The sequence below is a fragment of the Candidatus Thiodiazotropha sp. AKIB8 genome (genome assembly GCF_058244675.1).
On sequence record NZ_JBSYOO010000015.1, the window covers coordinates 57672 to 115342 of the forward strand.

48 protein-coding genes (2 of these 48 cut by a window edge) are annotated in these 57671 nt (G+C 49.1%); 24 read left to right on the forward strand and 24 right to left on the reverse strand.

Features of this window, described 5'->3' with window-relative positions:
* Window positions 1-832, forward strand: partial view of an EAL domain-containing protein gene (locus AC4IFB_RS02650; protein ID WP_490779316.1) — the final stretch only. The gene continues 1292 nt to the left of window position 1, outside the view; 832 of the gene's 2124 nt are visible here — the last part of the coding sequence; its start codon lies beyond the left edge, outside the window; the stop codon is at window positions 830-832.
* Between the two features lie 401 nt (window positions 833-1233).
* On the opposite strand, the gene AC4IFB_RS02655 is transcribed toward AC4IFB_RS02650, so the two are convergent.
* The 7 genes from AC4IFB_RS02655 to hslV all read right to left on the reverse strand — a co-directional run bounded on the left by AC4IFB_RS02655 (window position 1234) and on the right by hslV (window position 7620).
* Window positions 1234-1752, reverse strand: a complete 519-nt coding sequence (locus tag AC4IFB_RS02655) for a zinc ribbon-containing protein (protein WP_490779317.1) — start codon at window positions 1750-1752, stop codon at window positions 1234-1236.
* 107 nt (window positions 1753-1859) lie between these two features.
* Window positions 1860-3518 (reverse strand): ubiquinone biosynthesis regulatory protein kinase UbiB, encoded by a 1659-nt coding sequence (ubiB, locus tag AC4IFB_RS02660; protein ID WP_490779318.1) that lies wholly within the window; start codon window positions 3516-3518, stop codon window positions 1860-1862.
* Window positions 3515-4144, reverse strand: a complete 630-nt coding sequence (locus tag AC4IFB_RS02665; protein WP_490778614.1) for a ubiquinone biosynthesis accessory factor UbiJ — start codon at window positions 4142-4144, stop codon at window positions 3515-3517. The genes ubiB and AC4IFB_RS02665 overlap by 4 nt, the downstream gene beginning before the upstream one ends.
* 40 nt (window positions 4145-4184) lie before the next feature.
* A complete protein-coding gene (gene ubiE, locus AC4IFB_RS02670; RefSeq protein ID WP_490778615.1) occupies window positions 4185-4934 on the reverse strand; it encodes a bifunctional demethylmenaquinone methyltransferase/2-methoxy-6-polyprenyl-1,4-benzoquinol methylase UbiE in 750 nt (249 codons plus the stop codon).
* A gap of 119 nt (window positions 4935-5053) precedes the next feature.
* A complete protein-coding gene (locus AC4IFB_RS02675) occupies window positions 5054-5422 on the reverse strand; it encodes a gamma-butyrobetaine hydroxylase family protein (RefSeq protein WP_490778616.1) in 369 nt (122 codons plus the stop codon).
* A 107-nt stretch (window positions 5423-5529) separates the two neighbouring features.
* Entirely contained in the window at window positions 5530-6867 is a 1338-nt protein-coding gene (gene hslU, locus AC4IFB_RS02680) for an ATP-dependent protease ATPase subunit HslU (RefSeq protein WP_490779319.1), read from the reverse strand.
* A gap of 207 nt (window positions 6868-7074) precedes the next feature.
* Window positions 7075-7620, reverse strand: a complete 546-nt coding sequence (gene hslV / locus AC4IFB_RS02685; RefSeq protein WP_490778618.1) for an ATP-dependent protease subunit HslV — start codon at window positions 7618-7620, stop codon at window positions 7075-7077.
* 241 nt (window positions 7621-7861) lie between these two features.
* Between hslV and AC4IFB_RS02690 the strand changes: the two genes are divergently transcribed.
* The 5 genes from AC4IFB_RS02690 to AC4IFB_RS02710 all read left to right on the forward strand — a co-directional run bounded on the left by AC4IFB_RS02690 (window position 7862) and on the right by AC4IFB_RS02710 (window position 15082).
* Window positions 7862-8881 carry an outer membrane lipoprotein-sorting protein gene (locus tag AC4IFB_RS02690; RefSeq protein ID WP_490778619.1) on the forward strand — a complete coding sequence of 340 codons (1020 nt, stop codon included), beginning with the start codon at window positions 7862-7864 and terminating at the stop codon, window positions 8879-8881.
* A 69-nt stretch (window positions 8882-8950) separates the two neighbouring features.
* Entirely contained in the window at window positions 8951-11848 is a 2898-nt protein-coding gene (locus AC4IFB_RS02695) for an efflux RND transporter permease subunit (protein ID WP_490779320.1), read from the forward strand.
* A gap of 634 nt (window positions 11849-12482) precedes the next feature.
* A complete protein-coding gene (locus AC4IFB_RS02700) occupies window positions 12483-12797 on the forward strand; it encodes a hypothetical protein (protein WP_490778621.1) in 315 nt (104 codons plus the stop codon).
* A 2-nt stretch (window positions 12798-12799) separates the two neighbouring features.
* On the forward strand, window positions 12800-13600 hold the full coding sequence (locus AC4IFB_RS02705) for a hypothetical protein (RefSeq protein WP_490778622.1): 801 nt from the start codon (window positions 12800-12802) through the stop codon (window positions 13598-13600).
* Window positions 13601-13927: 327 nt separating this feature from the next.
* On the forward strand, window positions 13928-15082 hold the full coding sequence (locus AC4IFB_RS02710) for a Fic family protein (protein WP_490778623.1): 1155 nt from the start codon (window positions 13928-13930) through the stop codon (window positions 15080-15082).
* Between the two features lie 77 nt (window positions 15083-15159).
* On the opposite strand, the gene xerC is transcribed toward AC4IFB_RS02710, so the two are convergent.
* The 8 genes from xerC to AC4IFB_RS02750 form a co-directional block, all read right to left on the reverse strand.
* Window positions 15160-16077 (reverse strand): tyrosine recombinase XerC, encoded by a 918-nt coding sequence (xerC, locus tag AC4IFB_RS02715; protein ID WP_490778624.1) that lies wholly within the window; start codon window positions 16075-16077, stop codon window positions 15160-15162.
* Between the two features lie 6 nt (window positions 16078-16083).
* A complete protein-coding gene (locus AC4IFB_RS02720; RefSeq protein WP_490779321.1) occupies window positions 16084-16779 on the reverse strand; it encodes a DUF484 family protein in 696 nt (231 codons plus the stop codon).
* Window positions 16776-17606, reverse strand: a complete 831-nt coding sequence (dapF, locus tag AC4IFB_RS02725; RefSeq protein WP_490779322.1) for a diaminopimelate epimerase — start codon at window positions 17604-17606, stop codon at window positions 16776-16778. The genes AC4IFB_RS02720 and dapF overlap by 4 nt, the downstream gene beginning before the upstream one ends.
* Window positions 17603-17737, reverse strand: coding sequence for an LPS translocon maturation chaperone LptM (gene lptM / locus AC4IFB_RS02730; protein WP_490778627.1), 135 nt, complete (start codon window positions 17735-17737; stop codon window positions 17603-17605). The genes dapF and lptM overlap by 4 nt, the downstream gene beginning before the upstream one ends.
* A 192-nt stretch (window positions 17738-17929) precedes the next feature.
* Complete coding sequence (locus tag AC4IFB_RS02735) at window positions 17930-20383, reverse strand: hypothetical protein (RefSeq protein ID WP_490779323.1); 2454 nt, start codon at window positions 20381-20383, stop codon at window positions 17930-17932.
* Window positions 20380-21291 carry a lysylphosphatidylglycerol synthase domain-containing protein gene (locus tag AC4IFB_RS02740; RefSeq protein ID WP_490779324.1) on the reverse strand — a complete coding sequence of 304 codons (912 nt, stop codon included), beginning with the start codon at window positions 21289-21291 and terminating at the stop codon, window positions 20380-20382. Before AC4IFB_RS02740 ends, AC4IFB_RS02735 begins: the two co-directional genes overlap by 4 nt.
* 7 nt (window positions 21292-21298) lie before the next feature.
* Complete coding sequence (locus AC4IFB_RS02745) at window positions 21299-22555, reverse strand: polysaccharide pyruvyl transferase family protein (protein WP_490779325.1); 1257 nt, start codon at window positions 22553-22555, stop codon at window positions 21299-21301.
* Window positions 22552-23637 carry a Coenzyme F420 hydrogenase/dehydrogenase, beta subunit C-terminal domain gene (locus tag AC4IFB_RS02750; RefSeq protein ID WP_490778631.1) on the reverse strand — a complete coding sequence of 362 codons (1086 nt, stop codon included), beginning with the start codon at window positions 23635-23637 and terminating at the stop codon, window positions 22552-22554. The genes AC4IFB_RS02745 and AC4IFB_RS02750 overlap by 4 nt, the downstream gene beginning before the upstream one ends.
* Before the next feature lie 374 nt (window positions 23638-24011).
* Here AC4IFB_RS02750 and AC4IFB_RS02755 point away from each other — a divergent pair, with 374 nt between their 5' ends.
* Window positions 24012-24734, forward strand: coding sequence for an SPOR domain-containing protein (locus AC4IFB_RS02755; RefSeq protein ID WP_490778632.1), 723 nt, complete (start codon window positions 24012-24014; stop codon window positions 24732-24734).
* Window positions 24735-24879: 145 nt separating this feature from the next.
* Here AC4IFB_RS02755 and AC4IFB_RS02760 read toward each other — a convergent pair whose 3' ends face one another.
* Window positions 24880-30801, reverse strand: a complete 5922-nt coding sequence (locus AC4IFB_RS02760; protein WP_490779326.1) for a beta strand repeat-containing protein — start codon at window positions 30799-30801, stop codon at window positions 24880-24882.
* 479 nt (window positions 30802-31280) lie between these two features.
* Between AC4IFB_RS02760 and xrtH the strand changes: the two genes are divergently transcribed.
* Together xrtH and AC4IFB_RS02770 are read left to right on the forward strand one after the other, a co-directional pair.
* Complete coding sequence (gene xrtH, locus AC4IFB_RS02765; RefSeq protein WP_490778634.1) at window positions 31281-31781, forward strand: exosortase H; 501 nt, start codon at window positions 31281-31283, stop codon at window positions 31779-31781.
* Complete coding sequence (locus AC4IFB_RS02770) at window positions 31768-32424, forward strand: exosortase H-associated membrane protein (RefSeq protein WP_490778635.1); 657 nt, start codon at window positions 31768-31770, stop codon at window positions 32422-32424. The genes xrtH and AC4IFB_RS02770 overlap by 14 nt, the downstream gene beginning before the upstream one ends.
* Before the next feature lie 33 nt (window positions 32425-32457).
* On the opposite strand, the gene AC4IFB_RS02775 is transcribed toward AC4IFB_RS02770, so the two are convergent.
* From AC4IFB_RS02775 to AC4IFB_RS02790, 4 genes are all read right to left on the reverse strand, one after another.
* Complete coding sequence (locus AC4IFB_RS02775) at window positions 32458-32982, reverse strand: PAS domain-containing protein (protein ID WP_490778636.1); 525 nt, start codon at window positions 32980-32982, stop codon at window positions 32458-32460.
* 24 nt (window positions 32983-33006) lie between these two features.
* Entirely contained in the window at window positions 33007-34458 is a 1452-nt protein-coding gene (locus tag AC4IFB_RS02780) for a methyl-accepting chemotaxis protein (protein WP_490779327.1), read from the reverse strand.
* On the reverse strand, window positions 34427-34954 hold the full coding sequence (locus tag AC4IFB_RS02785) for a PAS domain-containing protein (RefSeq protein ID WP_490779328.1): 528 nt from the start codon (window positions 34952-34954) through the stop codon (window positions 34427-34429). Before AC4IFB_RS02785 ends, AC4IFB_RS02780 begins: the two co-directional genes overlap by 32 nt.
* Before the next feature lie 636 nt (window positions 34955-35590).
* Window positions 35591-37462, reverse strand: a complete 1872-nt coding sequence (locus tag AC4IFB_RS02790; protein WP_490779329.1) for a polysaccharide biosynthesis protein — start codon at window positions 37460-37462, stop codon at window positions 35591-35593.
* 915 nt (window positions 37463-38377) lie between these two features.
* Here AC4IFB_RS02790 and gspE point away from each other — a divergent pair.
* From gspE to AC4IFB_RS02865, 15 genes are all read left to right on the forward strand, one after another.
* Complete coding sequence (gspE, locus tag AC4IFB_RS02795) at window positions 38378-40102, forward strand: type II secretion system ATPase GspE (RefSeq protein ID WP_490779330.1); 1725 nt, start codon at window positions 38378-38380, stop codon at window positions 40100-40102.
* A gap of 61 nt (window positions 40103-40163) precedes the next feature.
* Window positions 40164-41378 (forward strand): type II secretion system F family protein, encoded by a 1215-nt coding sequence (locus AC4IFB_RS02800; RefSeq protein ID WP_490779331.1) that lies wholly within the window; start codon window positions 40164-40166, stop codon window positions 41376-41378.
* Window positions 41379-41544: 166 nt separating this feature from the next.
* Window positions 41545-41979, forward strand: a complete 435-nt coding sequence (gspG, locus tag AC4IFB_RS02805; protein WP_490775785.1) for a type II secretion system major pseudopilin GspG — start codon at window positions 41545-41547, stop codon at window positions 41977-41979.
* A 3-nt stretch (window positions 41980-41982) separates the two neighbouring features.
* Window positions 41983-42432, forward strand: a complete 450-nt coding sequence (locus AC4IFB_RS02810; protein ID WP_490779332.1) for a GspH/FimT family pseudopilin — start codon at window positions 41983-41985, stop codon at window positions 42430-42432.
* Window positions 42422-42799 carry a type IV pilus modification PilV family protein gene (locus tag AC4IFB_RS02815; protein WP_490779333.1) on the forward strand — a complete coding sequence of 126 codons (378 nt, stop codon included), beginning with the start codon at window positions 42422-42424 and terminating at the stop codon, window positions 42797-42799. The genes AC4IFB_RS02810 and AC4IFB_RS02815 overlap by 11 nt, the downstream gene beginning before the upstream one ends.
* Entirely contained in the window at window positions 42774-43487 is a 714-nt protein-coding gene (locus tag AC4IFB_RS02820) for a prepilin-type N-terminal cleavage/methylation domain-containing protein (RefSeq protein WP_490779334.1), read from the forward strand. Before AC4IFB_RS02815 ends, AC4IFB_RS02820 begins: the two co-directional genes overlap by 26 nt.
* On the forward strand, window positions 43484-44272 hold the full coding sequence (locus AC4IFB_RS02825) for a type II secretion system minor pseudopilin (protein WP_490779335.1): 789 nt from the start codon (window positions 43484-43486) through the stop codon (window positions 44270-44272). The genes AC4IFB_RS02820 and AC4IFB_RS02825 overlap by 4 nt, the downstream gene beginning before the upstream one ends.
* An 18-nt stretch (window positions 44273-44290) precedes the next feature.
* Window positions 44291-45331, forward strand: a complete 1041-nt coding sequence (locus tag AC4IFB_RS02830; RefSeq protein ID WP_490779345.1) for a PilN domain-containing protein — start codon at window positions 44291-44293, stop codon at window positions 45329-45331.
* Window positions 45328-45903, forward strand: a complete 576-nt coding sequence (gspM, locus tag AC4IFB_RS02835; RefSeq protein WP_490779336.1) for a type II secretion system protein GspM — start codon at window positions 45328-45330, stop codon at window positions 45901-45903. The genes AC4IFB_RS02830 and gspM overlap by 4 nt, the downstream gene beginning before the upstream one ends.
* Entirely contained in the window at window positions 45900-46376 is a 477-nt protein-coding gene (locus tag AC4IFB_RS02840) for a type II secretion system protein N (protein WP_490779337.1), read from the forward strand. Before gspM ends, AC4IFB_RS02840 begins: the two co-directional genes overlap by 4 nt.
* 3 nt (window positions 46377-46379) lie before the next feature.
* Window positions 46380-48290, forward strand: a complete 1911-nt coding sequence (locus AC4IFB_RS02845) for an ATP-binding cassette domain-containing protein (protein WP_490779338.1) — start codon at window positions 46380-46382, stop codon at window positions 48288-48290.
* 193 nt (window positions 48291-48483) lie between these two features.
* Complete coding sequence (rbp, locus tag AC4IFB_RS02850; RefSeq protein WP_490775777.1) at window positions 48484-48759, forward strand: RNA-binding regulator; 276 nt, start codon at window positions 48484-48486, stop codon at window positions 48757-48759.
* A gap of 599 nt (window positions 48760-49358) precedes the next feature.
* Complete coding sequence (locus AC4IFB_RS02855) at window positions 49359-49829, forward strand: DUF2939 domain-containing protein (protein ID WP_490779339.1); 471 nt, start codon at window positions 49359-49361, stop codon at window positions 49827-49829.
* 441 nt (window positions 49830-50270) lie between these two features.
* Window positions 50271-51068 carry a GGDEF domain-containing protein gene (locus AC4IFB_RS02860; RefSeq protein ID WP_490775775.1) on the forward strand — a complete coding sequence of 266 codons (798 nt, stop codon included), beginning with the start codon at window positions 50271-50273 and terminating at the stop codon, window positions 51066-51068.
* 256 nt (window positions 51069-51324) lie between these two features.
* Window positions 51325-54141 carry a class I adenylate cyclase domain-containing protein gene (locus AC4IFB_RS02865; protein WP_490775774.1) on the forward strand — a complete coding sequence of 939 codons (2817 nt, stop codon included), beginning with the start codon at window positions 51325-51327 and terminating at the stop codon, window positions 54139-54141.
* 558 nt (window positions 54142-54699) lie between these two features.
* Here AC4IFB_RS02865 and AC4IFB_RS02870 read toward each other — a convergent pair.
* From AC4IFB_RS02870 to AC4IFB_RS02885, 4 genes are all read right to left on the reverse strand, one after another.
* Window positions 54700-55209, reverse strand: a complete 510-nt coding sequence (locus AC4IFB_RS02870) for a DVUA0089 family protein (RefSeq protein WP_490779340.1) — start codon at window positions 55207-55209, stop codon at window positions 54700-54702.
* Between the two features lie 242 nt (window positions 55210-55451).
* A complete protein-coding gene (locus AC4IFB_RS02875) occupies window positions 55452-56429 on the reverse strand; it encodes an outer membrane lipoprotein-sorting protein (RefSeq protein WP_490775773.1) in 978 nt (325 codons plus the stop codon).
* A gap of 21 nt (window positions 56430-56450) precedes the next feature.
* A complete protein-coding gene (locus tag AC4IFB_RS02880) occupies window positions 56451-56858 on the reverse strand; it encodes a hypothetical protein (RefSeq protein ID WP_490775772.1) in 408 nt (135 codons plus the stop codon).
* 262 nt (window positions 56859-57120) lie between these two features.
* Window positions 57121-57671: the 3' portion of a sulfotransferase gene (locus AC4IFB_RS02885; protein ID WP_490779341.1), read on the reverse strand. Its footprint extends 736 nt past the window's final position; only the last 551 of its 1287 coding nucleotides appear in the window; its start codon lies beyond the right edge, outside the window; it ends in the stop codon at window positions 57121-57123.

Sequence of the window (57671 nt, forward strand, 5' to 3'; positions counted from 1 at the left end):
AGAGGAGGGGCGTAACAAAATCCATATCTATGATTCGGTGGACAGCCCTGCTGCCAAACGCCATGGCGAGGCGCAGTGGGTAACCCGCATCAGAACTGCCTTGGAGGATGACCACTTCACCCTCTATGTTCAGCCGATTTCTTCGGTTACCTCAGGCGATGAGAAACGGGAGCATGTGGAGGTACTGATCCGACTGCTGGATGAAGAGTCGGGAATAGTCCCACCTGGCGCCTTTATACCCGCTGCTGAGCGCTTTGGTTTGATGCCTGCAATAGATCGCTGGGTAATCGATCAGGTCACCCGCTTTATCATTTGCAATCGTGCAGTTTGTCTGGCATCAGGGCGACGTTTCTTCGTTAATCTCTCGGGCCTCTCTGTGTGTGATGATGAGTTTTTAAAGTGGATACTAGAGACAATACAAGAGCACGATATCCCGGCAGGCATGCTCTGCTTTGAGGTTACTGAAACTGCAGCTATCTCCAATTTGACCTCTGCCGAACATTTTATGCGGACCCTGCAGCGCTATGGTTGCGAATTTGCTCTGGATGACTTTGGCAGTGGCCTCTCATCTTTTGGTTATCTGAAACATCTGCCGGTGGAGTATCTGAAGATAGATGGCGCCTTTGTCAAAGAGATGCTCGACAATCAGATAGACGACTCCATGGTGGATGCTATTAATCGAATTGGTCATATCATGGGGCTGGAGACCATCGCAGAGTTTGTCGAGAACGCTGAAATTCATGAACGCCTCAGAGAGATTGGCGTGGATTTTGTTCAGGGTTACGGCATCTGCAGGCCCTTTCCAATAGATCAACTGCTGAGTAGCCGTTAGTTTTTTTATCGAAGAAGTTATGATGAATCGTAGGGTGCGGCCCTGCCGCACCATGTACAGCTGAAACCAAACCACCTAACGAGTCGGTGTAGCAATCCGGGAAGATTGGTGCAGTGTTCTCCCGGATTCCGTTGCACTTCATCCAGGCTACGGGCTGCTGTATTCAACGAGGAGAGTGACTCGCCGGGGGGGGCAAAACTGAATCGTGATGACTCCCGAAATAAATTCACCTGTAGGGTGCGGCCCTGCCGCACCATGTCCAACTAAAACCAAAACCACCTAAAAAGTCGGTGTAGAGACGCTGCTGGTAATGAACAAACTATCCGGGATTTTTAGTGAATTCTCACCCTGATGGTGCGGCAGGGCCGCACCCTACAACCAGTCTGCTTGACCAATCCTCGCTAGCTGGAAGAGCGTTGAAAATTAGTGCCTTTGCATCCTGAGCAGGGCGGGATGTGTCCTGTCTTCTTGAAATGCATCTCTTTACCGCATTGGCTGCAGACCAGTGTGCCAGGGCCTGTCACTTCGCCGGTATGGTAGAGGGATGCGTTGTTGGCCCGCTGTGCCAGTTTTGCCAGCTCTAACTTGGTCTGGTCGGCTACGCTGGTGAACATCTCCAGCATGCGCTCTTCCACTAGCTGGACGTCAAATCGCCACCAGGCAGAAAGTTGCTCGCCAGTTTCGAGTAGATAACTGGCAGCGTCTTTCATATCCCGCTCAACATAGGTGGAGACCTTGTCTGCCTCTTCTCTGCTCAATTCACCTAGTTCGATAAGCTTTTCCCGGGCATCCTCCAGATAGTCTTTTAAGCCGGGGAGGGCGTTTTCCCGGGCCGACTCAACTGCTTCATGAACCTCTTGCAACATCTTGTCATAGGCTTTTGCCATCCTTTTCAGAGTATCTTGGGGGGTCTCATTCATATTCGTCTCCCGTACTTCTTGGCTATATCTCTAATCATGGATCAATTTTCTTACCACGCCAAGGGAAGCAGATAACCTGATACAGGCATCATGCTACAAAATAGAGCCTATCCTGAGGCGCTGAACCAGCTTTTCAAGAGCAGTAAGCCTCCACCGGTTCCCAGTCCAATACCGAGCGCTGTGGCTACAGTGACTGGAATCAGGCCCCCACTACCGAACACCAGTAGTAGTGAGCCGCTGAGCAACATGGTGCTGCCGGATATGGTGGTGACTGTATTCAGATGGTTGCGCTGCATCTGCTTTTGCAGCTTTTTCAGATCGTCCGATTGCCACTGTAGTGTCAGTTGGCCCGCTGCAGCATCATCGATGATCTTATTAATTTTATTCGGCAGGTCTGGGAGATTCTCAGCGAATAGCGGCAGGTTCTTTTTGAGCTTGCTGACGAAGGCCCGGCGGCCTATCTGTTCGCTCATCCAGCGCTCAAGGAAGGGCTTGGCAGTGGTCCATAGATCGAGTTCCGGGTAGAGCTGTCTGCCCAGACCTTCGATATTCAACAAGGTTTTCTGCAACAGCACCAGCTGGGGCTGGACCTCCATATCGAATCTTCGCGCTGTCTGAAACAGGCGTAGCAGGAAATGGCCGAAGGAGATCTCACTCAAGGGCTTTTCAAAGATCGGTTCACTGACTGTTCGGATGGCAGACTCGAACTCTTCCACACGCGTATCTTTAGGTACCCAGCCGGAGGCTACATGAAGCTGGGCGACCCGCTTGTAGTCACGGTTGAAAAAGGCGAGCAGATTCTCTGCCAGGTAGCGTTTGTCCTCTTCTGTGAGGGTGCCCATGATGCCGAAATCAACGGCAACGTAGCGTCCATCGGGCTCTACAAAAATATTGCCGGGGTGCATATCGGCATGGAAGAAGTTGTATTCGAAAACCTGCGTGAAGAATATCTCCACGCCTCGCTCCCCAAGCAGTTTCATGCTGATACCCTGGGACTTCAGCGCCTTGATATCTCCCACGGGTGTGCCACTGATACGCTCCATGACGAAGACGTTTTTCCGGGTCAGATCCCAGTAGACTTCCGGCACGTAGAGGGCATAGCTATCAAGAAAGTTACGTCGTAGCTGGGAGGCATTTGCCGCTTCACGCATCAGATCCAATTCATCGAAAATAGTCTTCTCATACTCCTGAACGACCTCAACAGGCCTCAGTCGGCGACCCTCTTTCCAATATTTCTCAGCGAGATGGGCAATTGTAAATAGCAGATCTACATCACGGCGTATGGTCTTTTCGATATTTGGGCGAAGTACCTTGACTACGACTTTGCGCCCATCCTTGAGTTGTGCAGTATGTACCTGGGCAATGGATGCTGAAGCGAGGGGTGACTCGTCAAAGGCTTCAAGCAGTTCATCGATGGATTGTCCGAACGCCTTATCAATTATTTTTCTGGCCTGGGAGCCGGGGAAGGGGGGTACCCGATCCTGCAGTTTTGTGAGTTCATTCGCCAGGTCATCAGGAAGCAGGTCGCGCCGGGTGGAGAGGATCTGTCCAAATTTTACAAAGATGGGGCCAAGATCTTCTAGCGCGCGACGAATTCGAACAGGGTAACTTCCCCTGTCTTTACGAAACCAATACCAGGGGGAGAGGTAGATCAGAAAACGAATCGGCCGGAAAAGATGGGTGGCGAGAATTACCTCATCCAGACCATGTCTCAGTAGTACTAGATTAATGTGTATCAGCCGAATGGCTTGAGAAGGGCGAATCACGAACGCTTATCCTCGTTGTCATCAGATTGGCGCAGCCTTTTAATTCGAGCTTCAAGCCGTTCCACATCATCCCGCAGCCGATCCACTTCATTGAGAAAGGGTTCGATCTCATATTGCCCAGGTAACAGTCGCAGCTCCTCTTCCAGATACTCTTTAAGATTGAGTGAGGCTGTCTGCTTGACCTGTTTTCCCCAGTCTACCGCGCCACGCACCATATTGCCGATCTCATGAGCGGCTATATCACCGGTGAGACGAGAGAGTTGCTCCTCCCAGTCGATATCGAGCGCACTGAAGAATTCACCGAAACGCTGTGCCAGGGCGGTATCACCTTCAATGGTGACTGATCCGTTAAACAGCTGCTCTGTACTGCTACGATCATGGCGCATGGAGGCAAGATCCAGCAGCGTGCCTCGCAGCAGGCAATCGGGTTCACCTTCGTAGTAACTCAAGAGCTGAAAACCCTGTGGCTCAGGTATCAGGTAGATTGATATACCCAGTCCGACAATATCCAGCTGTATGACGCTACCCTGGATTGGCGCCAGTCGGGTTGGGCTCTCAGGATCAAGCTTAATGGCCTGGTTGAGTAGTTGCTCCAGGCTGGTGATGATGGCAGCACTGATGGTCATGGCGATTCTTCCGTAAATAGAAGGCGTATGCTCAACTCTGTCAAATTTTGTATCCACGATGTATGGCAACTACGCCACCAGTCAGATTGAAGTAGTCGCAGCGATCAAAACCGGCGTGTTCCAGCATCCCTTTGAGGGTCTCCTGGTCGGGGTGCATACGAATAGATTCCGCCAGGTAGCGGTAGCTCTCTTCATCCTGAGTGACCAGTTTTCCGATTTTCGGTAGTAGGCTGAATGAGTATAGATCGTAGATTTTCTGCAGTGGCTTATGCACCGGTTTGGAGAATTCCAACACCAGCAGACGCCCGCCAGGCTTTAGTACTCTGAAGATATCGTTTAGGGCCAACTGCTTGTCGGTGACATTGCGTAGTCCAAAGCCGATGGTGACACAATCAAAATGGTCGTCTGGAAAGGGCAGATGTTGGGCATCCGCCTGAACATAGCGGACATTGGCAACCCGTCCTTCATCGATCATTCGATCTCTGCCCTGGCCCAACATGGCGGCATTGATATCTGAGAAGACTACCTCCCCATCACTCCCTACCAGGCCACTGAAGCGGGCAGAGAGGTCTCCAGTACCTGCAGCCAGATCGAGAACCCGCTGACCTTTGCGTACTCCGGAGAGTTCGATAGTGTGGCGCTTCCAGATTCGGTGTACACCGAACGACATCAAGTCGTTCATCAAATCATACTTGTTGGCAACCGAATCAAAGACCTCACGAACCCGGCCGGCCTTTTCGCCGACAGGGACATCCTGATATCCGAAATGTGTTGTCTTTTCATCCTTCATGGCATCACCTGTTGTTTCGATCCAAGGGCGCTGCAACTTGCCCCTAATTCACGGTATTTACCATGAATGGCTTAACCCAGTCTGACTCTGAGTGTTAGCGAAATTTACCACCTGGCCCGCTAGGCCGATGGTTCCTTTCTCTCATAACCTGCGCTACTCAGACGCTGCAGGTACTCCTGCCAATTCTGCTCAAAATGAGCGCCCAGCTGATACAAGGTATCCCAGGAGTAGATGCCGGTATTATGCTCATCATCAAAGTGCAGGCAGATGGCGTAATTTCCCACAGGTTCAATATGGGCAATATTCACCTCTTCCTTGCCAACCTGCAACACTTCTTGACCTGGACCATGGCCCTGAACCTCTGCGGAGGGCGAGAATACGCGCAGATACTCAGCGGGATAGCTGTATTTACTCCCGTCATCGAAGCTGATTTCCAGTACACGGGACTGCTTATGCAGGTGGATCTCTGTCGGATTGGGGTGTGACATGATTTTCTCTCGTTAGTCGATGGTTGATACTTGGGTAAAACCCACGGCAGCAACTTTATATCGGTTATCACAAACCATTTGCAGGCTGTTAACAGGGTTTGTTGTAGTTAGAGAATATATTGACTCAGGTCTTCGTCTGCTGCCAGTTGAGATAACTGGCTGTCGACATAGGCTGCGTCGATGGAGATGGCAGTGCCACTCTGTTCAGAGGCCTCAAAAGAGATGCTCTCCAGTAGCCGTTCCATCACCGTATGCAGGCGGCGTGCACCAATATTCTCTGTTCTCTCATTTACCATCCAGGCCGTTTCAGCTATACGCTTGATACCATCATCGGTAAACGCCAGGTCTACATTTTCTGTGCCCAGCAGGGCCTGGTACTGCTCGGTCAATGAGGCGTCGGGTTCGGTCAGGATGCGGGTGAAGTCCTCAGTACTCAATGCAGAGAGTTCTACCCGGATCGGCAAGCGCCCCTGCAGTTCTGGTATCAGGTCAGAAGGCTTGGTGAGATGAAAAGCCCCGGAAGCGATAAAGAGGATATGGTCGGTTTTAACCATGCCGTGTTTGGTGGAGACGGTACACCCCTCAACAAGGGGCAGCAGATCACGTTGAACCCCTTCCCGGGATACGTCTGCTCCGCTGGTCTCGGCGCGGCTGGTAACTTTGTCCAGTTCATCGATAAAGACGATGCCATGCTGCTCCACGGTTTCCAGGGCGCGCAGCTTGAGATCCTCTTCGTTGATGCGCTTCGATGCCTCTTCGTCATTGAGCACCTTATAGGCATCTTTGATACGCAGTTTACGACGCCTGGTGCGTCCTGTGCCGAGGTTCTGAAACATCCCCTGCAACTGACTGGTCATCTCTTCCATGCCGGGAGGCGCCATGATTTCAACACCTACAGGTGTGGTATTGACCTCGATTTCGATCTCTTTGTCGTCCATTAAGCCGGCACGCAGCTTCTCTCTGAACTTCTCCCGGGTGGAGCTGGAGACCGTGCTGCTGGTTTCAGTCTCATCCCATCCGCTCGCTTTTGGGGCCGGCAGAAGCGCATCGAGAATTCGCTCCTCTGTTGCCAGGCTCGCCTCTTCTGAGACTTTGGCCATCTCACCTTCGCGAACCATTTTGACTGCAGAATCAGCAAGATCCCGGATGATCGAATCCACTTCCCGGCCTACATAGCCCACTTCGGTGAACTTAGTCGCTTCAACCTTTATGAATGGAGCGTTCGCCAGTTTTGCCAGACGACGGGCAATTTCGGTCTTACCGACACCGGTCGGTCCAATCATCAGAATATTTTTTGGTGTTATCTCATTGCGTAGAGATTCATCGACCTGTGCCCGACGCCAGCGATTGCGTAATGCAATGGCGACAGCTCTTTTGGCATCTTTCTGACCGATGATATGTTTGTTCAGCTCGGCAACAATCTGTTGGGGTGTGATTTGCGACATGAATTATGGCCTGTTTACTCTATGTCTGGCTCGCGTCTGATGTTTTTAAACATCTTCGACCCAGCCATTACACGTTGGAATCTAAAACTGTCTGGTGCAGCTTCAACTCACTATCCCTGACGCGCTTTCTCTGCTTACTGAGAGGGCGATTTCAGGGCATGGTGCTGTTCTGCACAGCAGACTGTTCTTTGCATAGGGTTAATTGGTTCAGGTTTCGCTGTCCAGCTCTTCCAGTACCCGGTTGTGATTGGTATAGATGCAGATGTCGGCAGCGATACCAAGCCCCTTTTCGACGATTTCGCGGGCGCTGAGTTCCGTATTATCCAGTAACGCACGGGCTGCTGCCTGGGCAAAACTGCCACCAGAGCCAATCGCCATCAGATTATGCTCAGGCTCTATCACATCTCCGGTACCGGAGATGATCAAAGAGGCTTTGGCATCTGCTACACAAAGCAGTGCTTCCAGCCGGCGCAGCGCCCGATCGGTTCTCCAGTCTTTGGCCATCTCAACAGCGGCTCGGGTCAGGTGTCCCTGATGCTTTTCAAGTTTACCTTCAAAGCGCTCAAACAGCGTAAAGGCGTCTGCTGTGGCTCCGGCGAAACCGGCGATCACATTGCCTTTGTGCAGCTGGCGTACTTTTCGGGCATTACCCTTCATCACGGTATTGCCCAGGGAGACCTGGCCATCGCCGCCAATGACGACTTTGCCGTTGCGCCGCACAGAAAGAATTGTTGTGCCTCTAAAATTTTCCACTTCAATCCTGAAAGATTCAATAATAAGGCGGCGATTGTACCTGAGGGCGGGGCTGGTGAAAAATCGGCTGTGTTAAAAACTTGATGTGGATTGTCATTGCTCATTGTGTCACCTGCTGCAATTGATGATATTTGCCCCTGTCAGTGAAGAGGAAGGATTACAGGGAAGAGTGTTGGAGCTGATGGTCCAGTAATTCTCAATAGCGGATGCGTATAGGATTGTGTTGGTTGGAGAACAGGGAATGTTTATTAGGGATATCACTCGCTTGTGTGCCTCTGTCATCCGTGGCAGAGTCATTGGTATGTTTCGAAAGCCCCCATATTTCTTACTGACAGGCCTGCTCTGGCTGATCTCTTATGGTTTGATGGCCGCGGCTATGCCCGGTGATCCCCAGAATCTGCCTGATGCCTATGAAATCGCACAACAGGTCTATACATCGGCACATGGCGGTTTGCTGGACAATGCCATCAGTCGTCGCAAGGGGCGTGATGTGGCCGTAGTGGTCAACAGGGCGCCCCTGGAGATGCGCACCCAAGGTCGAAAACCTGGGGTTCAGACCTTTGAAACCTATCTCAACAACAGCCCCGATGATGCTGCGATAAAATCTCAACAGATGGCAATTCTGACTTCAGGTAAAACCAAGGGTACCGGGGTGTTGTTAACCCGTTACTCCGACCCTGAACGGGGTTCGACCATTTCTATGTGGCTTCCTGCATTGAGAAAAATCAGGCGCATCAATGAGCCATCACATGAAGATGTCTGGTTCGGAACCAATCTCACCTATGGCGAACTGGTGCTGCGCACCCCTGATGATGAAGTGCATGAGCTGCTTGGTGTGGGCAAGATCGAGGCGTGCCTTGAAGCGATGAGGCTGGAAAGGTCGGAGAAGAGCCGCCATACACTCACTCTACCAGGGCCCCAGTGTGCCCATATCGGTAAAGCGGTCTATCTGCTGAAGAGTACCACCAAGTTTAAAAACTGGTGGTACGACTACCATCTCACTGAGATCGACCAGCGCACTTACGCCCCCTATCGTACGGTCTATTATAAGGATGGTGAGAAGATCAAAACGGTTTCAGTCGACTGGCAATCCCTTGATCAATCAGATCCACGCATCACCTATCCCCGTTACATCTATGCCATCAGTCATGGAGATGGTAAAGACAGCATGGTCTTTGTACCTCGCAGTACCATATCCCTGAATGTTGAACTTGACGACAGTTATTGGTCGGAAGAGACGCTAAGAAATTATGGCAAGTAAAAGGCGACTCATCGCTAAAGGGTTGCTCTCTGACTCATGGTCCGATGGCAGTATCAGGAAAGATACTCAATGAAGGGTGAGAAGCGGGATTACGCTGCGGACTACGCGAGATTCGTACTCAGACATCGCCGTTTGACGATTCTGCTACTGTTTGCAGCCACGCTGGTTGCGCTGTTCTATGTCAATCAGGTCAATCTGCGCAATGATCCTGACTCTCTGTTACCACTCAGTAACCGCTATATCGCCACCAATCTCTACAGTGATCACGCCTACGGCATGGGTAACCTGATGGTCTGGGGCTTGAAATTGAAGCAGGGGGATATCTATCAGCCCTGGTTTATCCGTATGGTTGAGGCGTTCTATCGTGATGTCAGCGCCTTGCCCTACGCAAATGTGGCCAATTTTGTCGGTCTGCCATCACCCAAGCTGCGCAACCTGGGCATCACAGAAAATGGCAGTCTCGATTTTAGCCGCCTGCTACCCGCCAATGGTATTTCAGATGATCCGCTGCAACAGCATTTACAGCTTCAGTATCTCCGTATCGGCCTGGAGAAACATATCGTCCTGGAGCCACTGCTGGTCTATTACCAGGACAGTGCTGGAGAAAAGTGTGAGATTACCGGTTCCGATGGATTGATCACCAATGCCTCTATCCACAAGGTACACCGACGATGTATTGCCACAGGCACTTTTATCATCGGTGATTTCAGTAATCAGCTGAAAGATCACCATCTGCAGTGGATTGGGCAAGTCAGGGAGTTGATGGCGGATTATCGGGCCAGGTATGGGGATAGGGTCGAGTTTTTTATCTCAGGAGAGCCCTATTTTCTCGCATCGATGGTGGAGGAGTTGTGGGACAAAGCCTGGCTTTTCGGCATCTCGATTCTGATCATACTGCTGGTGCTCTGGTATGAGTTTCGTCATTGGAGCTGTGCTCTCCTGCCGCTGATTGGGGTCGGCATGACCATTATTCTGACTCTGGGTCTGATGGGATTTACCCAGTTCAAGCTGACTACAATGATGGCGTTGACGCCGATGTTATTGCTGGCGATCGGTATCGGTCATTCGATACAGATTACCCGTCGTTTCATGCAGGAGCTTCAGGTCACCCAGGATCCGGAGCAGGCGGCGTTTACAGCAATCAGGCATACCGTGGTGCCTGCTGCACTCTCGATTGGAACGGATCTTCACGGTTTTTTTGCTATCTCATTTATCGATATCTCATTCTATAAGGCATACGCCTATTTCGGTATTTTCGGCATGTCCACGCTGATTTTGACCACCACCACTTTAATCCCGTTGTTGATGGTCAGTTTTCCGCCAAAACTGCATGACCGCAAGCACGAAAGAGGATGGGAGCGTCGATTGGCACGTGGACTGAGTGGCATCCTCACAGGCCCATCAAAGTGGATTCCCGTTGCTGCAGTTATCGTCATTTGGCTGGGTTCAGCTTGGATGACTGGATTGGCTGAGGGTTTCAGTGCCTTAATGGCGGGCGAGGCGGGACGGGATGATCCTGAAGTAGCCCGTATTCAGGATGAGTTTGACATCATGCCCGGTGTTGAAAAAGGGATTCACTATCCCAGAGCCGCCTACAAAGATTACTATCTGCTGGGCGAGCTGCTGGGTGAGGGTGGCGAAGTCGAGGCGATCTCCGATCTGCAAGCCCTATCGAAGATGATGCCTGGGGTGATCACCGCCAATATGGTGATCCGTTCCAAGGCCGGCGCCCTGCCACCTTGCGGTCTGGAAGCCTGGAATGAATTCGGTGTGCGGGTGATCGGGCCTGAGCAGTGCTACGATGAGATGCTCGACCCACCCCAGGGCATATTCAACAATGTTGAGGTCGTGCAGGCCCTCTCAGCATTTGAAGATTGGTTACGTGCCCATCCCCACATCGGCTATACCACCTCCTATGTGCAGTTTGTGAAAACCCTGAACATGATGCTGAATGCCCCTGTAGGGACTCTGCCTATGGCACATATGAATCTCTATGCCATACCCGGATTGGCCCATATGCAGCAAAACCGCTATGCCTATAGTCTTGGCCCGGATGGGAGTCTGCCAGACCCAAAAGCGATCCTGCCGCTCTACAATGGCATGCTTCAGGTTAGTGCCGCCGCAGGAGAACTCGACTCTTTCGTGAATACCCGCAACTGGGATGAGGGGATCATTGTTGGCTTTGTAAACACTATGGATCCAAAGCTGACTCACAAGACCATTCGCGACATCCAGAACTACCTGCATGAACACAAGGATGATCCGGGCATGGCACTGTTGACTGTGGGTATAGGCCCGGCAGAGCGGGTGACGATTCCGGCAAATGGAGAGCAGCCTGAACAGCTGGTGACCACCGAGGATTCGATGCCTGATAAAGCCGCTATCGGTGGCTTTTTAGGGGTTACCGAAGCGACCCGTGATGTGGCTTTCAAGGAGTGGCTGAATGCACCGGTCGCCACCTCCCTGACGGTATTCATCATGACCCTGATAATGTTCCGCTCCTGGATCATAGCCTCTCTGCTGATCAGTCTCTGTTTTATTACCCTGATGACCCAATATGGACTTGGTGCCTATATGACCTCGATCAGTGAGTGGTCGGCCAACCTGGCCTTCCACGTACAGGTCGCCCTGAGTATCGCGATGGGTTTGGGGGTGGATTATGGGGTCTATATGGTATCCCGACTGCGCGAGGAGATGCTCGCCTCGGGCAAAGATTGGAAACAGGCACTGGAGACGACCCTGGAGACGACCGGGTCAGCGATCATCATCTCCATGGTGGTACTGCTGGGCAGTTTCATTCCGCTGATGAATACCGAGCTTGCCAATCTATGGTCGGTCAGTCTCTACATCTCCGAGGCGCTGATTATGGATGTGATCATTGCTTTGACTGTGTTGCCGCTGGTGGTCTATTGGCTAAGGCCTAATTTTGTATTTGGGACGGAGGTGAAAAGTGGGGAGGGGGAATGACTATATCATTACACAGAGTTCAGGCATCCATTCAAATCATGAAATATTGCTTTAAAGGGTAGCTTTTGAAGCTGTTAGAGTTACCTCAATCATCGTATATCGCTTCTGCATGGCTTGATCTCAAATCGCCCCTCTCATTGGTTAGTCTCAATTGAGACAGCAACGATCCTGGCATATATGGGAATTGTGTTATGTGCCAGATCATTCCTGGTTATAAAAAAACATAAATACCCTAAAGCTATTATTAATTGTGACGATACAACTTGGTGACTATGTCTAGGCGATAGCCACGAATTGTGTAGTCGATCCATCAGGAGGTAGAAACTACATAGAGCAGTTCGCTGTTTCCTGGTATGGAAAAAATATGGAGTTGAAACAGGATTCAGGCTAAGGGATTGTTAAATTTTACATGTTGTTTTCTATGGCAGTAAAAACTCAATGTTCTGCTTAGGCCATATAATCCGTGAACATCCAATGTGGGTGCTTATTTAAGGAATTAGTTCTTAGTATCTGATCAGATATTCGATTGCGTTAATTTTTTGTTAAAATTGGAGTTTTACTAGTGAAGGCAGGAATTATATTAATACTAATTTTTATGCTATCAGCATGTTCGTCGATTCAAAGATCCTCGCAGTTGGAAGATGCAAATCTGGCGATTGGTATAGATAGTAAGAGCAGTGTCGTAGAAAAAATAGGACTTCCGAATAAAATTAAGAAATCCGGTGCTAAAGAGTACTGGTTGTACTCCGGGAATGGGACTAATCATAGTGTAGTCATAGTCACTCCTCTTGGAGCAAGTATGGTTGCAAACGGCCAGGCGAATGCTTCTGATGTGGCTCAAGAGATAACATCAAGTCATGACATTGATAGTCATATTGACTTAGTTTGTGTGTTTAATCAAAAGAAGCTGCTGGTGCATGCTTACAAACCAGGTAATAAAAGGAATTAAAGATGAAAATAAAAATAATTGCATTTTCAATTCTTCTTATAACCCTGATGTCGGGATGTGTAACAAATGAAATAAAAATGGAAGAGTCAGAATTGTCTGACTTTAAGTCATCAAAGGTAGCAACCAGTTTTTTTATGGTTAATAAGAAGGTTAACTATTTTGAGCTGCTATATAGAGTGTTATGGGTTGAAACCAATTCTACAACGCTAGATATAAGTGGGTTATGGAACCCAGATAAAGAACTAACTGTTACCGTAAATGATGTTTTACTAAATACAGGGCTTGATGCTTATGAGTTATTCAGCATAGTCAAAGACAATAGAATACTGGATGCCTACATGGATGGTTTAGTAGAGGATTATACGCAGCACTACTCAGGTAACCATAAAAATATGCCGGCGGTTAAACTGCCTCCAAATGCTGAATATCTATCAAAATATCCAGATTATGAGGGATTCGAAGGGTTAAGAGATGAACTTGTTGATAAAGGTTATAATTATCTTTTCGAATATCTTTCTCCTGATATTTATGGCTCGTCTGGCGCTTTAGGATTGGTTGTGGTGAAAATGCCATCACAGTTAAGGGTGGTTGACCTGATCAATAAAAAGGTTATTTGGCTTGTTCCTGATAAATATGCTGTTGATGGCCGTCAATTGGGAGGAGATTTGCATGGCCTTGAAAAAGATAATTTATCTTTACTGAAAGAAAGTGTAAAAAACGGAATGTTGAAGTTGATTACTCCACAATACTTGGCTGATGAGTTTGAAATGGAAATCAGTAATCTAGCTACTGCAGCACAATAGAGTATTAAGGGCACCTCTACGAACTGCTTATACCCTCTGCGTGAGCCGAATTAGAATGGTTGTTCTATTCTCAAGGATCACAACGCAGCAACTCGTAACGTGCGAAAAAGCATATTACGTAGATGTGGTGAGGTACGAACCGCATCATTGATGTACGTGAACCATCCATTCGTTATTGATGCGGTTCGCACTCAGTAGATGTGCTGTCCACTCAGTATGCTGACTGGACATAAAATGCGACACTATCTTGTGCTATAATTCTGTAACTATCAGATATTTAGAGTAAATATCATTTATTTGTAACGGACATTTTTTGGGACTTTATTCGTGACAGAGGGCAACGATCCCCACGTCAGGGTGGAAACCGACCGTTTCGGCCCATTTACATTCCAGCTTGGTGTCGATATGGCTGCTCTGGAAAGTCTACTGCTGCGCGTGGATGATGCCCACAAGCGTTTCAAAAGTTCACCCTTGTCCCAGGTTGCGAGCAGGTTGGATAGGGAGGTTGTTGTAAGCAGTATCTTCGGCACCAACTCTATTGAGGGTGGCACTCTCACTGTCGAGGAGACCGATGAGGCGCTGGATCTCACGCCTGCCCAGGTACAGGACATCGAGCAGCGCCGAGCTGTCAATCTCAAAAATGCCTATGGCTTGGCTCTGCAGGTCGCCGTGAAGCCTGGTTGGAAGCTGAACGTGGAATTTATCAGACAGATCCACTCAGCTGTTACCGACCAGCTTCCACACGAATACAACCGGCCGGGGTTGCTTAGAGATAATCCCAAGGGTGTGGTGACCCGGGTAGGGAATCAGGAGCATGGAGGCATTTACAAGCCTCCGCAGTACGGAAAAGATGTAGAGCGGTTGCTTGCGGCCCTTATTCAATGGCACCAACAACTGGTAGAGCGAAAGGTGCCGGTATTGATTCGTGCTCCGCTGGTACATCTCTATTATGAACTGATCCACCCCTTCTGGGATGGCAATGGCCGCGTAGGTCGAGTATTAGAGGCAGTTCTTCTTCATGCCGAGGACTATAAATACGCGCCCTTTGCCCTGGCTCGTTACTACCTGGAGCATATCCACACCTACTTTTCTTTGTTCAATACCACCCGAAAGGAGGTAGAGAAAAAGGCGGAGGCCCCTAACACAGACTTTGTTGCCTTTTTCATGCAGGGCATGCTGGCAAGCATCAATGACCTGCATGACCGTGTAAATGAGTTGATTGCTCAAATTCTGTTTGAGAGTGAAGCTAAACGCCTTCATGATGAGAAAGCGATCAATGCTAGACAGTATGCTATCGTCAGTCAGATCATGTCAGCTGGTAAGCCCGTATTGCTTACCGATCTAAGAAAGGCACCCTGGTACCAGGCACTTTATGTGAAGCTAACAGATAAAACCAAGCAACGTGATTTAAAAGGATTGAGTAAGTTAGGTATTGTGATACAGGACGGTAAAATCAGTTATGGCCAGGTTGTGCCGAAGTAGATAATTTAACCAGAAATGGTTCAAACTATCTCAAAAGGGATAGGCTCTCTAAATTTAATATATTGCTGCCTTATAGATCACTCAGGCTTTTTTTTCGCTCTGGGATGAGCCTTGTCATAGACCTCAGCAAGGTGTTGAAAGTCGAGATGGGTGTAGATCTGGGTGGTGCTGATATTGGCGTGACCCAGGAGCTCCTGAACGGCTCGCAGATCTCCTGAGGATTCCAGCAGGTGGCTGGCGAATGAGTGACGCAGCAGATGGGGATGGACATTGCGGGGTGCGCCCTGGTCTATCGACCACTGATGCAGCTGCTTCTGGATGGTGCTGCGACTGATACGCTTCCCCCGTACACCGACAAACAGTGCGGTTTCATCCTGCTCCGCCAATTGTCCACGTACCTTGAGCCAGGCGGTGATCGCTTGTTTGGCCTGCTTGCCCACTGGAAGCAGACGGGTTTTATTCCCTTTGCCGGTGACCTCCACGATCTGTTCAGACAGATCGATATGGGCAATATCCAGAGCAATCAATTCGGCAAGGCGCAATCCGGATGAGTAGAATAGCTCCATGATTGCTCGATCTCTCAGTCCTGTGGGGGAATCGTCGTCGATGTCGAGTAGCTGGTTGAGCTGATCCACATCCATGGTTACCGGTAGTTTCCGGCGTACCTTTGGCGCCCGGACGCCAAGCGCCGGATTGGACTGAGCAAGATTTTCACGGATCAGATAGTTAAAAAGTGAGCGGAGAGTGGAGAGCTCCCGATGCAGACTCTTCGGCGAAAAACCCTGGCGATGTCGGCCGGCTATATAGTGTCTTAGCTGCTGCTGGCTGAGTTTGTTCCAGCCAGGGATCTGCTGCTGCTCCAGCCAAGCTGTCGCTGCTTTCAGATCACGGGCATAACTTTCATGGGTCCGGGGTGAGAGGCGGCGTTCGTGGACTAGATAGTCGAGGAACCGGTCAACCCAGAGCTGAATAGGGTGGGCTGCCGATTTTGACATGACGACCTATATTCCGGGGAGAGAGACGGCCTGCAGCGTTCTGCTGATGATCTCACCAAGCCGGGTAAGGAACTCTGTGCCATGGTCGGGAGCGAAACGATTCGGGTCACAGCTGCCTATGGCCAGGAGCCCGAGTACACCGTCACTTTTTAAGGGTATCAGGGCGGTTGACGCAATACGATCACCCTCTGTGCCAAAGATATAGTCCAGCTGTTGCTGATCCATCTTCCCGCAAATAGGTTGGTTCTGAGTGAAAAACTGTTCAAATGTGGCGATCTGAGTTTCAAGTGAATCTTCAAGGTGATCATCGATATGGCTTGAAGAGAAGAGTCGTAGCTCTACGGCATCAGCCTTGAAGTCGTCATGCAGTTCATCCTCCAGCGCATTCAAAACTTCATCAAATGTTGCAGCATCGATCAGCTCCAGTGTCAGGCGGTGCATACGCGCCTGCAGCTGATCATTGGATCTTGCAACTTCGACAAGCTCAGATAACTGTTGTTGGGTCTCCTTTAACTGTTTTCTGAGGGCATCAACCTGACGCTCAATCAGGGAGACAGCTGCACCGCTCTCATGGGGTATAACCATTTGTCCGAGAATTTCGGGATAACGCGAAAAAAAACCAGGGTTTTCGCCTAAATAGTCTGCGATTTGCTGATCAGTGCCATCATCCTTGATGTTGTCGTTTGGGGCTTTATGGTTCATAGCTCAATGGCTCCTTCATACACAGTCTCTGCGGGACCTCTCATGAGTACGGTTTGGCCTTCCGCAGCCCACTCTATCACAAGATCGCCACCAGGTAGGTGTACAACGACCTGTTCTTCAAGTAGTCCAAGTTGACGTCCCACTGCGACAGCTGCACAGGCACCGCTACCACAGGCCAGTGTTTCACCGGCACCACGCTCGAAAACCCGTAGTCTGACCTCTCCTGGGTTGACTACCTGAAGAAAGCCGACATTTGTGCGCTCGGGAAAGCGCTCATGCCGTTCAATCAATGGGCCAAGTGATTCAACAGGGGCAAAATCACAATCAGCGACAAGTAACACAGCATGGGGGTTGCCCATGGAAACAGCGCTGATTGTATGCTCTTCACCAGCAACATCCAGACTGTATTGATCAGTTCGTTTATCAGATATGAAAGGTATTGCTTGCGGCTCGAATTGGGGTTCTCCCATATCGACCTCAACCATACCGTTATCCAGATGATGTAATACGATTATTCCACTGGAAGTGCTAACCCTTAAGGTCTGTTGGTCACTCAACTTGTGTCTTCTTACAAATTTAGCAAAACAGCGAGCGCCATTTCCACAGGCACCGGCTTCGCTGCCATCTGCATTGAAGATTCGGTAGTGAAAGTCGGTGTTGGGTAGTTTAGCCGGCTCTACCAATAAAATCTGGTCACAGCCAATACCAAAGCGTCTGTCGGCGATGAGACGACAAGAGGATTCAGAGAGGGATGCCTGTTGGTTGACTGCATCGATTATGACGAAGTCATTTCCCAATCCATGCATTTTAGTAAATTGGAGAATCATGAATCTTCCTGTTGTGATTGATCCATGGAATTTTCAGGTGGATGTTGTAGAGGGCCTTTTTGTCCACAGCTGGCAAGCGCAATCATCATTATAATAACGGTGGTGATCAACAATTGGTGGTTAGATATCATATTCTTGAGTTGTAATTTGATCGTTATTAAAAATTATAAATCTAAGGCATGACTCAGTTGTATGGTGAGCGTGAAATTAAGCTGGTCTGCCCTGTGCTTGTGGAAGTTACTCCGAACTATAGCAAAATCACCCTTTGAGTTTATATCAATTAGTTTTTTGTGCTGTTACTACCCCTGTGTGACCATTCCAGACTATTTTGCGCGAAACCGGTAAGCCAGGAAAAGCGTAAACATCAGTGCTGACATACTGAGCAGAGAGAGCAGATAGAGTGTTTTTGGTTCATAACGATAGATGACTCTATCGCCTGGGCTTACTTGTATGGCAGGTAGTATATCCAAAAAAGGAGTAACAGTGGCCGGTTTGTTATTTACATAGGTATTCCAGCCGGGGTAGTGCCGGATAGGCAGAATCATCCATGTTGCTCGATCACCTGTGTATTCTAACTCATGCAGAGTAGCGTTGCTTTTAAGAAGTTGTAGGTTTGAGAAATCTGGTATTAAGTTTTCATCCAGCTCATCAAGTGTATAACCGCTACCTTTAATGTTGGTGTTTTCCAGTAGTACCATATTATTCTCTATTCGGTGATAGATAATAGAATCGGGTAGCTTAATATTCAGATAGAATTTTACAGCGACAACTGAACTACGAGTATCGCTACCCCGCTTGATATAAACATCATCGTTTTGCATAGGGTAGAGCCATGCACTCAGTTTACCTTTTTGATCAGAAGGTAATGTGTGGATTTCAAGTCGATTATTATGGGTGTTCAAATGGATCCTTTTAGAGAATGTGAAATCAACCCAGCGGTTGTCACGAACTTGCGATGCTTTTACAAATGATTCAGCAATTAAAATGTTGTCGTGATAGAGGCGTAGAGCTATATCAGCATGGGCCTGCTCCATGCCATGGGTGGCAAGCTTTAAGGAGATTGCATCAATTTCCAGTGGATTAGGTAAAGCAAAATATTGTACTAGTGGGCGTTCTGGAGTGATTAGTCCTGAAGCCTTAGGAGGCGATCCAGATGTAGAGAGTACGGTACGCTGTATATTTCCCTTGGAAATAGGTTTGTTACAAGCCAGGTATTTGATAGCAAGTAGGTTGAGCATATTGGAGTCGGATTTAACGCCTTCACAATAGACTGCGGCAGCAGTACGACTACGATGAGCATTTGGAGCAAGTTTGCTTTCCATTAAATCGCGTTCAGATCGTGTTTTGAACCCATGAGCGAACCATTCTGGTATTCCATAATTACTGAATATCCCGGAGACCATATAGGAGCGGTCTGCAATCGTACTTTGCATGGGTTTCAAGTGAATTTGCAGGTAGTCGATTGTAGGGGTCTTGGCAAAAAATGTTGATGCTGGTACAGGGCCGTTAAAATTACGGAATAAGGCGCGCATATCTAAAAATTGCACGGTAAGTAAGAGTATGATTATGCCCGTTATTAACCGGGGATTTCGTTTGCTGATTTTTGAAACAGATATCAGGTAGATAAGTTCAGCAGAAATGATTGCGAATGCCAGGGCAGATAAAATGGTCATTCTACCCCAGTTATTACTGTTGAATGTGGGAATGGCAGTGATTATCTCTTTGGGAAGTATTCCGAACGCAATCAATACTGAAATAGAGAGTAAAAGAAGAGCGAAGACGAGATTTTTTGTCAATCTTTTAAATATCAGTAACGGAACCAGAGTCGCAAGAAATATCAAAGGAATGATACCGATGTAAACGGTTCTCTCGACATTGGCATATTTGGTGAATAGTGGTTTTACATAATTGATTAAGTGATGTGCTTTGAGGGGGGTTCCACCATGTCGAGACTCCACTGCTTGAGTGAATTGCAACATTTCATATAGTGAATAAATTGAGAATGAAGTAATTAAAAAAGCCACGATGATGGCTGTGCCCAAGTATAATGCATTGAGACTGACGTTCTTAAGGCCATCTTTCCAGGGCGCAAAAATGGGGAAGAGAATTGCCAGAGCGAAAAAGCCATAGACGGCTACACTGGGAAAACCACCAAATATCATCAGTGCAGAGACAATGGCGAGCCAGGGTAGATAGATAAGCCTTTGTGAGATGAGGTATTGATAACTTAGCCACATCAACCAGGGAATCCAAATGCTGGTTGATACATGTGCCCAATAGAACCAAGCGGCATGAAAACCGGAATAAGCAAAAACCATTGCACCAAAAGTGGCGGCCAGTCGGCTTTTGGTCATGGAAAAGAGTAACAGATAAGCGCCAGTTGCGGCGATTAACAGATTAGTCAGAAGAGCAAAATAGTAGCCAGTTGCATTGTCACTGATGCTTGCGAATAGAGCGAAGGCTGGGGTAAATACAGCAGCAGGCAACCACTGCATGCCTGGTATGCCATTGATCGGATTTGGGTTCCAAATCGGTAGTTCGCCATTTCTAAGTGCGGTTTTTGCATGGATCCAACGGGGCATTCTGGCATCAAGGATGTCAGTGCGTGCCGGGTGTCTTGTTTTGATGTCTATACCAAGGTTTTGCCAGCCCGGTTGATTTGCCAATATATCGGTAGGTGCAACGGTTTCACCTGCGAAGGGATTTGCACCAAGTATCACTATTGAACTAATAACTATGAAGATGTACGGAAGAAGTCTATGGATGAGGGGTGTCATGTGGTTTTACTTTCCTTAGTATACCGAACGGATAGGTAGCTGGAGATTAGTACCAAAAATATCTCCGAAACAATATAAAAGAGTCTGTTTATAGTTGCCAGAATAATTGATGTGTTGGCATCGAGGTATGGCAGCAGTCCCATTACCAGAACCGCCTCTCGAATACCTATGCCAGCTGGAGCAAAAGGCACAGCAAACCCCAACGCATAACTCAGTGCATAGAGCCCTATGATATAGACAAATGAGAGTTCATTGGAAGTGAAGGGTAAAAGTGTAATCCAGAACGAAAAGCCAAGGCAGATCCAAATTATCGAAACCACCAGTGTAATGCCCGGGCTGAACATAAAGCGCTTTGCATATTTGATCAGGGTTTTTTTGAACAACAGTGTTATTAACACAATCAGGCCTGCAAGTGTTAACAATGTATAGGGGTGGGTTAGAGGTCCTGGCAGATCGGAAAGTAGTTGAATCAAAAGCTGATGCTGTACAAGCAGTATCAAGCATAGGCCAATAGCCAACGCACTGAAAACTACCCAGAAGGTCTCCAGTAACAGGGTATCCCTGATTTTGTCATTGCTGATATTCTCTTCCCGATAAAAGCTTATCCGGCCTACAAATTGCCAGATAGAGCCGGGTATATATTTACCAAGCTGGGTGACATTGTAGATAATAAAACATCGAAAGTAAGTGAGATTGACCTGGTATCGTTGCAAAGCCAGATACATCGCCTGGACAAGAAAAAACTTCGCAACAACAATTGATGAGAAGGCGATAAAAAGCGTAGTCACAGGTAGCTTTTGAATTACTGAAGCAGCAGTCTGCAGGTTCTTATAGAGAAAGAGAGTAATGAAAGTAATTACCATCAGCCACCATATAGACTTCAATACGGTTTTGAGTTTCTGTTTCACAGGGGTATCAGTCCAGGTTGTTAAACAGATACTCAAACTGTCTAAAAGATGAGTCTAAATTGGGTTGTAGATGCTGTTCCAGCTTGTGAGTGATAGTGCTGTCATCTTTGATGATTGATTCGATGGCGTTTAAAATGGCAGACATGTCAACTTGCTTGAAATCATAAACCAGCTCCCCCAGCTCAAAAGAGTCCATGACCTCTCTGTATTTGTGACTCCAACCCAGTACTATGACGGGCTGTTTTGCAGAGAGTGCTGCGATCATGGCATGAAATCTTGAAACCATCAGGGCTTTGCAAAATGGCATTAATTGCTTGATGCCGTTTGTGTTGATATCGAAATCCACAACATGTATTTGCTCAGCCGGGGCACCTGCGGAAATGAGCCGTTCAGCAATAATTTTTATAACCGGAAGGTCATTGTTTCGAAGTTTGCTTCCCTGATTATTGCGGGTTGCATTTGGAAACAGCAGGATCGCATTGCCTTGTTGGATGAGTTTCTGGCAGAGGGAAGTCAAACTTTCGTTGTAGCCATCTCCATCATTAAGGCTCTTGGCGGCAAGCACGCTACTTGGGCAGACCCCGATTAAAGGCTGTTGCTCATCTTTCAGCGCGACTATCAGTTGATCGACCTGCTTCTGGTTTTCAGTGGAGAGGCTATATTCCTGTCGATGCCTGAAGGCAACATCTGCAATCGGTGTGGGATAGAGACTATCGAGTTTAAGGCTCTGCAGATGCTGATGCGTACCTTCGCCTCTTGCAAATACCTGTTTGCAAAGCCTTAAGGTGGGCTTGGCGAGAAGACGATTGAGAGGATTATTAAAAGGGCCCAGTGCCTGTGAAAATTTCACTACTGGGGTATTGAGAATGAATGCAGGTGCAAGGGTTAATACGTTATAGGGCAGAAATTTTTCTCTGCCATCGATAAATGCGACGCCGGCAAGATCAATCAGTACATCAGACTGATTTAAAGCCTGTAAAGCACCGGGAAAAAACCTCAGCAGTTTATTCAGGAGAGGTAGTTTAAAAAATGCAAAGATTATCGAAAAGGGAAAAAGCAGTGTCACAATTGAAAGCGGGGTAGCACTGTAGATATGCACCCTGGCATCCCCATTAAGCTCACGATCTTGTTCTGGATAGTAGGAGAAGACATTGAAAAGACAATCTGGATATCGGTTACGTATTTCACCAATTGTGGTTGTCAGCATGGCTTCTGCGCCACGGTTTCCGCTGATCGTGGCGGCAATGATTGAAACAGACTTCATGGCAGGGATTCGAGTCCTTTGCGAAAATAGAGCAGGATCTTGAGTATCGGCCTGGGTAGTTTGAAAATCAGGGCTTTCCAGCGTTTGTTCTCACTCCAGCGCATATTGAACAGTGACATTAAGGCCGTGATCCACTCATGCCAGGATACCTTGGTTTTTGTCTTGTCGGGGATCTTATATCCCATTAGACCAGCCACCCGACTTCGGGCGCTCACATTGTAGTGATAGGGTGCTGACCTGGCCTGGCCATCAAGAATATCTGTTATGTCGAGGTCAGTGCTGACAATGCGATTACTTTCTAGCGCAATCGACCAGGCACGCTCTCCAGCATCGGTGCGAACGATGAGTCCGGTCTTTTTGATGGGATCGTCCTTGAAGCGATAGGCCCAGACATCGCCCAAAGAAATATCTGCGTGATAGCCAAAGTGGTCATGGCAAACCAAACACTTTTTCTCTGAGTAAAAAAACAGATTCTGATAGAGGCTGAAGTAGGAAAAGGGCTTCTTGATTGTTGTTTTGTTGTCGAAAATCGCTTCCAACTGCCCACGCCAGTGGCCTCGCCGAAAACGGTAGCTCTGCAAAGTTCCGCCAGCCTGATTTTCGAGTTTTCTGGTAATGCCATCGATCAGCTCTGTGCGGGAATTGTGACCGCAAACCAAAGCGATTTTGAGGCGTACCTTGCTCGCCAGCTGTGGATCTTTATCGATCCAGCGGGACAAGTTGGTGATGTCGCAGGGCAATCCAACTACTGCGACAGTGCCATCGAAACCCCTGATCAGAGGCAGCGCCTCTTTCATGAAGGCGGTCTCAACATACTTGCTGCCCTGAGCGTCAAGGATCTCCTGTTCAGAGCAGGCAATGGAGAAGTGAGCTCTGACTTTGCCAGCCTCTATACTGGTATTACAGACCAGTGCCCCGGTGATCTCCCCAGCCTTGAGTAACTCGATCAACAGGGCTGAACCGACACCGCCCGAGGCGGCATTGGTGCGCACCGCTGGATCTTCAGCATAGGCGTGGTAGAGCTTTTGATACCCGCCAACAAGCTGATTGATCTTCTCTTCAGACCATTCTTTTTTCAGCAATCTGTCAGTCAGTTTATTAAGCATGTCAGGGGGGTTAGGCTTTTCAGGATGGTTGGCTGAATTTTGAAGCTCGCCATCTTAGCATACAAAATCCAGAGCACCGATAGACAGATCCAGGAGGGCGGAGATGATCAAGTCGTGTGAAACACGCAACCAATAGGGCGACGGTAGGATAACTATCAGGTTCTACGTGGCCTGTCGATGTGAATATTTCGCTAGCATGAAGTTAAATCCTACTCTAAGAATTATAGTATCGGAGGATATATTAGAAAGTAACTGTTGAGCGGGATGTTACTGTTTTAAAGTAAGCTCAACCAATAATGCAGTTAGAAAAGGGATAAAGTTCACTAACTTGGCAATTGTGGAGAACTGAAATGACCAGGGAAATAAAGATTGGCTGCAGTATCGGAGCAATGGCTGGAATCACACCACTACTGGTTAGTTTAATCAGTGTCGATGTAGGCTTGATCGTTGAGGCGTTTGTGCCGGCGATTGTCATCGGCTACCTGTTGAAAGCCTTTGGGCTGATGGTATTGGGTGCTTTTGTGGTTTTTGTTAATTCTGAAAGTGATTACAAAAAAGCTTTTCAACTTGGACTGATGGCGCCGGCTTTGGTGGTTGGAACCATTAATGCGAATAATTTCAGGGATGCAAAGCAGGAGATGATCGAGTTGGAAGCTGAGTTTGGAACTCATACGCCAATTAGCATTTCGCCTGAGCATGGCGCTGCAGAAATTATTGGTGATATTTTGTCATCCCTTATCGGAAATGCATATGCCGACAATGAAAACATGTTGATCGGAAAACATGAGAACCCATCGACGAGTAAACTGATCTGGTATGGCATTTCAGGAAAGGTCTCTGATGGATGGTTTGTGATTGTAGGGAAACATGAAAATAAGAGCGATGCCTACACACAGGTTATGCAATTGAAGGATAGCGGGTATAGCGCACGGGTTGTTCAGGACAAGAAGCATGAAGAGGGTTATGTCGTCGCGATAGGTTCATATCTAAACCTGAAAGATGCCAAGGTATTGCATAAAAAGGCGATACGGGATGGACTCTCCAGGCATCCATATTTGTGGAAATGGAAGTGATTATCTGATTCCACGGTCGATATCACGCTTGTCAGTCCTTAATGGTGCGGCAGGGCCGCACCCTACGATTTTTTCCAGTTAGCGTAGGGTGGGGCCATGCCCCACCAAGAAGCCTATGCGATACCCCGACAGGGATTAAATAACACTAACCCTGCTGCGGTTTACGGATCTGATAAGTAGCAATAAAGCCCAATAACATAACCATCAGCAGCAGCCCCCAGAAACCGGTAACAGGAATACTCACCGGCTCATAGGTCACATTCAATACAGCACTGCCAGGATTGGGATTGTCCCCAAGATCGGTGGTCAATCCACCGGCTGGAATTGTGTTGGTGTAGGCACTGACAACACTCGATGTAATATCGACAGAGATGGTGCAACCACCGGGCTGTATGCTCGCGCCATTCTGATAGACCAGCGTGTTCCCCCCTGCTACAGCAACCACATTGGCCAGTGTACATCCTGGGCTGACCTGAATGTTCGGGTCATCAGCAACCACCAAATCTGCTGGAAAGCTATCCGTCAGATCTGCCGCCAGTATCGCAGCGACTGCATTCAGATTGGTCAGGCTGATGGTGAGTGTTGCAATACCGTTGGGGCGTATGCTGCTGGGTGAGATGCTTTTGCTCAAGCCGGGCAGAATAGGGGTAACGGTGAGATTGCTCGATGTGGCGACAATGTTGTTACCGATATCAGTCTGCAGGCCATTGATGGCAATCGTATTGGTATGGGTTGCCAGGGCGACAGAGGTGACGTCGACGCTGATTGAGCACCCCCCATTGGCTGGAATCACCGCACCAGTGAGATAGGTAATTGTATTACCCCCTGGCGCGGCCACTACGCTGGCAATATCGCAACCTGCTGAAGCCTGGATATTGGGTGTTGCGGCGATCTCTACCCCGGCTGGCAGGCTATCAACCAAATCAGCTGTAAGGGTGGCGGCGGTAGCGTTACCGTTACCAAAGGCGATGGAGAGTGTTGCCAGGCCACCAGAGGAGATGGTGGTTGGTGCGAACTGCTTGCTGACACTAGGGGGTTGCGGCGGATTGACAAACAGGTCGGCACTGGTTGGTGCGCCATTGTTTCCAAGGTCGGTCTGCAGGGCACCTGCAGCAATCGTATTGGTCCATGGCCCCCCTGAAATGGCGGAGGTCACATCAATGGCGATAGAGCAGCCGCCGGAAGGAATAGTCGAGCCATTGGTATAAGTGATGGTGTTGAGGGTGGTCTGCACTGTACCTGGGCAACTCGTTACCAGGTTAACTGGTGTTGCGACTTCGATATTTGCAGGCAGGTTATCCACCAGGTCTGCGCCAAGGGTGGCAACCTGTGCATTGTCGTTACCCAGGTTCAGGGTCAATCTGGAGGTTTCTCCTGGATTGATGGTGATCGGAGTAATGGATTTACCCAGGGTTGGAGCAAGAGGTGCGGTGACAATCAGGCTCGCAGTCGCTGGCTGGGGGTTGCTGCCACCACTGGCGGTGGATAGATCACCGATGGCAATGGTGTTGTTATAGCTGCCTGCACTGGCTGAGGTGACATCGAGGATGATGGTGCAATTACCTGCAGGTATGCTGGCCCCGTTGGCATAAACGACTGAATTGGTTCCAGCTGTTGCGGTGACACTGCCCAGAGTACAGCTGCCGGCAAGGTTGACTGGATTGGCGATTAGCAGACCTGCAGGAAAGGTGTCGGTGAAATCGGCATCCAGGGTCAAGGGTCCTGGGTTCGGGTTTTCCAGTGTCAGGGTGAGCGTGGAAGTGCCGTTGATGTCGATGGTTGTGGGGGCAAAGGCTTTGCTGATACCGGGAGCAGCATCAATCAGTGCCCCGACACCCAGTGTCGCGACGGCGGGTTGTGGGTTATCACCAGAGGAGGTTGTGAGTTGTCCTGCAGCAATGGTGTTGACATAGGAGCCATCCACCGCAGAGGTGACATCAACGGAAATGGTACAACCACCAGCGGGGATGCTTGCGCCATTGGCATAGCTGATCTGGATGTCACCTGGAGTGGCGGTAACCACTCCTGGACAGGTGGTGATCAGGCCATTTGGCGTTTCAACCAAAACGTTACCTGGCAGAGCATCGACCAGTTGGCTGGTAAGGGTAATCGCATTGGTGTTGCTGTTACCCAATGAGATGGTCAGGGTAGAGGTTTCATTGGTATTGATTGATGCTGAATTGAAGGCCTTGCTTATGGTTGGCGGTGCCAGCACTTCAAGGTCAGCATTGGCGGGTGCGGGGTTGCTTACCCCCTGATCCGTGGTAATGGCATTGGCGCCAATGGTATTGGTCAGCGTGCCGGTGATTGATGCGGTGACATCGGCACTGAAAGTACAGCTGCCACTGGCCGGGATGGTTGCGCCGCTGAGGGTGATTTCATTATCCCCGGCAGTGGCAGCTACCGCACCATCTGCGCAGGTTGTGGCTGTGGTTGGTGCGGAGTAGACAGCCACCCCGACAGGCAGCGTATCGGTCAGTGATGTTCCTGTTAGCGCAACAGCGGAATTGTTGGTGACCGTAACAGTTAGGGTTGTGCGTTCTCCAGTGCTGACGGTAGCCGGGGCAAAGGATTTAGCGATTGTCGGCTCAAGGATGACATTCAGTTCAGCGGAAACGTCGTTTTCATTGGTCGCACCCTGGTCAGTGGTAATCGCCTCTTGCAGTATGAGATTGTCATAGACACCCACTAAAGCAGCTGTGACATCCACCTCGATTATACAGGAGGTGCCTGGGAGCATTGTGCCGCCAGAAATGGTGATCGCCTGGGTAGTTGTATTGACGTTCAATGTTGCGTCGGCGCAGGTGGTGGCAGCGTTTGGTACAGGTGCGAATACCAGGCCGGCAGGCAGTGGGTCGGTAAAACTGACACTGGTCAGGGTTACCGGTGAGACGGCATTGGCGTCAAAGGTGCTTATCAATTCAAGGCGTAACCTGGAGACAGCACCGGCTGGGATATAGGCAGGTGAGAAGCCTTTGGTCAATCCAAGACCCTGCAGGGTGGAGAGGGAGGCCTGGGTACCCAGGGCATTGGTATACCCCTCCTCACTGGTAATCACGCCCGCAGGAATAAAGTTGGTGAGATTGAGGAAGCGCATCGAGGTTGTTGTGACAAAGACCTGGCAGATATCGTTGGGTAGTAATGTTGCACCCACAAGACCAACACTATCGCCGCCTGCTACTGCGGTCACTGTGCCGCCCAGACAGTTAGTGTTGGCGTCTGGCACAGGATAGACCACGATCCCATCCGGAAAAATATCGGTAAACGCCACATCATGTATGGTGGCGCCTGAGCTGTTGATGACATCAATGGTCAGCAGTGAAGGCGTACCACCGGTAACGATGATCGGATTAAATGCTTTATTGATGCCGACATCAGCACTGGCCGAGGTCAATGTTGCAGATACAGGGGTGCTGTTGGATGAACCTTCAGCACTGCTGATATTGCCAGCCGGGATGGTATTGCTCCAAGGGCCTGCTGCAGATGTGGTGACATCGAAGGCGAAATCGCAGTTGGCTCCTGCAGGGAGATTTGCACCCTGAAGTTGAGCGCGGGTTGCACCCGGGTTGACCACCAGTGTTGTTGTTCCACCACAGGATGTGCTGGCATTGGCTGGGTTTGCAATGGTCAGGCCGGCAGAGAAGGTGTCATCATCGATGGTTACATTGGTCAATGCTCCGGAGGAGTTGTTCATCACATTGATGGTGACTCGGGAGCTACCGCCTGAAGCTGTGCTTGTTGGCTGGAATGACTTGCTTGCAGAGATCCCGGCATTGATGTTCAAGGTGTCTGACACCGCTGAGGGAATGGTGCCTGCACTGGAGCTGAAATCGGCAGGATTAATGGTATTCAGATAGCTGCCAGGGGTGGTGCCGGTGACTTGCACCGTAATCTCGCATTGGGTCTGAACAGAACCGTTGGGGCGCGGGTTGACGGTGCCACCAGAGAGGATCACCTGGTCATCGCCAGGGAACGCCTGCAGGGTTCCGCCGCAGGAATTGGTGGCTGCGGGGTTGGCGGCCAGGGCGATGCCGACTGGGAGATTGTCGGTAAGATTGACGGCGGTCAGCTGGTTCAGAGTGCGGTTGCGAACCCTAAGTCTCAGGGTCGAAGTCTGTCCTTCAGCGATCGGATCGGGGGAGAAGGACTTGGTAACAGAAACAACATCAACGGTAGTGACATTGACTGCAGGACTGGGTGAGGGGTTGACGACACTGCCACCAGGACCGTTGCCGGTGCCGCCAACGCCGTTGACACCATCCCAGGTGGGGATCTGATTGCTGAAGACGAGACCGGTTGTCGCTGTAAGAGGCAGGCGGGCTCGAAATACCAGAGTACATGTCCCAGGTGAGGCTCCTACGCCTGCGGGTGCGGTACCACCAGTCCATAATAGTTCGGCATCGCCATCTGCGCCGGTGTAGACCCCGCCGGCACAGCTGTTGGAAACCGGAATCCCAGCAGAATCATCCAACACCATCTGGTTACCACCGCTATTGGGTAGGGTGTCCCTGAAACTGAGGTTGGTGACATCTGCTCCAGACCAGTTGTTGATGGTGACGCTGAATTGAGTCCACTGTCCGGGGGCAACCTGGTTTACAGAGACTGTTTTATCAATGGTCAACTGTGCATTGACATCGATCACATCGCTCGCTGTGGGGCTGGAATGACCAACAGGGTTCACTACCGCATCGGCAGGGATAGTGTTGGTGTGAGCGCCGTCTGTTGTTGAGGTGACATAGGCAGTGATGGTGCACTTGCCATTGGCGCCGGAGCGTTGTCCGGCGACTGCGGTACTGAGGAGGATACCGGTATCACCCTGGTCCAGCGGGTTAGTTGCGGCATCGGTCAAGTTGCCGTTTGCCGAACCCGCGCCATCGCAGACTACACTCGGATCTGCCGGTGCCACTGTAGAGGTATCTACGATGGATAGGGTTGTGCCGGTCAAGTCGTCGAGGAAGCTGGTTATCGGCAGGGTGTTATCGGTGCTGTTGTTATTGATGACGATGGTCAGCAATGAAGGCTGGCCAGCGGGTATGGTATCCGGAGTGAATGTTTTTGAGACTGAGATTGGTGTATTAACAGTGACATTGCGGCTGAAAACAGGGCTGGTTAGTCCTCGTGTATTCCCTATCGCCCCCAACGGCAGGCTGTTGTTAAACAGTTGACTTGTACCAACGATTGTCGGAACAGTCACATCGACACCAATGGTGCAATTTCCAGACTCACCGATGATGCCTCCGGTGAGTGTAATGGTATCTGTACCCGGTGTAGCGGTAATCGTGCCATTGGAGGCACCGGCGCCACTACAGGCAATGCTGCTGTTTGCTGGGTTGGCTACCACCATTCCGGCAGGCAGGGTGTCGGTAAAAGTGGTGAGTGGCAGGGTAGCGCCAGCGTTCGGATTGCTCAAAACAATGCTCAGGTTCGTCGCATCTCCGGCAATTGCCGGAGAGGGATTGAAGGTTTTGTTACCGGTTGGGTTGAGCAGGGTGCTGACCACCAAAGTCGCATTGGCTGGCGTGGCATTGGAGACCGGGACGCCGTTCTCCAGTGCCGAATAACCCGCAGTGACTGCATCAGGTCTGGCGGGAGGAACCAGTGCAGGAATGTTGTTGATGTAGGTGCCAGGGGTGGTAGAGGTGACAGAGAGCTCAAAAAAGCACTGTCCATCGGTCAATCCTACCCGGGCTGGAATGGTGCCACTGGTAAGCACAATGTCTGAGGTTCCAGGAACAGCGGTGACGCCGGTAAAGCCGCAGGTATTGGTTATATTGGCTGGGTTGGCGATAGTGATCTGGGGAAGCAGTCGAGAAGTGACCTCGGCTTCAGTAAGGCTTACCAATGCATCATTAGCGATTTCGATTCTGTATGTGGGGGTATCACCAGGATCGATGGTTGCAGGATTGAACAGATGATTGATGGTGGTCGTCGCTGAAACCAGGCCGGGTGACATCAACAGCATGGCGATGAGAAATTTTCCTCTCATGCTTACTGTTATTGGTGCTTTTTTTAAGTTGTAGTTTTGTAGGGCGGTTTTTTTAAACGGGGATGAGATATCGAACTTCATAAAGAGTCTCAAATAGACATCCCTGTGTCGTGATTTCCCGGATCCCTGTTCAGGAAAAAAGGGGGTCTAAATAAGTAAATGGAGCGTTACAGGCTCGTTGCTACAAAATGTTCAGTACCAACAGATCAAATAAACACTGTTTACATCAGTGGCAAAAATAGCAGTCACCCTACAGCTAAGCAATAGCGTAGCTTGAGATTTAACAAAAAAAGCAGTTGGCTCCTATAGATGTCTGTTATTATTGATTTAATTTATTACTATTTGCTGGGTTGGAGATTTAATATCCTTAAGGGTGGCTGATTAACCTGAGCATCCCCGGGTTAGGATAAGCTTTATCATTGACTGCACAGCTATCTGCTGTAGTCGGCATCGTGAAGTGCAAGTGAACAGACTACTCACTCCAGCTGCCCTTTTTAGGTTAATTCCTCACTGAATGCATCACCGTCAGCAATACAATCGATTCTAATGAGAACTGGACTATGCTTCGATTTGCCCTGGTCTTTACTGTCCTCCTGATTAGCCTTTTTACCTTGGAGTTGCTGCCATTTGGCCAGCAGTGGGTGGTAATTCCAGTTACCGCATTCATTGCGAAAAGCAGTGCCTGGATTGTGCAGTTATTCGATCAGGATGTAATCGCCTATGGGATCATTCTGCAGGACAAGGTAAGTGGATTTGCCGTCTCAATCGAGGCGGGGTGTAACGGCGTGGAGGCGAGTATCGTCTTGATCGCTGCGATGCTCGCTTTTCCAGCTTCCTGGCGTTTGAAGCTGATAGGAATTGGGATTGGAATCATCGCCATTCAATCGATGAATCTGCTGAGAGTCATCAGCCTTTTCTATCTGGGACAGTGGAGCCAAACTGCATTCGAGTGGGCCCACCTCTATATCTGGCAGTCGCTGATCATTCTCGATGTATTGGTGGTGTTTTTGATTTGGTTGCGCTATCTGCCCAGGAAACAGATTGAAAATGCTCCAGTTTAGATCCTTGAACCCGGTTGCCGGTTTTATTCTCAGGGTTATTATCTGGCTGCCGGTATGTCTTGCTGGCTGGTACTATCTGGCACCCAGTCTGGTCTGGCCCGTCTCCCTGCTCAGTGATTGGTTATTGACCGCGCTTTTCCCAGATCTCATTCAAGGCGTAGAGCAGTTGGGTGATCGCCTGGATATCGTCACCCTGCTACCTCTTCCGGCAGAATTAATGAAGGGCCTGCAACCGGGGAGTGGTGGTGATCTGGTGTTCACTATCAATCCATTGATCTACAGCTACGGTCTACCCCTTTTTACTGCCTTGGCAATCGCTGCACCCGAGAACCCATCTGATGAAGATATCAAATGGCGCAACTGGTTATGGGGTCTGCCCCTGTTACTGGCTGCACAGGTTTGGGGAATCTGTTTTGATGTGCTCAAAACCCTGCTCTATACATTAGGCCCAGAAATCTCCAATCAGATCTCTTTCTCCTCATTGGAAAAGGATGGCGTGGCACTAGGCTATCAGTTGGGTTATCTGATATTCCCCTCTGTGCTACCTCTGACCATCTGGGTCGTGCAATATCGGGCCTATCTTGCCGATATGGTATGGGGTTCGCCAACAACTTTTGCTGAGCCGAAGTCAGATGATACGTGAAAACTCTAAACGATTCGTCAAAGCTCAATCTGCTCAGTGACCAAGTGTGTGGATGAACTCCTCGTAGGTGGTTCCTTTGCTCTTTAGGAGATCCACCAGCCAATTCAGAGAAGCATTCGGTGCATCTCTGGGGCCGGCCTGTTGTTCAATGCGCAACATCTCCTGATAGACCGGAGTTATCGCGTCTATACCGCTGCGACTGGGTTTGCGCCGGACGGAGAAATAGCCTATTGGCTTACCATTATGATCTAAGTCGACGGTGACATTGGCGAACACCCAATAATAGTCACCGTTCTTCGCCATGTTCTTTACATAGGCGAAACACTCCTGGCCCGATTCGATCACACGCCACAGCAGGTGAAACACCCCGCGTGGCATATCGGGATGACGGATGATGTTATGTTGGACATTAAGCAGTTCCTGCTCGGTATAGCCGGCAATGCTCATGAATATTCGGTTGGCGTAGGTAATACGTCCTTTAAGATCCGTTTTAGAGACGATGAAATCGTTGTCATCCATGACTATTTCCTGGTTAGTCGGTGTGACATTCGGTTTCATGGGGGCTCCTAGGGTCTGTTAGCACTAACTGTGTTTTTCGGTGATCATGGCGTCGATGCGATCCATCACGCGGTCACTGGCTTCCTCCATATGCCGATAGTTTTTGAGAATCTTCTGCAGCAGCGATTTGTCTTTCTCCCAGTCCTGAGATAGCAGCTCTAGCGCGGTATGGCCTGCATTGTGTACATGACTGTGCGGCTCTTCCAACTCTTTGAATGCCCTTAAATGACCAAAGGATTCCTGGCCATACCCTTCGTAATACCACTTGCCCAGACGACAGCTATGGTGATCCACCTTCACAGATTGGGCATCGTCATTATCTGTGCCGGCATGGAAGGATTTATAGGCCTTCTGCTTATAGATCATGTGATCCACTTTAATCAGTGATGCGTAACAGATGTCGTGGGCATAATCGACTGAGGTGTAGGTATTCTGAGCCTGGTGGGCGAACTCATCAAAGTTATTACTCATCGCCTCTACCGTTTGATGTACATCATTGGCCATGGTGAGCATTTCGTTGGAATTCGTCTGCATTACCTCCGTTTCCTTCTGGAAGGTGTTGACAACATCACGTATCTCGTCTGTCGCATTTTTTGTGCTCTCAGCCAGTTTTTTCACTTCATCGGCAACCACAGCAAAACCACGCCCATGCTCTCCGGCACGTGCGGCTTCGATAGAGGCGTTAAGTGCCAATAGATTTGTTTTGTCAGCGATCTCACTGATCATGCTCAGGATGCCGGTAATCTCATCACTCATAGCGTTGAGTTGAGCCATGGTCTGGTGGCTCTGTTCAATCATACCCAGGGTGCGGTTCTGCGCATCTACGACCTGAGATACTGCGCCCTGGCTCTCCTGCGCCTTCTGCATATTTTCTGTGGCGATGGTCGAAACCTTCTGCATTTCGTCGGTGATACGCGTCAGATCGTTCTGACTCAGCAGCAGATTGCTCATGGTCTGATTGGTATTCAATTCCTGTAACTCGGCCGCCTTTTCATTGCGCATGATATAAGCCGCATTGTCGGCCATGGCATCCAGAGACTTGTTGATACGATCCAGAGTTTTTGCCAGTTCGCCATGCAGACCTGCCGGCATGGTGCGACGATAGTAGTGACCTTCCGATACCAGTTCGAAGCTGGTTTTTACCTCGCGAAAAAAGGTTTCAAGCTGGTCCAGGGATTCGTTCAGATTCCAGGCGATATGGCCCGCCTCGCCCATCCAGGGGACCAGAGTAATACGTGATGTGAATTGACCTTCAAGCACCTCATCGAGCACCTGTTCAGTCTGTTTCATCACATAGAAGGGCATTTTCATTCGATGGATGATGAGTGCGCTTGTGGCCAAGGCTGCCAGGGGGAATATCCAATGCCAATGGTGATAACCATCACCCAGTAAGGAAGAGAAGACGCTGGCAAAGGTAAGCACTACAAAAATCAGAACAAAGATTTTAAATCTGATGGCTAAATACAAACGTTTCATAATTCTCGAACCCTTGGTCTTGAATAGCCTCATTCAATACTTCAGTGGAGGCGACAATTGCGTCTTTCGTACCGCTGACGGATTCTGCTGACAACATCTGTCGATAGAGTCCGGAAAAAAAGTCCACCGCCTCCCTGCTAGGTTTTCGTCGTACCGAAAAATAACCGATGACTCGATCCTGGGCATCGTAATCAGGAGTTATATTTGCCAGAACCCAGTAGTGATCGCCGTTCTTGCAAAGGTTTTTCACAAAGGCAAAACACTCTTGCCCTTGAGTGATGCTGCGCCATAAAACATGAAACAGACCTCGCGGCATGTCCGGATGGCGCAGAATATTGTGCTGCTGTCCCAGCAGTTCATCCTCCCGGTAACCACTGATTTTCATAAACAGTCTATTTGCATAGACAATTTTTCCCTTGGGGTCAGTTTTTGAGACGATAAAATCGTGCTCGTTGACCTGTACTTCCCGGTTTGTTGGAACGATCCTGTTTTTCATGCCTCTATTATCTCCCTATGAATCCCTGGCTACTCTGTTTTTAGTCGACAGATCCGGCTTTTTCTTTACCCTCTTTTTCTGCTTGATGAAGACAAGAGTCTTCTGCTTCCATAAATAGTGGACAATTAGATACTAACACCAAATGCTTGATGTAAACCCTATTCCGTCAGAGGGTGTTGTAAAGGCAAGCTGTGAATATTCGTAAATAGATTTTGAGCATATAAGAACGCAAGTTATTGCACGTTTCACCCCTCCTAATTGGTGGGGCATGGCCCCTCAACACCTATACAGACAGGTAGGGTGGGGCCATGCCCCACCAAAAGTGGTTGGAAGCAGACAAATAGCGGATGATCACTCAAGATTTTGAATGAAAATTTCTGCAACTTATTACTATTTCCCAGCTTATATGGTGGGGCATGGCCCCACCCTACGAATTTGCGACAGCGTCTGTTAAGGGAGAGTGCTTATGGGCTTTTGGGCACCATCAGGCTTGCTTGAAAGGTGGTACTTCTAATTTGAATGAACAGCCATCTGCACGTTCAATCCATGACCATATCAAGGTTTAGACACTCTAGCTGAGTATGGAGGGTAGTCGGTGAATTTTTACCTGCCTACGGGGATAGCTGAAGATTAAAGTTAAGCGTTAACTTCATTTGAACTGATCTGCTGCTTATTTTCATGCTCAGGTACAAGCTGATTGAGCAGATATCGTAGTCGTTCACTATCGATCGAGTCACTCGCTTCGGTCATCTCGCGCATGATCTGTGACAGCCACTCCCAGTCGACCTGACGATGATGTGCCAGCAACACTTTTTTATGACCGGTTTTCTCAAGCTGCTCTTTCTCATGAAACAGCTCTTCATAGAGTTTCTCGCCTGGCCTTAAGCCGATATATTCTATCTCTATATCACTGCCCAGCGTACGTCCGGAGAGATGAATCATCTGTTCGGCCAGATAGCTGATTTTAATCGGCTCACCCATATCGAGTACAAAGATCTCACCCCCTTCTCCCATCACCACCGTCTGCATGATCAACTGGCAGGCCTCGGGTATGGTCATGAAATAGCGTTCCATGCGGGGATCGGTAACGGTAACCGGCCCGCCATCCTCGATCTGTTTGCGGAACAGGGGAATGACACTACCCGCCGAGCCAAGTACGTTGCCAAAGCGGACAGTGATAAAACGAGTAGTGGAGTGAGCGTTGAGATTCTGACAAAAGATCTCGGCGGCGCGTTTACTGGCGCCCATCACATTTGCCGGATTGACCGCTTTATCGGTAGAGACAAGGACGAATACACCACAACCGTGGCGGTCTGCCGACTGGGCAACTGTTCTGGTGCCGAGTACATTGTTTCGTACCGCCTGGCGGATACGATTTTCAAGCATTGGAACATGCTTGTAAGCAGCCGCGTGGAAGACAACTTCCGGGCGATGCTGATCGAACAGGCGATCGACATAGGTCTGGTCAGTGACATCTCCCAGATGGCACTCCAGGGTCAGTTGCGGAAACGCCTTCAGCAGCTCCATCTCAATGGAGTAGAGATTGAATTCACTGTTCTCCAGCAATACCAGTTTGGCAGGCTTCAGATTCGCCAGCTGTCTGCAGAGTTCCGATCCGATGGACCCGCCTGCGCCGGTAACCAGAATGGTCTTGTCGGCAAGAGTGGTACCAATGGCTTGCCAATCGAGAGAGATCGGATTCCGACCTAGAAGATCCTCAATTGAGACGTGCCGCAGGTGGTTGATCTGAACATTGCCCGACATAAGATCATTCAGTTGTGGCACCGAGCGGAAGGGCACGCCTGAGGCTTCACAGTACTCCACTACCCGGCGCATCTGGCTGGAGGATGCAGAGGGAATGGCGAGCATGATGACATCGATGCCGAACTGTTCACAGAGTTCAGGAATATCCTCACTGGTACCGGCTACGGGTAATCCGTGAATCTCCCGTCCCTGACGCCGCTGTTTGTCATCGATGAAAGCGACTGGGCGAAAATCACCTCTGCGATTGCGTAAAATATCCCTGGCCAGCATCTCACCCGCTTTACCTGATCCGACAATCAGTACCCGCTTTCCTGGTGCGAGATCCAGGTGTCTGTCTTTGAGCAGGCGGTAGATCAGACGGGGACCACTTAAAAACATCACCAGCAGAATCGCGTAAATCACAGGAACAGATCGAGGAACGCCACCAGCGCGGGTGAATACAAACAGTAACGCTACACCGACCACGGTACCGACCAGTACCGCTTTGAGAATGCGCATGATGTCCGGCAGTGAAGCGAAGCGCCAGATCCCACGATAGAGACCAAACAGTAGAAAGGCCGCGAGTTGCACCGGCAGGATAAACAATAAGGCCTGCAACGCGTCTGCATAAAAGGAGACCGGCACCACCTCCAGGTTGTAGCGAAACCAGAACGCCAGGAACCAGGCAAAGGGCACCATCAGCACGTCATGGGCCAGGGCTACCCCCTGGGAACGTAAATGACGCGGTAAGATCTGTTTGCTCATGCAAGCACTCCTGGGCCCCTCATTTGCTGTTGGCTGGATGAATAGCCGGCCATTCTAACCCATTCCACCCCCAGGTAGGATGGGCAAAGGAATAAACTGACGTACCCACCAGGGTTTGCTGCAACGGCATCAGCAGTTTTGTCTACTATCGCTCTCAATGGTGGGTGTTTTAAAACAAGCTGCGTATATTCGAAAATAGATTTTGAGTACAAAAGACCGCATCTCCTCCACGTTTCTGGCCTTCCGGTCTTTCCGAACATGACAGCGGACTCGAAGTGGAGTGGCAACGCAAAGCTCCGGATTGAATTCGAGCGTAGGGTGCGGCCCTGCCGCACCATGCCCAACTATTAACCCGGCGACTAAGTATGTCGTCTTCAGGGTTTCAAGCCTGCCCTTGATCAAGACGCGGCTCGCGCTCCGCAGGAAGTGCCCTTGGGGTGCAGGTCATGGTTGTTCCCTTGTCAAGAGCCACAACACCTAGCAAGGGCAGGCTTGAAACCCCTAACAATATGATTTTTAAAAGAGAGGCCGAAGTGTACCTGCCTGCAGACTGCGTTATCTAAACTTGCTGTAGGCAGGCACACTTCGGCTGAAGACAACATACTTAGTCGCCGGGTTAATAAAACCACCTGATGAGTCGGTTTAGAGAAACTGCTGGGAATGAACAAACTATCTGGGATTTTTGGAGAATTCTCACCCTGATGGTGCGGCAGGGCCGCACCCTACGATTCAACATGGCTTTTTAGTGGGACCATACGACTTTTGCGACACCCACCACAGGGAACGGATAGTGTTAACAGGCCCTGATAGAGCGCTAAACTATATTCTGCTAAAGCAGCCGCTGTGGGTTATCATTAAGCGTTTGCAGAGTGGGTTACCCAAACCCGACCCACGGAACCAACAGACAGAGTAGAAATGCCACAACCTGGAATCAGTCAGAGTAAAGATTTAGTCCCTGCTGGTGTGTTTGCGCATCTCAAGGAATTTGGCCGTCTGACTGCCCAGGATATCTCCAAAGCCGAGAGTTTTGCCAAAGAGACCGGTGAGAGTGAAGCCGAGACCCTGGTGCATCTGGGTTTGATCTCTGAGACAGAACTGGTGCAGACAATGTCTGACCATTACGGCTTGGCTGCGGTGACAGACAGTGCTGAGTATCCAGACGAACCGGTGCACGACCAGCCCATTACCTTTCGGTTTCTGAAAGAGATGAAAGCGATGCCATTGGCGCTGCAGGATGAGGGGCTGGTGGTTGCTGTTGCCGATCCAGGACAGAGCTGCATCGCCAGCGCCCTGGGTTTGGTGATGGGCGGTCCTGTGAGCCTCAAAGTAGGGCGGCTATCTGAGATCGAGTCCGCCCTGGAGCGGGTCTATGGTGCTGGTCGCAGTGCCATGGGGGAGATTGTCGACGATCTGGACGATGAGCAGGAGCTGGAAGAGAGTATCGAGCACTTGAAGGATCTGGCCAGTGAAGCGCCAATCATTCGCCTGGTGAACCACATTCTGCAACGGGCCGTCGAGGCCGATGCTTCAGATATCCATATCGAGCCATTTGAAGATACGCTGATGGTGCGCTATCGCATCGACGGCATTCTGTCTGAGGCAGAGTCCCCTCCTGCACACTCCACAGCGGCGATCATCTCCAGAATCAAGATTATGGCAAAGCTCAATATCGCCGAGCAGCGAGTGCCACAGGATGGGCGGATTTCACTCAAGATCCAGGGTAATGAACTTGAGTTGCGTGTCTCCACCGTACCCACACTCTATGGTGAAAGCCTTGTCATCCGGCTACTCAACAAAAAGAGTATAAGTTTCGAGTTTGACAGCCTGGGATTCGGCGACACTTCCCTGACCCGACTACAGCAATCTCTGCAGCAGCCGAACGGCATCATCCTGGTGACCGGCCCAACCGGTAGCGGCAAGAGCACCACCCTCTACACCGCCCTCAGTCAGCTCAACCGGCCGGGGGTAAAAATTATCACCGTTGAAGATCCGGTGGAGTACAAACTGGAGGGGATCAATCAGATCCAGGTGAAACCCCAGGTGGGTATGGATTTCGCCAATGCTTTGCGTGCCATCGTGCGCCAGGATCCGGATATCATCATGGTGGGTGAGATGCGTGATGCTGAAACGGTGCGGATTGCTGTGCAGGCTGCCCTGACCGGCCATCTGGTGCTGTCCACACTGCATACCAATGATGCAGCAGGTACAGTCAGCCGTCTGTTGGATATGGGGGTCGAACCCTATCTGCTCGCCTCCACAGTGAATGCCATTGTTGCTCAGCGACTGGCACGGCGACTCTGCCCCTCATGCAAGCAGTCATACACTACCGATGAGACCCTCAGTCGTCGGTTTATTCAGGCAGGTCTGGTGTCAGAACAGGAGCCAGTCACCCTCTATCGACCCCGGGGCTGTGAAGATTGCGCCCACACCGGCTACAGTGGACGAATGAATATCGCCGAAGTACTGCTAATCAGCGAATCGGTTCGCCACCTTGTAACTCAGCGTGCCACCGCTACAACCATTCAACAACAGGGTATGAAAGAGGGCATGGATACCATGTATCGTGATGGACTTGCGAAAGTGTTGCGGGGGTTGACCTCCTATGAAGAGTTGATGCGGGTCAGTGAAGAAGATGCCTAATCCTTGTGTAGTGTCCCATAGCAGACGATTTTGCCAACAGGTTTTGGAAAGGCCCTAGGATATGGCGCTATTCAGCTATCGAGCCAGTAATGCTTCCGGGGAGACTCTGCAAGGTGAAATGGAGGCAGAAGACAGCCGTCAGGTGATCATTGAGCTTCAGCGGGAACAACTGGTCCCACTGCAGGTGAAACGGGTTACGGGCCTTCGTGGACTACTGGGCTACCGAAGTGGTGGTAAGAAAAAAGTCGGCCGCAAACAGATTCTTGCCTTTGCCAAAGAGTTGGCAACCCTGCTCAAAGCGGGTATGCCCCTGGAGGGTGCATTGTCATTGATGGCGAGGCTGAACAGTGATGAGAGCATGAGCGCCTTAATCGATGATCTGAATGATGCGATAAAAGGTGGCGCAACCTTTTCCCGGGCACTGGAAAAGCAGCGGGATATATTTCCAAGACTGTTTGTAAGCATGATCAAAGCGGGAGAGGCTGGCGGCATGTTAAGTGAGGCGCTGGAGCGCATCACAGACTACATGGAGCGATCCCAGGCACTACGCGAGAGTGTGCGTTCGGCACTCATCTATCCCACCATACTACTGGTGGTTGCAACGATCTCTGTGATGGTGCTGCTTGTATTCGTGGTTCCCCAGTTCAGTCAGATGTTTGAGGATATGGGCAGGGAACTCCCTGTGGCCACTCAGATCATACTTTCAGCAGGAGACTTTCTGACCAACTACTGGTGGCTGTTACTGGCGACGATCTTTCTCGGTATTGCCCTGTTTCGCATCTGGATTGAGAAGGGAGATCACCAATACCGCTGGGATCGTTGGTTGCTGAGCCTGCCTCTGTTGGGAGACCTGCTACTGAAAGTTGAAACAGCCCGTCTGTCGAGAACCATGGCCTCTTTGCTACATAATGGCTTGACCCTGCTGAACGCAGTAAAGCTCTCTCAGGAGGTTTTGAACAATAGCTATATTGCTCAGGGTATCGAGCAGGCGGCACAGCAGCTGAAGCAGGGAAGAGGCTTGTCGGCACCATTGATCGAACAGAAGCTGCTGCCTGAGCTGGCAATACGAATGCTGCAGGTTGGCGAGGAGTCCGGCGAAATCGATGCCATGTTGGCTGATGTAGCCGATGTCTATGATCGAGAAGTGCGAGAGTCAGTACAGCGTATGCTTACCCTGGTGGAGCCGATTCTGATTGTTGGATTGGGGTTGGTTGTTGCTGGTATTATCATCTCCATTCTACTGGCCATGCTGAGTGTCAACGATCTGGCTTTCTGATCGATGTAAATGGCTGATGATTTGAATACCCGCTGGTTCAGAGTGTAGGGTGGGGCCTGCCCCACCAATCATGGCGGAAAAACAGGCCATGTATTTTAAATCTGACTGGCAACTGCGTGCCATTCAGGTAAACCCGATATCGTCCATAAAACAAAAGAGATGCTGAATGATGAATGTCTATAGCCATCGTGCCTCACAACGAGGTTTTACTCTGATCGAATTGCTGGTTGTGATGGCGATTCTAGCCATGCTGGCAGGTCTGGTGGGGCCCAGGGTGATGAGTGCGCTCGGTGAGTCGAAGAGCAAAACCGCCCGTGTGCAACTTGAAGAACTCTCAGCAGCCCTCGATATCTATCGCCTCGATACAGGTAACTACCCTCGTAGTGAGCAGGGATTGATCGCATTGGTGCAGCGTGTAGATGGCTTGGATAACTGGAACGGTCCCTATTTAAAAAAACCGAGACTGCCGAAAGATCCTTGGGGTGCCGACTATCTCTATCGCTATCCCGGTGAACATAGCGACTTTGATCTCTACTCCCTGGGCTCAGATGGTGTTGAGGGTGGTGAGGGTGAAGCCAGGGATATCAACAGTTGGGAGTGATCGGTGGCTGTGCCTACCAAACCATCCGGATTCACGCTACTGGAGCTGATTATTGTTCTGGTTATTGCCGGTGCTCTGGTGGCTCTGGTTCCCCCGGTAATTAGTCGGGTCTTACCAGGGGTAAAGCTCAAAGGGGCGAGTCAGGAGATGGCTTCAGCGATGCGTTTCCTGAGAGGTTGGTCCGTTGCTCAGGGTAAGCAGGGTCTGTTCGTGCTCGATCTGGAGCAAAAGCACTACACCATCTCCCCCCGTGAGAGGATCTACGAACTACCCCAGGGGGCTGACTTGAAGATAGTCGGTGCCAGTGACGAAGGGGAAGGGGATCAGCAGGGCGGCATCCGCTTTTTCCCCGATGGCAGTTCCAGTGGAGGGCGAGTCACGCTTTCAGCTGCAGGAAAAGCCCATCAGATCGATGTGGACTGGCTCACTGGCAGGGTCTCACTTGTTCATTAATAGCAGCCGACAAAAGGGCTTCTCTCTGCTTGAGGTTCTTGTGGCGTTCACACTTTTGGCGTTAACTCTGGGGGTGATGATGAAAACCCTCTCCAGTAACAGCCGGGGTCTGGTTATCGCTTCACAACACTCCCAAGCTGCCACTCTGGCAGAATCACTTATCTCAGAGGTCGGTGTGACTGAGCCGTTGCAGGTCTCCAGTCTGGAGGGGCAGTCTGAGGATGGCTATCACTGGCACCTCAATGTTGAAGAAAACCCAATGGAAAATGGTTACCTCAAAGGGGCCTCGTTTATTGTTACCGCAGAGATCTCCTGGGGAGAGGTCGGATCTGGCAGGCGCTATGTGTTATCGACCTTGCGTTACTGACAGGCACTACAGGATCAGACGCAGTCACGGTTTCACCCTGGTGGAGCTGATTATTGCCTTGGTGCTGATGAGTCTGATCATGGTGCTGCTATTTTCAGGGCTGGATCTGGGGCGGCGCAGCTGGCAAACCACAGCCGCCACCAGTGAGCGCCAATCGAACCAGAGATTAGCCTTTGACTTTCTGCAGCGCAGCATTAGTGGTATGTACAATGAAACGTTGGCAACAGAAGAGGGGCTTGAACCGCTCTTTTTTGGTTCCGAGGATCTTTTGCGATGGGTAGGGCCCACCGCCGCACAAGCTGGGCCTGGTGGCGCCTCCCTGTTTCGTCTGGAGTTGTTAGGTAAAGAGGAAGAGAAGCTACTACTACTGAAGCGTTGGCTCTATCACCCTGAAGTGCTCGAAGAGGAGCCGGAAGCCGGTAGGGATTGGCGCGCATCACTGGCCAGTGAGTGGACACCTGCTGACCAGGATGTTGCCACAATACGCTATAGCGAGCACCTTCTGCTTCACGGCCTGACTGAGGTTGAGTTAGCCTACTATGGCTCACTTCAACGCGGAATTCCTGATGAGTGGCATCGTGAATGGCAGGATAGCGAAAAGCTGCCCCGGATGATCCGTATCCGCCTCCACTATAAAAACAGGGTCTCACCACCGCTGACGATCACTGTTCGGGCAGCCCAGGGATGAAGGGGCGTCAACAGGGTGTGGTGTTAGTACTGGTGCTTTGGATGCTGGTTCTGCTGCTGGTGATTGTTTCTGCAGTCTCCTCCACCGTACATACAGAGTCGACCCTGGCTCACAATCAACTTGATCAAACCCGTTTCCGGGCAGTGGCAGATGCGGCTTTCTATTATGGGGCTGCTCGCGGTTACGATCGTGATGTTGAGATGGCCTGGAACTCCGATGGGGAGCCTTATGAGTGGCAATTCAATGGTGTCGATATGGAGATCCGACTCCTGAAAGAGAGCGAGCTGATCGATCTGAATCGCGCCACAGCGCAGCAGCTAAGGGCCTTACTCGAAGAGCTGGAGGTCGATCCCGATCTGCATGAGTCATTGATTGATGCGATCCTCGATTGGCGTGATAGAGACTCCCTGCATCGGCTCAATGGCGCTGAAGATGACGATTACCGGGAGGCAGGTAAAGCCTATGGGGCCAAAGATGCACCGTTCACAACGGTTGATGAGCTTGGCTTGGTGTTGGGAATCGATGCTGATCTGAAAACAAGAATGTTGCCTTATCTGACAGTCGGCAGGTCAGGGCCGCGTCAAAAAGCATCACCCTTGTCAGGTGGCTTTGGGACTTCGCTTGGGACTGCTGCCAAAAATGGAATTTGGGTGTTAGTAACAATAGCAACAGACAAGCAGCCCTATTACGCTGAAGCGCTGGTCAGGCAATCTAAGGACAGACTAAGGCTGGTTACGATAGACTATGGGGTTTCGTCGGCCGCTTGGTCGTTAATTGAAGAGTGAGGCAATAGCTTGTTGGAAGTGGCTGGGCAGGAGTTTATCAGGAGCTTACAGGATCAGTTCATCGATCCCGTTAAAGCTTGCCTTGCAGCACGTCTGGGCATGGTGGCGCAAAACAGTGGTCGGCTCATAATAGCTGAAAATTCAGCCAACTTTATCTCCCCCCAGAGTGGTGCTTCGATTGAGCTTGACTCTCCGCAGCAGGATCTCAGTCGTCTGAAAGCATTTGTGCATCGTTACTTTGAAAATAGCGACCCCAGCATAGAGATTGAAATTGATCATCAGTTGCTACTGATTCGTCAGGTTCGTTTGCCACTGGCAGCAAAACGAAATCTAGTGAATGTGGTTGGTTACGAGATGGATCGCCTCTCACCCTTCGAAGCCGACGAGGTCTACTTTCATTTCACGCCAATGGAACAGAACGAAAAAGGGGGCTGGCTGGAGGGACGCCTGATTGTCGCCCAGAAGAGCAGGCTCGATCCCTGGTACCAGCTACTCTCTGAACTCGGCATAGCCGTCGAAAAAGTAACTTTGACCGGGGAGTCTCAACCCCTGACATTGAAGTCTCGAGAAGCAGGCATGACTCAGTCTCGCACTGGGGTTAGCACGTTCTTATGGGCCGCTGTCGCTGCACTTTTCATTGTCGCCATGGGCAGTATGGTTTGGCAACAGCGGCAAATTGCTATCGATCTGCAGCAGAAGATGCAAACCGCTCGTGAGCAAGCAACAGAAAGTATGAAAATTGAAGAGAAGCTTTCGCAGCGAAGACAAGCTGTCGGAATGGTTTCGGCACAAAAGCAGGAGTACCTGGCGATGTCAGATCTGTTGCTGGAGTTGACCCGCCTGATTCCCCCTGGCAGTTGGCTACAGCGTGTCAATGTTGCATCAGAGAATTTAGTGGTCACCGGATTATCAGACCAGGCATCTGAATTGATTGCCTTGCTTGAGGCTTCCCCCTGGTTCGAATCGGTGCGTTTTAAGTCGCCGGTGGTGAGGGATCGAAGATCTGGTAAGGAGAAGTTCGACCTTGCGATGAAACTGAGTCAGGAGCAGCTGAAGTGACCCCTCCCGTATGGTCAAAAAAACAGTGCGATCTGGTATTGCTTGGTACCCTGGTTCTACTGCTGCTTGTGGGCTTTAGCCTGTTTATGATTTGGAGCAACCTGTTGAGTGGCTACCAGGAGGCGGCTGAGGATGCTCGTCATCGGACAGCACACTATCTACGTGTCGCTGAGCGCAAACAGTTGGCACAATCTGAACTCGATTCATCCAAGCTGCAAACCCTGATCCAACAAAACTATCTGACAGGTGATGCACCTGGAGTAGCCTACGCCGAACTGCAGCAGCAGATCAAAGAGCTGATTGCCACAGCTGGAGGTGTGGTGCTAAGTACCCAATTGGTACAAGAGCCACAAGATGAAGATGAAAGTGCCGAAAAAATTATTGTCAGAGTACGCGCGCAAGGAGAGAGTTACGCCTTGCAGAAGATGATACAACTCCTAGAGGCGAGGAAGCCCCTGCTTTTTTTTGAAAAGCTGTCGATTTCAGCTCCAGTGAAAATCAAACCGGATAGTGCCGAGCTGTTGGATATTCGTTTTGATGTCTACGGCTACTTTTGGAAAGAGGTATCATGAAAAAAGCGGCGATTGCCATTTTGTTGCTGTTGATCGGAGTGATCGCATATGAATGGATCACTTGGCCTGAGAGGTATGACCGCGCAGTGGATGTAGTGGCAGCTGAGGGTGAGTCAGGCCAGAAGCCTGTCAACGCGACGGAGCATCAGGTTTTAAGGCAGGAAGCAGAAGCCTATCTGGTGATTGCTGAGCAAACCCTGTTTCGCTCCGATCGAAAAGGGTTTCAACAGCAGGTGAATGAGCAGCCGGATCAACGTTCGCGGCCACCACTGCCTAAAATTCGATTATTGGGGATCATACTGACCGAAAGTGAACCCCCTTCAGCGATGGTTTTCGTCGAAAAAAGCAAGAAAAGTCGCATTCTGCATATTGGTGATGAACTTGGTAGCTGGAAAATAGAAGAGATCGATTCCGGGTATGTCATGTTGAGCTGGGAAGAGCAGCTTGAAAAGATTCAACTGCGAAAATTTTGAATCATGCTGCGTTTTAACCAACTCGCATTGAGACGTGGAAACAAGCTGCTCTTTGAAGCTGCTGAGTTCATCCTGCACGCTGGTTGGAAAGTCGGCATCACAGGTGGTAATGGCACCGGAAAATCGAGTCTTTTCAGCCTGATTCTTGGAGAATTACAGGCAGATCACGGAGACTTGAATCAACCACCAGGTCTGGAGATTGCTCATGTTGCCCAAGAGACGCCGGCCCTCTCCCGTAGCGCAATCGATTACGTTATCGATGGAGACGCTGCTCTGCGAGCCATTGAGCATGAGTTAGGGGAGGCTGAGGCAAGGAGTGATGGTGTAGCCGTAGCCCGGCTTCATGATGCATTACATAGTGCAGATGGCTATCGGGTAAAAGCAAGAGCCGGTGAGTTGATGTATGGCTTAGGTTTTTCCAGTGACGACCTGGATCGACCAGTCAGCCTCTTTTCAGGTGGTTGGCGGATTCGGCTCAATCTGGCCCAAGCGCTGATGTGCCGTTCAGATCTACTGCTTCTCGATGAACCGACAAACCATTTGGATCTGGATGCGGTTATCTGGCTGGAAACCTGGTTGCGGAGCTATCAGGGTACCTTGCTGATGATTTCCCATGATCGTGATTTTCTCGATCAGGTAACTGACCATATTGTCCATCTGGAACAGCAACAGGCAGAGCTCTATAGCGGTAATTACAGCGGTTTTGAACAGATTCGCGCTGCTCGTCTTGCCAACCAGCAGCAGGCCTATGAGAAGCAGCAGCGGGAAATCGCTCATATCGAGAGTTATGTGAACCGCTTTCGTGCCAAAGCCACTAAGGCAAAGCAGGCCCAGAGCCGACTTAAGGCGCTGCAGCGAATGGTGGTGATCGGTCCGGCACATGTGGACTCGCCATTCCATTTTGACTTTCCAGAACCAGAGAAGAATCCTCACCCGCTACTCAAGCTCAACCAGCTCGATGGTGGTTATAGCGGAGAGAGAATTATAGAAAATGTCTCTCTCAATCTTGAACCGGGAGATCGAATTGGCTTGCTGGGCCCGAATGGTGCCGGCAAATCAACGCTGATCAAAATTATGGCCGGCGAGCTAAGTCCACTTTCCGGAGGCTACGAACCGGCACAGGAGTTACGCATTGGCTACTTCGCACAGCATCAACTGGAACAGCTGGATGCCGAAGCCACGCCACTGTTGCATCTGCAACGCCTGGATCCATTGGCAACAGAGCAGTCACTACGCAATCATCTGGGGGGCTTCGGATTTCATGGGGATCAGGCGCTTGACAAGGTAGCCCCTTTTTCCGGTGGAGAAAAAGCGCGTCTGGTATTGGCGCTGCTTGTCTACCAAAAACCCAATCTGCTGCTGCTGGATGAACCGACTAATCATCTCGATCTGGAGATGCGGCATGCTGTTGGGCAAGCTTTACAGACTTTTCAGGGTGCCATGGTTATTGTTTCACATGATCGTCATCTATTGCGCATCACAACAGATGAATTGTGGTTAGTACACAATAAAAGGGTGGGCCATTTCGAGGGTGATCTGGATGCCTATCCTGCCTGGTTAAGTGCTCAGCGAAAGGAGGTCAGCTGTCGCAGTGAGGAGGTGCCGCCAAGTGAACACTCCTCCGCATCCAGAAAAGAGCGCAAGCGTCTTGAAGCGGAGCAGCGCAAACGCTTACAACCACTCAGGCAGGCCCTTGGGAAACATGAGAAACAGATCGAGGATTTGCAACAGAAGCAAAAGGATATGGAAATATTACTGAGTGATAGTTCGTTGTATGATTCTGGTCGCAAGGAGGAGTTAAAAGACCTGCTTAACAAAAAGAGCCGAGTTGATCGGCAATTGAACGATTGTGAAGAACAGTGGCTGGAAATCAGCGAGCAACTTGAAGCTGTACAAAGTGATAAAAAAGTTTAAAGTATTGATATCACCCAGGCACGAGCATCATCTTTTAAGTGTCAGGTTGGTTTGAAGGGAAAGGTTTTGTTGTCGAATTTTCGATTCTCAACAAGCCAGGTCAGTGACTGACCAAGCGCATCTTTTGTTTTAGTGCATGGGACGAATAGTGTGCGTAGATTTTTTAATACATGCGCTTTATTGAGAGATGACGATGAACATCTATGTAGGAAATCTGCCCTGGAGTGTTAAGGATGACGATCTGAGAAATATGTTCTCAGAGTTTGGCGATGTATCTGCTGCGAATGTAATAATGGATAAGTTTTCCGGTCGGTCCAGAGGCTTTGGTTTTGTAGAGATGCCAAATTCAGATCATGCTGAATCTGCAATTCAATCACTGAATGAAAAAGATGTAGAGGGGCGCAATCTGCGTGTTAATGAGGCAAAGCCTCGTGAAGAGCGTCCACAACGCAGTCATCAAAGACACTGATTGAGTTTCTCGCCTATCTGCTGACCCAGACCGAAACTCTTAATTAAACAAGTGACAGCTATTGATTCTTCAATAGCTGTCACTTGGTCTGGTAACTGGGCAAAGTGCTTTTAGCTTTGCTATAGGGGTGTTTGTACGCCTGTTTTTATTCTCATCTACCCCTGCGTTGGAATGTTGAGTGGAGAAGCTGATTCTCAGATCAGTTTTTTCAGCTCTTATTTATTCACTCAGGGCTACCGGCCATTTTCTTCACAGTGCCATGTTTTCTCTTTCCTTGTGTGATCTCTTGCCAGAAGGATTTGTCTATGCGGTATACTAAACCTAGATTCCGCAATTGACCGCTGATATCTATCGTAAGGTAATGAAATGCCATATCAATTTATGGTATTTATACACAGCTATTGGGTGAAGCCACGAACGCTACAAGTATTTGTGAAAAATCTCAGCGCACCCTGCTGCGTTGTCGTTCTTGTTAAGGGAATAACCATTAACTGCAAACGACGCCTTGCCGGGCACGCCGAGATTTCCCACAAATACATGTTCAACTGCGGATTCTAAGTTTAAGTTGATCGAATGGGTTGGTTTGGATTAGTGCAAAGATGAAAACTTTAGTTGTCTCAATTATTTTGATTTTCGCGGCCTTTCTGATATGGCCATATAGTGCAGTTTACCGATTGGAGCAGGCGCTGGTAGAGGATGATCATCAAACACTCAGTGAAATGATTGATGTTGAAGCAGTGAGGGAACAGATCAAGCGAAAACTGAATAAGAATGTTGAAAGCAACATTGGAGATGTATCAAACGGATTTATTGATTGGCTGCAGAGTGGCATTCAACGCTTAGGTGCCAACGCAGTGGAAGAGATGGTGGATCTCAATTGGGTGATCAGGCAATTGCGCTCTCATAACCGTACCACTGACCAGGGTGGTATCTATGATCAGTTAACCTACGCTTTTTTTGACGGTCCCGACAGATTGCTGCTGCGAATTGGTGAATTGGGTGAAAAACCTGTACATGTTCATTTGAGTCTGCAAGGTAGCAACTGGCGTATCACAGCAGTTTATAATTGAGGCGGCTCTGAATGGTACAGAATCTATGACGAGGTACATAGCGGGTCATAATCGCATAAAGCTCAATTGATCAGGGATGAAATGGGTCTAAGCAGGTCGCTAAAATACCCTACAGAGTTGAGCTGTTTGCTGTAACTACAGTGTGACATGTTTACGCCGCACCACTGCTCAGTGATTAGCCGGGATTGACAGTGTAACAGATTGATTATAAAAGGAATTTAGGGATGATTTAAGGATAAGTCTGTTAGCTGGCCAACTATCACAGGCAAGCGTGAGCAGCCACTCGATCCTGGGGCCTGTCAAAATGCTAAAGATAATGTGAAATTGGCCGATCTTAGATGCTGAAGCACGGTTCTACCGCCTTCAAAATCTATAGAGTACGATAATAAAAGTAGATAGCGATCAAGCACATCTACTTAGGAGAATTTAGGGAATCGAAAGATGGCCGAAATCAGTTTCAATCAAGCCCTTTTCGACGTATGTCCAACCGGGATGCTGGCAATTGACGATGAAGTCTGCATACGCTGGATCAATCCTGCATTAGAAGAGATGTTGAGCCTCTCGGTTGATGAGTTGGTGGGCAAGGATAAAAATACCCTTCCCGAAGGGTTGCATGCGCTGTTTGACGAGACAGATATGCTTCACCTGTCGCTCAATGGCGATGGTGAACGTTGGTTGCGCAGGGAGGTGAGGCAGGTAAATGATGGATCACAAGAACCCCTGAGACTCCATTTCTATCAGGATATCAGTCAGCAGGTTTTAGCTCAGCGGGAAAGCGATGAGCTGCGTAAACAAGTTGAGGATCTGACCATCACTGATGAACTCACCAGTATGGCAAACAGGCGGGCTACACTGCAGGCACTGGATACCCAGGTCACACGCAGTCGTCGCTACGGTAACCTGTTGACCCTTTCCGCTGTGCGGTTGACTCACCCCGACGGTGCAGGGTCCAAGCTTACAGATCACTCTATTTTGGTTTTGGCGCAATATCTACGTGAGAGGCTGAGATGGGCTGATGTGATCGGTCGATTTGAAGATCAGCTGTTTCTTTTGCTTATGCCTGAAACCAGTAGAGAGGATGCGGAAAGTTTGCTGCAACAGATCGTCCAGGAGTGCCAGGAAGGCGCTTTGAAGGATCTGGGTGACGATCCACTTCCCATATTGGAGATTGGGGTTGCTGCATGGAGCAAAGGTGATGATCCGCAGCGCTTGATTACCCGCACCATAGAATCGATCTGATATACACCTCGTCATAGATTCTATGCCACTCCTGCACCCCAAGGGTACTTCCTGCGGGGCGTGGGGCAGGCCTTGCGGCTAGCCCTTTCCAGACTCGCTGAAAGGTATAGAATCTATGATGAGGTAGCCTGGCAGGCAGAGTTGAGGATTAAGGACGTACAGCTTGTACTGCAGGCTTAATCCTAGATTCCGCAGTGTACCGCTCCATTACTGATAGTAACGTGCGGATTCAGATGAAAAAGTGTTCACTAGGATAATGCCTGACACTCAACGTATCAGCTTCGATGATGGTATCAGCCGAAAAGAGCTGAATGCTGTTCAGCAGCGTTTTTTACGGCTGCATAAGCAGCGCTTGCGTAGAATATATCAGGAGTTACGCCCCAGCCAGCAGGAGTTTCTAAATCTTCTGCCTCTACTTTTCCACATAAACCACCCGATGCTGCCAGGTTTTGTCAGTAGTGACACGGTCACTGGTATACCTGATTACACACCATCGAAAGTGGCATTGGAAACGGCTGCAAAGCTGAGCCGCAGTTTTAAATACAAGAAGCGCGCTCAGCGTGTCTACCATATTCACGGTCTCTACCTGATGGGTAGTACAGGGACTATTGGGCAATCATTTGGTAGTGATTTTGATGTTTGGCTATGCCATGACCCTGCCCTCGATGCAGTGCAGCGTGATCAGTTGCAACAAAAAGTGGCATTGATTGAAAAGAGTGCCCTGGAATTGGGTTTGGAGCTGCACATTTTTCTCATCGACCCTGAGCGTTTCCGTCGAGGAGAAAAGGCCCACTTGTCACGGGAGAGTAGTGGAACGACGCAGCACCACCTGTTGTTGGAAGAGTTTTACCGAAGCGCTGTACTACTGGCTGGTCGTTATCCTCTTTGGTGGCTTGTTCCTCCTGAGCATGAGCCAGAGTATCAATCCTATGTTGAGTACCTGCTTTCTCATCGCTTTGTTAAATCGAGTGAGGTTTTTGATCTTGGTGGACTTAACCAGGTAGAGGCTGGAGAATTTTTTGGTGCAGCCCTATGGCAGCTCTACAAAGGCATAGAATCCCCCTATAAATCGATACTAAAGATCTTTCTCATGGAGGCTTACAGCCACCACTATCCCCGTCCAAAGTGGTTGGCGCAACAAGCGAAAGAGGCGATCTATTCTGGTGAGACTGATATCGATATGCTCGATGCCTATCTTTTGTTGTACCAGAAAGTCGAGTCATTTTTAAAGCAAAACAAAGACCATGACAGGCTGGAGTTGGCCCGAAGATGTTTCTATTTCAAGGTAGGAGAGCATCTCAGTCAGGTAAAAAAAGGTGATGAAAACTGGCGTAGCCGTCGGATGTTGAAACTGACTCGACAGTGGGGATGGGGACAGACACAACTGCAGATGTTGGATACACGTTCTGAGTGGAAAATAGATCGAGTAATCAAAGAGCGAAATGCACTGGTCGGAGTCTTGACCCGCAGTTATCGATTACTCACAGACTTTGCAAGAAAGTTTGCCAAAGAGAGCCATATCGACCCTCATGAGCTCAATCTGTTGGGGCGAAAACTCTACACTGCTCTGGATCATCGCACGGGTAAAATTGACCATATCAATCCAGGCATCTCAAAAAACCTCTCAGAAGATGATCTCTCCCTCTACCATCGTCCGACCAGAGATGGCAGTGTTGCTTGGATGCTCTATAGAGGTACTATTGACGAAGATATACTGCTCGATCAAAGACCAATAAAAATTTCCAGCAATCTGATGGAAATCCTGATTTGGAGCCATGTAAATCAGGTCTGGTCAAGGCATACACGAATTGTCCTGGTTTCCGGTGATAGTGAGCTTACGAGAAAAGAGCTACTTTCACTTCAGCGTAGTGTAGTTAAACTCTTTCCTGACTACATGCCGCCAACGGCAGGTATGAAAACCTTGGCCAATCCTGCTTATGCCGAAATGGTTGGGTTGTTCCTGAATATAGGAATTGACCCAATGGAACGCCTGACCAAAGAAGGTAAACAACTGACCAGTGAGCGTCATGATCCATTGAGTTTTGCTTCAGCCAGGATCAATCTCGTAATCAATTTGGAAAAGTTGGTTCACACCAGTTGGGGTGAGCTTTTGATAACCGAGCATAGTGGTGCGGACGGTTTAGTGGATGCGTTATGCAGCATCCTCAATATGCCTTCCAGTGAGAGTAGTGGCTTACCAAGTATCAATGCCTATAGCTACTCCTGTGCGCGGGGTAGCCAAATTGCACAAAGGGTAACAGAGCTTTTTAATCACGTTGTTGCACAATTTAAAAGTAAAAAATTAGAAAATGGACGATATCTTTTTCGGTTGGGTACGGATTTCTTCATTGTCCAGCAGCAGGAAAAAGGTTATTCGTGGCGAAGTGTTGAGTCCTTCGACAGTATGTTGGACGAATTGATGCAGCCACAAGAGGTGTATCGTCCCTTGGGATTTGACCCGGAAATTATGGCAGACAGTCCATATCCGGTGCTCTATGCCCACAACAGACAAGATGTAATTCAGCTGTTTTTTGAACTGACACCACAAGGGATAGATATCTATATACTTGATGAGCAGGGTTCGTTGTTTAAGCAAAGATTAAGTGCAGATAGTCCACGCTTCCTGATGTTGCAGCAACGTCGCTTTCTGAACAGTCTGCAACAGCTTAGAAATCTGATTTTAGTCAGTGAAAGTGATCTACTGACTGAACCGGAATTTTTTGAATTGAAAAGAGGAAAAGAGAGTAAATGGCACGTTAACCTGCGTAGTGTTCCACTGAAGAGATCTGATGACTATATGGAAGTGGTGTTGGTTGCTGACAGCGCCGAGTCTGATGCAAAACTTGTCTCCTTGATTTGTGGAGAGAGAGAGTTTACGCAAATGGAGTATGGCCGTGCGCTCTATGCGTCAGTAGCTGAATATATCAACAGTTTCAGAAAGGGCGATGCTAAATATCCCGTCTATCTGACTTCAGTTCGTCTTAGCGGTATTCAGACGCCACAGGCTTTGGAAACAGTCAACCTGTTGAACCTTAAAAAGCGAGTAGAGCTGAGACTGAATCAAGCAGTTTGAGTTTAGTCAGAAAAGTTACATCTGTCGCTTGGAGATAGAGTTGATCCAGGGTTATCAAAAAAATAGTATTGACTCCTCAACTTCCCACATTAAAAAGTTAATGAAAAGCAAGGCCACTTTTTAGTGGGGAGATAACATATCTTTCTTACCGTGCAAGTCACTATTCAGCCACATGAGAGAATAACTTTGTTGCTTCTTGAATAGACCTAAGATGTAGGGTGCGGCCCTGCCGCACCATAAGAGCGTCTACTCCACCGCGCTCCAATGTGCCTATTTGTGTCCGTTAAGTTGAGCTGGCTTTTGATATGTTTATTAGCTGGTTCTCGTTTTAGTTGGGTATGGTGCGGCAGGGCCGCACCCTACATCAGAGGCTCTTTTTATAATTCAGCTGTTCTGCCATTCAAGTTCGAGCCTAGACTCTATTTTTTTCAAACAACATGCCACTATTTCGCCCAGACCTGGGCGAGTCACTTCTCTTTATCGATAAAAAAACCCGCAATGTTATTGCGGGTTCTTGATTACAGAGGTCTGTAAAATGATTTAGAGATTATTTCTAAATCAGCTTTTTCTGTATCGTTGAGATAATCTCACACCTAATAGTCCAAGCCCAAGTAGCGTCAGTGTTGTAGGTTCAGGTACTGAGTTGAAACTAACATTAGCTCGAGAATTTATGCTGACACTGTAATCGCCATAGCGGTTGTTGTAGTTGAAACCCGAGAGAGCCTCACTAAAGCTGAAATGAAAGTCTGACACAGCCAGAATATAGCTGCCTGCATTCAAGACTCTGCTAATAAGTGAGTTTAAACCAGGGCCACCATCATCATTGCTGGCAACATAGTCAGATGCACCCAATGAGCCGTCGTTTTCAAACAGATAGATCTGGGTGTCAAAGTAACCAGAGTTAACTGCAATATTTGTTCTGGCTCTGGCATCCTGATCAAAAATCATATATGACACCGAACCAGTTCCACGTTGAGTAATGTCACCAGTACTCGAAATGAAATTAGCTGAGCTGGCTAGTGGAAGCAGCATTAACAACCCAAAAAGTAATTTAGGTACGATTTTCATCAAAGTATCCTTGAATAAAGCTTACAAATTATCAGCTAGCAGATGTTAGCTAACTTGCTGGTTAATAGCATGAAATGTGCCAGGAACATTAAAATTACACTGTTTCAATAGCTTAGCGCCGATCTAAACCTGCTGTTCAGGGCGGCTGGATAGATAAATGTAAAATATTTCGACATCCACTTGAAGCAGGATAGTCTGGAACGGTAACGGCTTATGTAAGACTTGTTAGTCTGCCGACTCTGTCAGCGTTTGATTTTGCGCAGTGTTCTTTCAGTCCAGAATTTATTTTTCAGATTACTGTTAAAGGTTACGACCTTGCGTGGAATTACAGCAAGACTCTCTTTTCCAGTCTTTAAGTCAAGGCCATACCAGTATTTCCAGAATAGTGCTCTTGGATCACCCTCTTTATCGGTATTTACCAGTCCCCAGTCTCGGTCGATGATCTTGATAAGCTCACCATTTTTATAATAGAGCGTTCGGTAGTCAGCAAAGCTTTTTGTGTCGACATAGCTGATTCTGTAGTCATACCACCAATCATTGAAATTTGTTGTACTTTTCAGGCCATAAACTTCTTTGTTCATGTGCCTGCAACTGCGTTCTGGAATGTGCCCGGCGTTGCGTGAAATCTCACCCTCAAGGCTATCTATGGTGCCCAGGCAGGTACGCATTTTCTTTTTTCCCAGTAACTCATGAGTCTCATCACCAGGTTTACGCAACATAACATCACCAAAGGTAAAGACGCTTCCTCCCCAGGCATCTTCATAACGTGGCTGCGCAAAGCGTCTTATTTTCCTCAGTTTAGGAAGCCATGCCATGTAATCCTTGTTTTTATCTTCATCTCTATATTCAGTAATCAGCATCCCGGTGCCACGAAGATTTCCCGAGTGAAAAATCGCCAGGTCACGGGATTGGATAGCATCACTCTCCTTATACCTGTTGTTGAGATGACGTTCCACGGAAGTGAATTTTGGGCTACCGTATTCCGATTTGTTGACAAGCACGCTAAGTGTTCTGCCTCGCCTTTTGATAGAGAAATTATCGAAGCTGTAGAAGTGGTTGGCATAGTAAACCTGATCAGCCAGCTCCTCTGCAGTTATATCTGAGTCAGTTAGTGGATACTCCAGGCTACGGTCTACTCCGGCAAAACTCTGTAAAGAGATAAGAGTGAGAGGTATTGCCAAAAAGATGATATGAAAAAGAGAGTGCTTACGGCTGTACATTATACTTCTTCCCTACAATAGCTAACGGGTATATCGGCTGGTACGTGACTGTTGTTTCATCTCTTTGGTGTATTTAAAGATGTCCTGTTTCACGCGATCTAAATCGCCTGTTGCCAGGTAGTCCTGATGTAGCTTGTTTTGATATTCAGCGGTTAATTTTTTATAGAAGATATAGCTGCCAGGTGATTTTGTCCTTATATGTTCAGAGAATCCTTGAAGGTCTACAACTTGAGAGGACTCATTCTCGTCATCTCCAAGCCACATTGAGTTGGCTGGGGGGTGGAACTCATTGGTGCTGAATTCTGCTGCATCTGCTTTGACAGCATCGATATACCCGGTATCCATGGCATAGGCGCGATTTAGAAATAAGAAAACAGCTAACAGGCCAAAAAGTAGGGTGGCTGCCAAGCGCATTGGCTGAAATATCATTAGAGAACTCCTTCTATGATCCACTGTTCCAAGAGTTTTAATTGGTTCCTGACCGGATTATCCGGTGCATGGTCCGTGTTAATTATTTTGAGCTTTTCAGCTCTCTTGTATTTATCTTATCAGCATTGATCGGCAAGCAGTTCAGTTTCTTAACACTTTTTATTTTAATATGCACCCTTGGTCAGGGTAGTTACGAAACAAAGAGGAGATGGTATTGATGGCGTCAGTGCTATGCGACTGGGTGGTGCTAATAAGATAAGATTTATATGTCGTAGCCGAACAGGCGCAAGTTATCTCTAAATACGTTGGTATACTCGCTCTGTAGTTGTGGAGGTAGTTCATATTTCCAGCGCGCTACTGACTTTTGAACGGATTTGCTGGTGATATGCTGACGCTGAGACTCAGATAGCTTATGCGTCTCCTCTGTAACAACTTTCAGAATCTCTTCACTGCAGGGTATTGAGAGAGCAGTGAATAGAGACCTAAGGGTCGATCTGGTGTTGAGTAGAAGATCTTCGTAGTGGAGCAAATAGGTGTTGTTGTGATTCTGTTTGTAGTAGGCGCTGAATTCGGCAACTTCTTTGGTCACATTTTGATATGCTGTTGTTTTCTCCTTTTCAATATCGCCACTACTTTTACCCTTAGCACCGAAATGTAGTGCTGATAAAACCATGTCCCTAAAATCACGGACGAGCACTATCTCTCTTGCCTCTGGGTAGAGCTCTCTGACCGCTGAACTGAGTTGTCGACAGGTAGTGCTCCCGTCACCGGAAAAATAGGGTATTTTTTCCGCAAAGAGTTGAGGTGAAGGCA

What these genes read in the sequence shown, in the direction of transcription:
- AC4IFB_RS02880 (WP_490775772.1), bottom strand. Translation starts at nt 56,858, where the DNA reads ATGATATTTCAGCCAATGCGCTTGGCAGCCACCCTACTTTTTGGCCTG.
- AC4IFB_RS02875 (WP_490775773.1), bottom strand. Translation starts at nt 56,429, where the DNA reads ATGTACAGCCGTAAGCACTCTCTTTTTCATATCATCTTTTTGGCAATA.
- hslU (WP_490779319.1), bottom strand. Translation starts at nt 6,867, where the DNA reads ATGTCGCAAATCACACCCCAACAGATTGTTGCCGAGCTGAACAAACAT.
- AC4IFB_RS02720 (WP_490779321.1), bottom strand. Translation starts at nt 16,779, where the DNA reads ATGAACCATAAAGCCCCAAACGACAACATCAAGGATGATGGCACTGAT.
- AC4IFB_RS02790 (WP_490779329.1), bottom strand. Translation starts at nt 37,462, where the DNA reads ATGAGCAAACAGATCTTACCGCGTCATTTACGTTCCCAGGGGGTAGCC.
- AC4IFB_RS02755 (WP_490778632.1), top strand. Translation starts at nt 24,012, where the DNA reads ATGACCAGGGAAATAAAGATTGGCTGCAGTATCGGAGCAATGGCTGGA.
- AC4IFB_RS02735 (WP_490779323.1), bottom strand. Translation starts at nt 20,383, where the DNA reads ATGACACCCCTCATCCATAGACTTCTTCCGTACATCTTCATAGTTATT.
- gspG (WP_490775785.1), top strand. Translation starts at nt 41,545, where the DNA reads ATGATGAATGTCTATAGCCATCGTGCCTCACAACGAGGTTTTACTCTG.
- AC4IFB_RS02865 (WP_490775774.1), top strand. Translation starts at nt 51,325, where the DNA reads ATGCCTGACACTCAACGTATCAGCTTCGATGATGGTATCAGCCGAAAA.
- AC4IFB_RS02780 (WP_490779327.1), bottom strand. Translation starts at nt 34,458, where the DNA reads ATGAAACGTTTGTATTTAGCCATCAGATTTAAAATCTTTGTTCTGATT.
- dapF (WP_490779322.1), bottom strand. Translation starts at nt 17,606, where the DNA reads ATGATTCTCCAATTTACTAAAATGCATGGATTGGGAAATGACTTCGTC.
- AC4IFB_RS02705 (WP_490778622.1), top strand. Translation starts at nt 12,800, where the DNA reads ATGAAAATAAAAATAATTGCATTTTCAATTCTTCTTATAACCCTGATG.
- AC4IFB_RS02840 (WP_490779337.1), top strand. Translation starts at nt 45,900, where the DNA reads ATGAAAAAAGCGGCGATTGCCATTTTGTTGCTGTTGATCGGAGTGATC.
- AC4IFB_RS02800 (WP_490779331.1), top strand. Translation starts at nt 40,164, where the DNA reads ATGGCGCTATTCAGCTATCGAGCCAGTAATGCTTCCGGGGAGACTCTG.
- AC4IFB_RS02855 (WP_490779339.1), top strand. Translation starts at nt 49,359, where the DNA reads ATGAAAACTTTAGTTGTCTCAATTATTTTGATTTTCGCGGCCTTTCTG.
- AC4IFB_RS02655 (WP_490779317.1), bottom strand. Translation starts at nt 1,752, where the DNA reads ATGAATGAGACCCCCCAAGATACTCTGAAAAGGATGGCAAAAGCCTAT.
- AC4IFB_RS02870 (WP_490779340.1), bottom strand. Translation starts at nt 55,209, where the DNA reads ATGAAAATCGTACCTAAATTACTTTTTGGGTTGTTAATGCTGCTTCCA.
- AC4IFB_RS02775 (WP_490778636.1), bottom strand. Translation starts at nt 32,982, where the DNA reads ATGAAACCGAATGTCACACCGACTAACCAGGAAATAGTCATGGATGAC.
- xrtH (WP_490778634.1), top strand. Translation starts at nt 31,281, where the DNA reads ATGCTTCGATTTGCCCTGGTCTTTACTGTCCTCCTGATTAGCCTTTTT.
- AC4IFB_RS02760 (WP_490779326.1), bottom strand. Translation starts at nt 30,801, where the DNA reads ATGAAGTTCGATATCTCATCCCCGTTTAAAAAAACCGCCCTACAAAAC.
- AC4IFB_RS02820 (WP_490779334.1), top strand. Translation starts at nt 42,774, where the DNA reads ATGTGTTATCGACCTTGCGTTACTGACAGGCACTACAGGATCAGACGC.
- AC4IFB_RS02690 (WP_490778619.1), top strand. Translation starts at nt 7,862, where the DNA reads ATGTTTATTAGGGATATCACTCGCTTGTGTGCCTCTGTCATCCGTGGC.
- ubiE (WP_490778615.1), bottom strand. Translation starts at nt 4,934, where the DNA reads ATGAAGGATGAAAAGACAACACATTTCGGATATCAGGATGTCCCTGTC.
- rbp (WP_490775777.1), top strand. Translation starts at nt 48,484, where the DNA reads ATGAACATCTATGTAGGAAATCTGCCCTGGAGTGTTAAGGATGACGAT.
- AC4IFB_RS02745 (WP_490779325.1), bottom strand. Translation starts at nt 22,555, where the DNA reads ATGAAGTCTGTTTCAATCATTGCCGCCACGATCAGCGGAAACCGTGGC.
- xerC (WP_490778624.1), bottom strand. Translation starts at nt 16,077, where the DNA reads ATGTCAAAATCGGCAGCCCACCCTATTCAGCTCTGGGTTGACCGGTTC.
- AC4IFB_RS02665 (WP_490778614.1), bottom strand. Translation starts at nt 4,144, where the DNA reads ATGACCATCAGTGCTGCCATCATCACCAGCCTGGAGCAACTACTCAAC.
- AC4IFB_RS02695 (WP_490779320.1), top strand. Translation starts at nt 8,951, where the DNA reads ATGAAGGGTGAGAAGCGGGATTACGCTGCGGACTACGCGAGATTCGTA.
- AC4IFB_RS02845 (WP_490779338.1), top strand. Translation starts at nt 46,380, where the DNA reads ATGCTGCGTTTTAACCAACTCGCATTGAGACGTGGAAACAAGCTGCTC.
- AC4IFB_RS02825 (WP_490779335.1), top strand. Translation starts at nt 43,484, where the DNA reads ATGAAGGGGCGTCAACAGGGTGTGGTGTTAGTACTGGTGCTTTGGATG.
- gspE (WP_490779330.1), top strand. Translation starts at nt 38,378, where the DNA reads ATGCCACAACCTGGAATCAGTCAGAGTAAAGATTTAGTCCCTGCTGGT.
- AC4IFB_RS02860 (WP_490775775.1), top strand. Translation starts at nt 50,271, where the DNA reads ATGGCCGAAATCAGTTTCAATCAAGCCCTTTTCGACGTATGTCCAACC.
- AC4IFB_RS02675 (WP_490778616.1), bottom strand. Translation starts at nt 5,422, where the DNA reads ATGTCACACCCCAATCCGACAGAGATCCACCTGCATAAGCAGTCCCGT.
- AC4IFB_RS02785 (WP_490779328.1), bottom strand. Translation starts at nt 34,954, where the DNA reads ATGAAAAACAGGATCGTTCCAACAAACCGGGAAGTACAGGTCAACGAG.
- AC4IFB_RS02770 (WP_490778635.1), top strand. Translation starts at nt 31,768, where the DNA reads ATGCTCCAGTTTAGATCCTTGAACCCGGTTGCCGGTTTTATTCTCAGG.
- lptM (WP_490778627.1), bottom strand. Translation starts at nt 17,737, where the DNA reads ATGATATCTAACCACCAATTGTTGATCACCACCGTTATTATAATGATG.